Annotated in this window: 57 protein-coding genes, 1 pseudogene and 1 riboswitch (1 of these 59 cut by a window edge); of the genes and pseudogenes, 33 read left to right on the top strand and 25 right to left on the bottom strand. The window is 68.1% G+C overall.

Annotated features, from left to right (window positions below; translation table 11 throughout):
• On the top strand, positions 1-734 hold the 3' portion of the coding sequence (gene smc / locus I4Q42_RS12895; RefSeq protein ID WP_198576483.1) for a chromosome segregation protein SMC. The gene continues 2713 nt to the left of window position 1, outside the view; the window shows 734 of its 3447 coding nt (coding positions 2714-3447); its start codon lies beyond the left edge, outside the window; the stop codon is at positions 732-734.
• Positions 735-899: 165 nt separating this feature from the next.
• Here the strand turns inward: smc and I4Q42_RS12890 are convergent, their stop codons facing one another.
• Positions 900-1691: a TSUP family transporter gene (locus I4Q42_RS12890; RefSeq protein WP_198576482.1), complete on the bottom strand. Its 792-nt coding sequence runs from the start codon at positions 1689-1691 to the stop codon at positions 900-902.
• 118 nt (positions 1692-1809) lie between these two features.
• The gene (locus I4Q42_RS12885; RefSeq protein ID WP_198576481.1) at positions 1810-2193 is read right to left on the bottom strand and encodes a DUF6481 family protein; all 384 of its coding nucleotides are present in this window, start codon (positions 2191-2193) and stop codon (positions 1810-1812) included.
• A gap of 314 nt (positions 2194-2507) precedes the next feature.
• On the opposite strand from I4Q42_RS12885, the gene I4Q42_RS12880 reads away from it, so the two are divergent.
• From I4Q42_RS12880 to I4Q42_RS12860, 5 genes are all read left to right on the top strand, one after another.
• Positions 2508-2879: an AtpZ/AtpI family protein gene (locus tag I4Q42_RS12880; RefSeq protein ID WP_198576480.1), complete on the top strand. Its 372-nt coding sequence runs from the start codon at positions 2508-2510 to the stop codon at positions 2877-2879.
• A gap of 5 nt (positions 2880-2884) precedes the next feature.
• Positions 2885-3643 (top strand): F0F1 ATP synthase subunit A, encoded by a 759-nt coding sequence (locus I4Q42_RS12875; protein WP_198576479.1) that lies wholly within the window; start codon positions 2885-2887, stop codon positions 3641-3643.
• Between the two features lie 48 nt (positions 3644-3691).
• Positions 3692-3916, top strand: a complete 225-nt coding sequence (locus I4Q42_RS12870; RefSeq protein WP_058348596.1) for a F0F1 ATP synthase subunit C — start codon at positions 3692-3694, stop codon at positions 3914-3916.
• Positions 3917-4024: 108 nt separating this feature from the next.
• Complete coding sequence (locus tag I4Q42_RS12865; RefSeq protein ID WP_198576478.1) at positions 4025-4558, top strand: F0F1 ATP synthase subunit B family protein; 534 nt, start codon at positions 4025-4027, stop codon at positions 4556-4558.
• Positions 4559-4571: 13 nt separating this feature from the next.
• Positions 4572-5078 (top strand): F0F1 ATP synthase subunit B, encoded by a 507-nt coding sequence (locus I4Q42_RS12860; RefSeq protein WP_198576477.1) that lies wholly within the window; start codon positions 4572-4574, stop codon positions 5076-5078.
• 91 nt (positions 5079-5169) lie between these two features.
• Here I4Q42_RS12860 and I4Q42_RS12855 read toward each other — a convergent pair whose 3' ends face one another.
• The 8 genes from I4Q42_RS12855 to I4Q42_RS12820 all read right to left on the bottom strand — a co-directional run bounded on the left by I4Q42_RS12855 (position 5170) and on the right by I4Q42_RS12820 (position 12729).
• A complete protein-coding gene (locus tag I4Q42_RS12855) occupies positions 5170-5604 on the bottom strand; it encodes a hypothetical protein (protein ID WP_198576476.1) in 435 nt (144 codons plus the stop codon).
• Positions 5605-6015, bottom strand: coding sequence for a hypothetical protein (locus tag I4Q42_RS12850; RefSeq protein WP_198576475.1), 411 nt, complete (start codon positions 6013-6015; stop codon positions 5605-5607).
• A gap of 132 nt (positions 6016-6147) precedes the next feature.
• Positions 6148-7722, bottom strand: coding sequence for an aminomethyl-transferring glycine dehydrogenase subunit GcvPB (gene gcvPB, locus I4Q42_RS12845; protein ID WP_198576474.1), 1575 nt, complete (start codon positions 7720-7722; stop codon positions 6148-6150).
• On the bottom strand, positions 7719-9062 hold the full coding sequence (gene gcvPA, locus I4Q42_RS12840; RefSeq protein WP_198576473.1) for an aminomethyl-transferring glycine dehydrogenase subunit GcvPA: 1344 nt from the start codon (positions 9060-9062) through the stop codon (positions 7719-7721). The genes gcvPB and gcvPA overlap by 4 nt, the downstream gene beginning before the upstream one ends.
• A gap of 215 nt (positions 9063-9277) precedes the next feature.
• Positions 9278-9643: a glycine cleavage system protein GcvH gene (gene gcvH, locus I4Q42_RS12835; RefSeq protein WP_198576472.1), complete on the bottom strand. Its 366-nt coding sequence runs from the start codon at positions 9641-9643 to the stop codon at positions 9278-9280.
• A gap of 18 nt (positions 9644-9661) precedes the next feature.
• Positions 9662-10774 carry a glycine cleavage system aminomethyltransferase GcvT gene (gcvT, locus tag I4Q42_RS12830; protein ID WP_198576471.1) on the bottom strand — a complete coding sequence of 371 codons (1113 nt, stop codon included), beginning with the start codon at positions 10772-10774 and terminating at the stop codon, positions 9662-9664.
• Between the two features lie 171 nt (positions 10775-10945).
• Positions 10946-11036: riboswitch (glycine riboswitch) on the bottom strand.
• Positions 11037-11205: 169 nt separating this feature from the next.
• Positions 11206-11637: a hypothetical protein gene (locus I4Q42_RS12825; RefSeq protein WP_198576470.1), complete on the bottom strand. Its 432-nt coding sequence runs from the start codon at positions 11635-11637 to the stop codon at positions 11206-11208.
• Positions 11638-11646: 9 nt separating this feature from the next.
• Positions 11647-12729, bottom strand: coding sequence for a site-specific DNA-methyltransferase (locus I4Q42_RS12820; RefSeq protein WP_198576469.1), 1083 nt, complete (start codon positions 12727-12729; stop codon positions 11647-11649).
• A gap of 198 nt (positions 12730-12927) precedes the next feature.
• Here I4Q42_RS12820 and I4Q42_RS12815 point away from each other — a divergent pair, with 198 nt between their 5' ends.
• Positions 12928-13512 (top strand): dihydrofolate reductase family protein, encoded by a 585-nt coding sequence (locus I4Q42_RS12815; protein WP_198576468.1) that lies wholly within the window; start codon positions 12928-12930, stop codon positions 13510-13512.
• 119 nt (positions 13513-13631) lie between these two features.
• A complete protein-coding gene (locus tag I4Q42_RS12810; protein ID WP_198576467.1) occupies positions 13632-16097 on the top strand; it encodes a TonB-dependent receptor in 2466 nt (821 codons plus the stop codon).
• A 245-nt stretch (positions 16098-16342) separates the two neighbouring features.
• Here the strand turns inward: I4Q42_RS12810 and I4Q42_RS12805 are convergent, their stop codons facing one another.
• Complete coding sequence (locus tag I4Q42_RS12805) at positions 16343-17398, bottom strand: DUF2855 family protein (RefSeq protein WP_198576466.1); 1056 nt, start codon at positions 17396-17398, stop codon at positions 16343-16345.
• Positions 17399-17521: 123 nt separating this feature from the next.
• Here I4Q42_RS12805 and I4Q42_RS12800 point away from each other — a divergent pair, with 123 nt between their 5' ends.
• Complete coding sequence (locus I4Q42_RS12800; protein WP_198576465.1) at positions 17522-18379, top strand: SDR family oxidoreductase; 858 nt, start codon at positions 17522-17524, stop codon at positions 18377-18379.
• Positions 18380-18578: 199 nt separating this feature from the next.
• Here the strand turns inward: I4Q42_RS12800 and I4Q42_RS12795 are convergent, their stop codons facing one another.
• A complete protein-coding gene (locus I4Q42_RS12795; protein WP_198576464.1) occupies positions 18579-18905 on the bottom strand; it encodes a TfoX/Sxy family protein in 327 nt (108 codons plus the stop codon).
• Here I4Q42_RS12795 and I4Q42_RS12790 point away from each other — a divergent pair.
• Positions 18904-19383 (top strand): GNAT family N-acetyltransferase, encoded by a 480-nt coding sequence (locus I4Q42_RS12790; RefSeq protein ID WP_198576463.1) that lies wholly within the window; start codon positions 18904-18906, stop codon positions 19381-19383. The two genes, I4Q42_RS12795 and I4Q42_RS12790, sit on opposite strands and share 2 nt — an antisense overlap.
• 105 nt (positions 19384-19488) lie before the next feature.
• On the opposite strand, the gene I4Q42_RS12785 is transcribed toward I4Q42_RS12790, so the two are convergent.
• Positions 19489-20760: an MFS transporter gene (locus tag I4Q42_RS12785; protein WP_198576462.1), complete on the bottom strand. Its 1272-nt coding sequence runs from the start codon at positions 20758-20760 to the stop codon at positions 19489-19491.
• Positions 20761-21023: 263 nt separating this feature from the next.
• Here I4Q42_RS12785 and I4Q42_RS12780 point away from each other — a divergent pair, with 263 nt between their 5' ends.
• The 4 genes from I4Q42_RS12780 to I4Q42_RS12765 all read left to right on the top strand — a co-directional run bounded on the left by I4Q42_RS12780 (position 21024) and on the right by I4Q42_RS12765 (position 24191).
• Positions 21024-21551 carry a GNAT family N-acetyltransferase gene (locus tag I4Q42_RS12780; RefSeq protein WP_198576461.1) on the top strand — a complete coding sequence of 176 codons (528 nt, stop codon included), beginning with the start codon at positions 21024-21026 and terminating at the stop codon, positions 21549-21551.
• A gap of 44 nt (positions 21552-21595) precedes the next feature.
• The gene (locus I4Q42_RS12775; protein ID WP_198576645.1) at positions 21596-22171 is read left to right on the top strand and encodes a DUF1285 domain-containing protein; all 576 of its coding nucleotides are present in this window, start codon (positions 21596-21598) and stop codon (positions 22169-22171) included.
• Positions 22168-22860, top strand: coding sequence for a CoA pyrophosphatase (locus I4Q42_RS12770; protein ID WP_198576460.1), 693 nt, complete (start codon positions 22168-22170; stop codon positions 22858-22860). Before I4Q42_RS12775 ends, I4Q42_RS12770 begins: the two co-directional genes overlap by 4 nt.
• 110 nt (positions 22861-22970) lie before the next feature.
• Positions 22971-24191: a CCA tRNA nucleotidyltransferase gene (locus I4Q42_RS12765; protein ID WP_232793107.1), complete on the top strand. Its 1221-nt coding sequence runs from the start codon at positions 22971-22973 to the stop codon at positions 24189-24191.
• A gap of 128 nt (positions 24192-24319) precedes the next feature.
• On the opposite strand, the gene I4Q42_RS12760 is transcribed toward I4Q42_RS12765, so the two are convergent.
• Positions 24320-26596, bottom strand: coding sequence for a TonB-dependent receptor (locus I4Q42_RS12760; RefSeq protein ID WP_198576458.1), 2277 nt, complete (start codon positions 26594-26596; stop codon positions 24320-24322).
• Between the two features lie 176 nt (positions 26597-26772).
• Between I4Q42_RS12760 and I4Q42_RS12755 the strand changes: the two genes are divergently transcribed.
• Positions 26773-27075 carry a cold-shock protein gene (locus tag I4Q42_RS12755; RefSeq protein ID WP_408611068.1) on the top strand — a complete coding sequence of 101 codons (303 nt, stop codon included), beginning with the start codon at positions 26773-26775 and terminating at the stop codon, positions 27073-27075.
• Here I4Q42_RS12755 and I4Q42_RS12750 read toward each other — a convergent pair.
• Complete coding sequence (locus I4Q42_RS12750; RefSeq protein ID WP_198576457.1) at positions 27057-27326, bottom strand: hypothetical protein; 270 nt, start codon at positions 27324-27326, stop codon at positions 27057-27059. The two genes, I4Q42_RS12755 and I4Q42_RS12750, sit on opposite strands and share 19 nt — an antisense overlap.
• Before the next feature lie 299 nt (positions 27327-27625).
• Between I4Q42_RS12750 and I4Q42_RS12745 the strand changes: the two genes are divergently transcribed.
• The 3 genes from I4Q42_RS12745 (at position 27626) to I4Q42_RS12735 (ending at position 28442) form a co-directional block, all read left to right on the top strand.
• Positions 27626-27835, top strand: a complete 210-nt coding sequence (locus tag I4Q42_RS12745; RefSeq protein ID WP_198576456.1) for a cold-shock protein — start codon at positions 27626-27628, stop codon at positions 27833-27835.
• Positions 27836-27901: 66 nt separating this feature from the next.
• Complete coding sequence (locus I4Q42_RS12740; protein ID WP_198576455.1) at positions 27902-28255, top strand: DUF6481 family protein; 354 nt, start codon at positions 27902-27904, stop codon at positions 28253-28255.
• 34 nt (positions 28256-28289) lie between these two features.
• Positions 28290-28442, top strand: a complete 153-nt coding sequence (locus tag I4Q42_RS12735; RefSeq protein WP_198576454.1) for a hypothetical protein — start codon at positions 28290-28292, stop codon at positions 28440-28442.
• 54 nt (positions 28443-28496) lie between these two features.
• On the opposite strand, the gene I4Q42_RS12730 is transcribed toward I4Q42_RS12735, so the two are convergent.
• Positions 28497-28763 carry a hypothetical protein gene (locus I4Q42_RS12730; RefSeq protein WP_198576453.1) on the bottom strand — a complete coding sequence of 89 codons (267 nt, stop codon included), beginning with the start codon at positions 28761-28763 and terminating at the stop codon, positions 28497-28499.
• A gap of 232 nt (positions 28764-28995) precedes the next feature.
• Between I4Q42_RS12730 and I4Q42_RS12725 the strand changes: the two genes are divergently transcribed.
• The 4 genes from I4Q42_RS12725 to hemF all read left to right on the top strand — a co-directional run bounded on the left by I4Q42_RS12725 (position 28996) and on the right by hemF (position 32034).
• Positions 28996-29742 carry an electron transfer flavoprotein subunit beta/FixA family protein gene (locus I4Q42_RS12725; RefSeq protein WP_198576452.1) on the top strand — a complete coding sequence of 249 codons (747 nt, stop codon included), beginning with the start codon at positions 28996-28998 and terminating at the stop codon, positions 29740-29742.
• On the top strand, positions 29742-30683 hold the full coding sequence (locus tag I4Q42_RS12720) for an electron transfer flavoprotein subunit alpha/FixB family protein (protein ID WP_198576451.1): 942 nt from the start codon (positions 29742-29744) through the stop codon (positions 30681-30683). Before I4Q42_RS12725 ends, I4Q42_RS12720 begins: the two co-directional genes overlap by 1 nt.
• 186 nt (positions 30684-30869) lie before the next feature.
• Positions 30870-31079: a DUF4926 domain-containing protein gene (locus I4Q42_RS12715; protein WP_110120017.1), complete on the top strand. Its 210-nt coding sequence runs from the start codon at positions 30870-30872 to the stop codon at positions 31077-31079.
• Between the two features lie 70 nt (positions 31080-31149).
• On the top strand, positions 31150-32034 hold the full coding sequence (gene hemF / locus I4Q42_RS12710; RefSeq protein WP_198576450.1) for an oxygen-dependent coproporphyrinogen oxidase: 885 nt from the start codon (positions 31150-31152) through the stop codon (positions 32032-32034).
• Between the two features lie 123 nt (positions 32035-32157).
• Here the strand turns inward: hemF and I4Q42_RS12705 are convergent, their stop codons facing one another.
• The 4 genes from I4Q42_RS12705 to rlmN form a co-directional block, all read right to left on the bottom strand.
• Positions 32158-32904 carry an EF-hand domain-containing protein gene (locus tag I4Q42_RS12705; RefSeq protein ID WP_198576449.1) on the bottom strand — a complete coding sequence of 249 codons (747 nt, stop codon included), beginning with the start codon at positions 32902-32904 and terminating at the stop codon, positions 32158-32160.
• A gap of 118 nt (positions 32905-33022) precedes the next feature.
• Positions 33023-33868, bottom strand: coding sequence for a S1 family peptidase (locus I4Q42_RS12700; RefSeq protein WP_198576448.1), 846 nt, complete (start codon positions 33866-33868; stop codon positions 33023-33025).
• 29 nt (positions 33869-33897) lie between these two features.
• On the bottom strand, positions 33898-34323 hold the full coding sequence (locus tag I4Q42_RS12695) for a DUF350 domain-containing protein (protein WP_198576447.1): 426 nt from the start codon (positions 34321-34323) through the stop codon (positions 33898-33900).
• A gap of 286 nt (positions 34324-34609) precedes the next feature.
• On the bottom strand, positions 34610-35809 hold the full coding sequence (gene rlmN / locus I4Q42_RS12690; protein ID WP_198576446.1) for a 23S rRNA (adenine(2503)-C(2))-methyltransferase RlmN: 1200 nt from the start codon (positions 35807-35809) through the stop codon (positions 34610-34612).
• Positions 35810-35964: 155 nt separating this feature from the next.
• Between rlmN and I4Q42_RS12685 the strand changes: the two genes are divergently transcribed.
• From I4Q42_RS12685 to I4Q42_RS12670, 4 genes are all read left to right on the top strand, one after another.
• Entirely contained in the window at positions 35965-36555 is a 591-nt protein-coding gene (locus tag I4Q42_RS12685) for a DUF922 domain-containing protein (RefSeq protein ID WP_198576445.1), read from the top strand.
• Between the two features lie 49 nt (positions 36556-36604).
• A complete protein-coding gene (gene trmD / locus I4Q42_RS12680) occupies positions 36605-37342 on the top strand; it encodes a tRNA (guanosine(37)-N1)-methyltransferase TrmD (protein ID WP_198576444.1) in 738 nt (245 codons plus the stop codon).
• Positions 37343-37345: 3 nt separating this feature from the next.
• On the top strand, positions 37346-37729 hold the full coding sequence (gene rplS / locus I4Q42_RS12675; protein ID WP_232793094.1) for a 50S ribosomal protein L19: 384 nt from the start codon (positions 37346-37348) through the stop codon (positions 37727-37729).
• A 623-nt stretch (positions 37730-38352) separates the two neighbouring features.
• Positions 38353-38880: a tetratricopeptide repeat protein gene (locus tag I4Q42_RS12670; RefSeq protein WP_198576443.1), complete on the top strand. Its 528-nt coding sequence runs from the start codon at positions 38353-38355 to the stop codon at positions 38878-38880.
• Positions 38881-39016: 136 nt separating this feature from the next.
• Here I4Q42_RS12670 and I4Q42_RS12665 read toward each other — a convergent pair whose 3' ends face one another.
• Positions 39017-40576 (bottom strand): MFS transporter, encoded by a 1560-nt coding sequence (locus tag I4Q42_RS12665; protein ID WP_198576442.1) that lies wholly within the window; start codon positions 40574-40576, stop codon positions 39017-39019.
• A gap of 124 nt (positions 40577-40700) precedes the next feature.
• Between I4Q42_RS12665 and leuC the strand changes: the two genes are divergently transcribed.
• From leuC to I4Q42_RS12640, 5 genes and pseudogenes are all read left to right on the top strand, one after another.
• Positions 40701-42143, top strand: a complete 1443-nt coding sequence (leuC, locus tag I4Q42_RS12660) for a 3-isopropylmalate dehydratase large subunit (RefSeq protein WP_198576441.1) — start codon at positions 40701-40703, stop codon at positions 42141-42143.
• Positions 42143-42748 (top strand): 3-isopropylmalate dehydratase small subunit, encoded by a 606-nt coding sequence (gene leuD, locus I4Q42_RS12655; RefSeq protein WP_198576440.1) that lies wholly within the window; start codon positions 42143-42145, stop codon positions 42746-42748. The genes leuC and leuD overlap by 1 nt, the downstream gene beginning before the upstream one ends.
• Positions 42749-42888: 140 nt before the next feature.
• Positions 42889-43186 (top strand): annotated as a pseudogene (locus I4Q42_RS12650) (putative quinol monooxygenase).
• 1 nt (position 43187) lies between these two features.
• Positions 43188-44240 (top strand): 3-isopropylmalate dehydrogenase, encoded by a 1053-nt coding sequence (gene leuB / locus I4Q42_RS12645; RefSeq protein ID WP_198576439.1) that lies wholly within the window; start codon positions 43188-43190, stop codon positions 44238-44240.
• 102 nt (positions 44241-44342) lie between these two features.
• Positions 44343-46256 (top strand): methyl-accepting chemotaxis protein, encoded by a 1914-nt coding sequence (locus I4Q42_RS12640; RefSeq protein ID WP_198576438.1) that lies wholly within the window; start codon positions 44343-44345, stop codon positions 46254-46256.
• A 171-nt stretch (positions 46257-46427) separates the two neighbouring features.
• On the opposite strand, the gene I4Q42_RS12635 is transcribed toward I4Q42_RS12640, so the two are convergent.
• From I4Q42_RS12635 to I4Q42_RS12625, 4 genes are all read right to left on the bottom strand, one after another.
• The gene (locus I4Q42_RS12635; protein ID WP_198576437.1) at positions 46428-48527 is read right to left on the bottom strand and encodes a catalase; all 2100 of its coding nucleotides are present in this window, start codon (positions 48525-48527) and stop codon (positions 46428-46430) included.
• Between the two features lie 112 nt (positions 48528-48639).
• The gene (locus I4Q42_RS12630) at positions 48640-49044 is read right to left on the bottom strand and encodes an SRPBCC family protein (RefSeq protein ID WP_198576436.1); all 405 of its coding nucleotides are present in this window, start codon (positions 49042-49044) and stop codon (positions 48640-48642) included.
• A 44-nt stretch (positions 49045-49088) separates the two neighbouring features.
• On the bottom strand, positions 49089-49223 hold the full coding sequence (locus I4Q42_RS26395) for a hypothetical protein (RefSeq protein WP_269816496.1): 135 nt from the start codon (positions 49221-49223) through the stop codon (positions 49089-49091).
• A gap of 161 nt (positions 49224-49384) precedes the next feature.
• A complete protein-coding gene (locus I4Q42_RS12625; protein ID WP_198576435.1) occupies positions 49385-49963 on the bottom strand; it encodes a DUF427 domain-containing protein in 579 nt (192 codons plus the stop codon).
• 189 nt (positions 49964-50152) lie between these two features.
• On the opposite strand from I4Q42_RS12625, the gene I4Q42_RS12620 reads away from it, so the two are divergent.
• Both I4Q42_RS12620 and I4Q42_RS12615 read left to right on the top strand, forming a co-directional pair.
• Complete coding sequence (locus tag I4Q42_RS12620; protein WP_198576434.1) at positions 50153-52054, top strand: peptide MFS transporter; 1902 nt, start codon at positions 50153-50155, stop codon at positions 52052-52054.
• 171 nt (positions 52055-52225) lie between these two features.
• The gene (locus I4Q42_RS12615; protein WP_198576433.1) at positions 52226-53968 is read left to right on the top strand and encodes a flavin monoamine oxidase family protein; all 1743 of its coding nucleotides are present in this window, start codon (positions 52226-52228) and stop codon (positions 53966-53968) included.
• The last annotated feature ends 69 nt before the right edge of the window (positions 53969-54037 follow it).

Below are 54037 nucleotides of genomic sequence, written 5' to 3'. Positions count from 1 at the left end.
AGCCCGAGGCCCTGGGCCGCCACCTGGCCGGCGAGGCCGTGGCTGTCCCGAAGGACGCCGCCGGCGTCGAGGCCCACCTGTTCGCCCTGGAGCGCGAGCGCGATTCGATCGGGGCGGTGAACCTGCGCGCCGAGGAGGAGGCCCAGGAATATGCCGGGCGCCTGGAGACCATGCGCATCGAGCGGGCCGACCTGTCGGGCGCGGTGGCCAAGCTGCGCGACGGCATCGAGGAACTGAACGCCGAGGGGCGGGAACGTCTCTTGGCCGCCTTCGACGTCATCAACGGCCACTTCCAGACCCTCTTCCAGGCCCTGTTCGGCGGCGGTCAGGCCGAACTGCGGCTGATCGAGAGCGACGATCCTCTGGAAGCCGGGCTGGAGATCTTCGCCTGCCCGCCCGGCAAGCGCCTGGCCAGCATGAGCCTGATGAGCGGCGGCGAGCAGGCCCTGACGGCCAGCGCCCTGATCTTCGGCGTCTTCCTGGCCAACCCGGCCCCGATCTGCGTGCTGGACGAAGTCGACGCGCCCTTGGACGACGCGAACGTCGACCGCTACTGCAACATGCTCGACGAGATGCGCCGGCGGACGCTCACGCGCTTCATCGCCATCACCCACAACCCCGTGACCATGAGTCGGATGGACCGCCTGTTCGGCGTCACCATGTCCGAGCGCGGCGTCAGCCAGCTGGTCAGCGTGGACCTGTCGACCGCCGAGGAGCTGGTCGCGGCGCAGTGATCCTTCTCCCCTTGCGGGAGAAGGTGGCGGCCGAAGGCCGTCGGATGAGGGGTCTCTCAGATCTTTCAGCCGCGCCCGGTCGGGCGGCTGGGTGAAGCGGCGCCGATTTTCGACCCCTCACCCGACCCGCTTCGCGGGCCACCCTCTCCCGCAAGGGGAGAGGGGTCAGAAGAGGTTGGCCACCGCCTGCCGCAGCGGATTGTTCGGGTCCGCCAGCAGTTTGATCGCCATGGCGCAGGAGATCGTCACCAGCAGCGGCTTGATCAGCCGCGCCCCGAACCGCACCGCCAGCCGCGAGCCCAGCTGCGCGCCGAGGAACGCGCCGGCGGCCATGGCCAGGCCGACGGGCCAGATCACCGCGCCCTTGAGGATGAATAGCGCCAGCGCCCCGACGTTGCTGGCGGCGTTGGCCAGCTTGGTGTGGGCCGTGGCCTTGAGCACGCCGTAGCCGAGCAGGGTGACGATGGCGACCATGTAGAAGGCGCCGGCCCCCGGGCCGAAGATGCCGTCGTAGAAGCCGATCAGCGGCGCGACGAAGCCGGCGAACACCGGCAGGGCCAGGCGGGCGGGGCCGTCTTCGGCCTTCAGGGCCTTGGACAGGCCGAAATAGACGGCGATGACGATCAGCAGCACCGGCACGAGAGCCGCCAGCACCTTGGGCGACAGCAGGCTGGCGCACAGGGCGCCGACCAGGCCGGCGAGACCCGCCGCGAGGGCGATCGGCCAGGCGGTCTTCCAGTCGATCAGGCCGCGCTTGGCGAAGGCCCGGGTGGCGGTGACCGAACCGAAGGTGCTCTGCAGCTTGCTGGTGCCCAGGGCCGCGGCCGGGGGCAGTCCGGCCAGCAGCAGGGCGGGCAGGGTGATCAGCCCGCCGCCGCCGGCGATGGCGTCGAAGGTCCCGGCCACGAAGGCCGCCAGGAACAGCAGGCCCAGCAGTTCGAGGCTGAAATGCTCCACGGGCGGACCTTTCGGGTTACGGGCGTCCAGAAACGCAAAAAGCCGCCCGGGGCGCGGGCGGCGAAAACATCAGCGGGGAGGGGAGAAGGCCAAAGCGACGCTTCTCCCCATCGTCCGATCAACCGATCAGGTTGCCCCACTGGTGGGCGCGCGAGGCCTTGCTGGAGCGACCGAGCGACTTCAGCTCTTCGCGGGCGGCGGCCTTTTCTTCCTTGCGGACGCGTTGCTCGGCGGCTTCGACGGCCTTGCGTTCCTTACGCTCGGCGCGCTTGGCGGCGGCGATCTCTTCCTGGCGGGCCAGGGCTTCGAGGCGGGCGATTTCCTTGGCTTCGGCGCGAGCGGCGCGGACGGCTTCCAGCTCGGCGGCGCGTTGCTCTTCGCGCTTGTCGAAATCGGGGTCCTGAACGGCGACCTTGGGCTTGAATTTCGCCAGCATGGCCTTCTTGGCGTCTTGCTGGGCGGAGATGCGATCGGCGAATCCGGTGTTCTTCAAATGCGACATGAGTCTTCTGGCTATTGGAGAGGCGCGCTTCTAAACCCCAAAACAACCGAAAAAGCAATCCGAGGCGGCCGCCTCTTCGACGGACGGATGGTCGCGCAAGGGGCTGGGGGCGGACTGGAAGCCATCCCGGAGACCCAGATTCCGTGGATTGGCTGACCTTGGGGAAATTTCCCCGTCAAATCAGCGTCTTGCGCAGTTTCTCCACAATCTTGACGCACCGCAGCGCGCCCTATAGGTTCCGCCGCGATCAAGCCGGCCGAAAAAACGCCTTCTTCAGGCGTGTCTGCGGGCGCTTTCGGACCTGACCGCTTCCCATGCCCAAGGCCGACGAACCGAACGACAAGGCTTTTGACAGCCTCGACGCTCGGCTCGACGCTTTCGAGGCGCGGAAGGCGGCTGAAAAGCCCGTCAAGGCGGCGGGCGAGAAGGCTTCCCAGGACGGCTATCGCCTCCTGGCGGATTTGATCGGGGGCGTTCTGGTGGGACTCGGCTTCGGCTGGCTGCTCGACCATTATGCCGGCACCGGGCCCTGGGGCATGGTCGGCGGACTGCTGATCGGAACCGGCCTGGCGATATTCTCCGTCGTCCGCAAGGCGACGAAACTGAGCGAGCAGGCATCCAAGGCCCCGGCCGAGGATGTAGACACGGGAGGCGGGTCCACCGCCCCCAAGCAGAAGAGAGACTAGGGCCGATGGCCGATCCGATGCACCAGTTCCAGATCAGCAAGATCGTGGAACTGCCGACCGTGAACGTCCTCGGTCTGCCGATCGATCTGTCGATCACCAATTCGGTGGCCGCGATGCTGCTGGCCGCCACCCTGGTCGTGGTGTTCTACGCCGCCGCCGCCCGCAAGGCCGTGGTCCCGGGCCGCCTGCAGACCGTGGGCGAGATGCTCTACGGACTGGTCGACGGCCTGGCCGAGTCGATCATCGGCCACGAGGGCAAGAAGTTCCTGCCCTTCGTCTTCACCCTGTTCGCCTTCGTGCTGTTCATGAACCTCCAGGGCATGTTCCTGGTGTTCACCGCCACCTCGCAGCTGGCCGTCAGCCTGACCCTGGGCCTGCTGGTCATCCTGACCGTGGTCGCCGTCGGCTTCGCCAAGAACGGCATCAAGTTCTTCAAGCTCTTCGCCCCGTCGGGCGTCCCCGGCTGGATCTTGCCGCTGGTGGTGCTGATCGAGATCGTCTCGTTCCTGGTCCGCCCGCTGACCCTGGCCCTGCGTCTGTTCGGCAACATGGTCGGCGGCCACGTGGTTCTGAAGATCTTCGCCGGCTTCGTCGTCGCCCTTGGCGGCCTCGGGATCCTGGGCTGGGCCGGCGCGGCCCTGGCGCTCAGCTCCGTCGTCGCCCTGACGGCCCTAGAGTTCATGGTGGCCTTCCTTCAGGCCTTCGTGTTCGCGGTGCTCACCTGCGTCTATCTCAACGACGTCGTGCACCTCGACAGCCACTGATCACCCTTTTCTCTTCAACCTATCTCTGAATTCTCAAGGAGCCTCACTATGGAAGCGGAAGCCGCTAAGTACATCGGCGCTGGCCTGGCCATGCTCGGCATGATCGGCGCGGGCATCGGCCTGGGCGTCATGTTCGGCAACTATTTCCAAGGCGCGCTGCGCAACCCGACCGCCGCCGCTCAAGAGCGTCCGATGCTGTTCCTGGGTATGGCGCTGACGGAAGCCCTGGGCATCTTCGCCCTGGTCGTCGCCTTCCTGATCCTCTTCTCGTAATCCCCAGGGCGCGGCGCGGGCTCGAGCCTTCGCCGCGCTTTGATCTTTAAGAATCGAGCCTGTCCGTCCCTCGGGGCGCCAGGCTCCAGCTGAGAGGCGCCTTCGCCCATGGCGACGGAAAATCACGGCACGGTCGCGACGACCGAAGCCCCCGGACACGAAGGCGGCGGTCTTCCGCAGCTGCAGTTCCAGCACTGGGGCGGTCAGGTCGTTTGGCTGCTGCTCATCTTCGCCGTTCTCTACACGGTGCTGTCGAAGGGCCTGCTGCCCCGCGTCAGCGGCGCGATCGACGAGCGCGGCGCCAAGATCGCCGGCGACATCGCCGACGCCCGTCGTCTGAAGGACGAAGCCGAGGTCCAGGCCCGCGCGGCCGCGGCCGAGGTGGCCGAGGCTCGCGCCAAGGCCCAGAAGACCGCCGCCGACGCCAAGGCCAAGGCCGCGGCCGAAGCTTCGGAGCGTCAGGCCAAGGAAGAAGCCGTCCTGGCCGAAAAGCTGGCTGCGGCCGAGGCCTCGATCCAGGCCGCGCGCGACGAGGCCATGAGCCACGTCCGCACGGTGGCCGAGGAAACGGCCGGCGCCATCGTCGAGAAGCTGACGGGCAAGGCGGCTTCGGCCGTCGAGCTCAAGACGGCCCTGGCCTAAGGAGTAGCCGACCATGGAACACGAATCCCTGTTCAGCTTCTCCAACCCGGAATTCTGGGTTCTGGTCGCCCTGGTGGTCTTCTTCGGCCTGCTGGTCGTCCTGAAGGTCCTGCCGGGCGCGCTGTTCGGCGCTCTCGACGGCTACGCCGCCAAGATCCAGGCCGAGCTCGACGAGGCCCAGAAGCTTCGCGAGGAGGCGCAAGCCCTGCTCGCCGAGGTCAAGGCCCAGCGCGAAGAGTCCGAGCGCCAGGCTTCGGCCATGCTCGAGGCGGCCAAGTCGGACGCGATCCGCCTGGCGGCCGAGGCCAAGGAAAAGCTGGAAGAGCAGATCAAGCGCCGCGCCGAACTGGCCGAACGCAAGATCGCCCAGGCCGAGGCCCAGGCCGCCGCGGACGTTAAGGCCGCTGCCGTCGACCTCGCCGCCCAGGCGGCCGAGGCGGTGCTGCTGGCCCGCGTCGGAACCGGTACGGACCCGCTGCTCGACTCGGCCATCGGCCAGATCAGCGGCAAGCTGCAGTAGTCCTTCACGGACGGCTGAAAGATCGAAAGGCGCGGCTCGCAAGGGCCGCGCCTTTTTCTTTGGTCCCTCTCTCTGAGAGAGAGGGTCCAGGCTAGGCCGTCCGCTTACGCAGCCACCGCCGCACGGTCTTCCGCCCGCGCTTCAGCACCCGCCAGGCCGGCCGTCGCAGGAACAGCTTCTCCGACCGCAGCAGCTGCTGCCAGGCCACCAGCAGGATCTCCGGCTCGCGGCGCATGAGCCTCCGGATCGGGAAGATCAGCTTGGGGTGACGCTTCTGCCAGCGGATGAACCGCCGCCGCGCCTGGAAGGAATTACGCAGTACGATCATCAGGCCGATGACCAGCAGCGGCAGGCCGACGTGGCCGGGCAACGGCGTCAGGACCGCGCCGGCCAGGATGATCAGGACGCCCAGGGCGATCAGCAGGGCCCGCGCCAGGCGCGCCAGCGTCTCGCGCAGGACGAAGGCCAGCCGGCGGCGTCGAAGGCTCGATAGACGGCGAGCGACCTTGCGGTCGCGCTGGGTCACCTATACCGCCGAGCGACGGTGCTTGAAGGACTTGCGCCAGCGCTTGGCCACGCGCCAGCGGCGCGGCACGACCAGCTTCTCGATCCGCAGGACCTGCTGCCAGGCCACCAGGATGACCTCCGGCTCTCGGCGCAGCAGGCGGCGCAGCGGGAAGACCAGCTTGGGGTGGGCGTGCTGGAAGCGGACGAACTGCTTGCGGGCCTTGAACGAGTTCCGCAGCACCAGCATCAGGCCGATGACCGTCAGCGGCAGGCCCATGGGGCCGGGCAGCGGCGCGATCAGAAAGCCCGCGGCGATGAACACCAGGCCCAGCAGCACCAGGGCCGCGCGAATGATCCGCCCGAGAAGCTCGCGGGCGAGTTCGTCGGCGGCGGAGAAGCGCACGGGCGTCATGGCGATGGCGAAGTTCATGGGGGGCTGAACGGGGCTCGTGGTCCGCCGGTTTCCGGAAAAAGACCGGCCCCCTCGTCTCACACGCTGCATATGAGAACGGGGCGCCCTTCCGTAAAGGCGCCCCGTTCCGCTTTCGTGCCTGTGTTGCGCCTATTCCGCTGCGAGTGGCGCGGGGGCAACAGGTTTCCACTTCAACTTCGGCTTCCGCGCCGCCAACGTCTCGTCCAGACGCTTCAGCGGGGCCAGGTGCGGGGCGTTCTTGAAGCGCTCGACCGCGCCGGCCTTGGCCGATTCCGCGAGCAGGCGCAGGGCGTCGACGAAGCGGTCGAGCTCGGCCTTCGATTCGGTCTCGGTCGGCTCGATCAGCATCGCGCCATGCACCACCAGCGGGAAGTACATGGTCATCGGGTGGAAGCCCTCGTCGATCATCGCCTTGGCGAAGTCGAGGGTGGTGACGCCGGTGCCTTCCAGCCAGGCGTCGTCGAACAGGGCCTCGTGCATGCACGGCCCCTCGGGGAAGGCCGGGCTCATCAGGTCGCTCAGGCGGGCCTTGATGTAGTTGGCGTTCAGCACCGCGTCCTCGGCCACCTGCTTGAGGCCGTCGGCGCCGTGGCTGAGCATGTAGGCGTAGGCGCGCACATACATGCCCATCTGGCCGTGGAAGGCGCTCATGCGGCCGAAGGCCTGGGCGGCGACGCCTTCGGCCTCCTCGACCAGCTTGTAGCCGTTCTCGTCGTGCACCACCCACGGGGTCGGGGCGAACGGCGCGAGGGCCTCGCTCAGCACCACCGGACCCGCACCCGGACCGCCGCCGCCGTGCGGCGTCGAGAAGGTCTTGTGCAGGTTGATGTGCATGGCGTCGACGCCCAGGTCGCCCGGGCGAACCCGGCCGACGATGGCGTTGAAGTTGGCGCCGTCGCAGTAGAAGTAGGCGCCCGCCGCATGGGTCAGGCGGGCGATTTCGACGACGTCGCGCTCGAACAGGCCGCAGGTGTTGGGGTTGGTGACCATGATCGCCGCCACGTGGTCGCCGAGCTTGGCTTCCAGGTCGGCGAGGTCGACGCGGCCGTCGTCGGTCTGGGCGATTTCCACGACCGTGTAGCCGCAGAAGGCCGCCGTGGCCGGGTTGGTGCCGTGGGCGCTGGTCGGGGCCAGCACGGTCTTGCGGTGACCGTTGCCAGCCGCCTCGTGGGCGGCGCGGATGGCCAGCAGGCCGCAGAGTTCACCGTGGGCGCCGGCCTTGGGGCTCAGCGCCACCGCCGGCATGCCGGTCAGGGTCTTCAGCCAGTGGGCCAGGCGGTCCATCAGCTCGATCGCGCCCTGCACCGTCGACTGCGGCTGCAGCGGGTGGATGTCCGACAGACCCGGCAGGCGCGCCATCTTCTCGTTGAGGCGCGGGTTGTGCTTCATCGTGCACGAGCCCAGCGGATAGAGCGCCAGGTCGATGGCGTGGTTCTTTTGGCTGAGGCGCACGTAGTGGCGCACGGCTTCCGGCTCCGACAGGCCCGGCAGGCCGATGGGCTCGTCGCGGGTCAGGCCGGCCAGGGCGCCGTCGGCGGCGACGGCGTCCGGCAGGTCGACGCCGGTCTTGGTCCAGCCGCCCAGTTCGAAGATCAGCGGCTCGTCCTGCAGCAGGCCGCGGCCGCCCGACAGGGAGGTAAAGCCGGCTTCGGAGTCATTCGGCGCTTCGGGACGGGTGGGGCGTCCGACAGTGTTCATGCTCATTGGACGGCTCCGGCCAGCAGCTTGGCGAAGAAGGTGATGTCGGTGTCGAGCGTGGTCTCGGTGGTGGCGACCAGCAGCACATCGTCCAGGCCCGAGCCCGGCTCCAGCCGCGAATAGGGCACGCCGGCGATGACGCCATGGGCGGCCAGGGTCTCGACGACCTCGGCGGCGTCCTTGGGCAGGCGCACGGCGAACTCGTTGAAGAACCGCGGCGTCAGGACCTCGACGCCCGGGATGGCCGCCAGGGCCTTGGCCGTGGCCAGCGCCTTCTGGTGGTTCAGCGAGGCCAGTTGGCGCAAGCCCTGCTCGCCCAGCAGGCTCATGTGGATCGAGAAGGCCAGGGCGCACAGGCCGCTGTTGGTGCAGATGTTCGACGTGGCCTTGTCGCGGCGGATATGCTGCTCGCGGGTCGACAGGGTCAGCACAAAGCCGCGCTTGCCGTCGGCGTCCACCGTCTCGCCGCAGAGGCGCCCCGGCGCCTGGCGGACGAACTTTTCCTTGCAGGCGAAGAGGCCGACATAGGGGCCGCCGAAGTTCAGGCCGTTGCCGATCGACTGGCCCTCGGCCACGGCGATGTCGGCGCCCATGGCGCCCGGCGACTTCAGCAGGCCATACGAGACGGCCTCGGTGGTGACCACGATCAGCAGGGCGCCGGCCGCGTGGGCGGCCTCGGCGATCTTCGTGACGTCGGTGGCCGTGCCGAAGACGTTGGGGGTCTGGACGACGACGCAGGCCGTGTCGGCGTCGATGGCGGCGATCACCGCGTCCTCGGCGTCGATGGCGGCCGGCAGGCGCAGGGTGGTCACGCCGGCGGCGTGGGCCAGGGTCTCGACCGCGCCGACATAGTGCGGGTGGACGCCGCCCGACAGCACGGCCTTGGTCTTGCGGGTGACGCGCTGGGCCATCATCACGGCCTCGGCCGTGGCGGTGGAGCCGTCATAGAGCGAGGCGTTGGCCACATCCATGCCGGTCAGGGCCGCGACCTGGCTCTGGAACTCGAACAGCACCTGCAGCGTGCCCTGGGCGATTTCCGGCTGGTAGGGCGTGTAGCTTGTCAGGAACTCCGACCGCTGGATGATGTGGTCGACCGTGGCCGGCACGTGGTGGCGATAGGCCCCGGCCCCGACGAAGAACGGCCCCTCGGCGGCCGAGCGGTTGCGGCGCGACAGGCGCAGCATTTCGCGCTCGACCTCCAGCTCGCCGGCGTGATGGGGCAGGTCCACAGGCTCGCTGCGGCGGGCGACGGCCGGCACGTCGACGAACAGCTCGTCGATCGAGCCCGCGCCGATCACGCCGAGCATGTCGGCGCGGTCTTCGGGGGTCAGGGGGAGGTAGCGCATGAAAAGCTTCCGCAGCGAACTCCCTTCCCCCTTGATGGGGGAAGGGTCGGGGATGGGGGTGGTTACGGCGGTGGAGAAAAACCTCGTCCTTCGACAGGCTCAGGATGAGGTTTTCTACTGCCGGGACTGTGTTTGATCCTCATCCTGAGCTTGTCCCCCGGGTCCGACCGTAGGTCGGCCCGAGGATGAACTCCGGACGAGGATCACGCACCGACCTAAAGCGTCGCCAGGAACGCCTCGTAGGCGTCGCGGTCCATCAGGGCGTCGACCTCGGCCGGGTTTGAAAGCTTCAGCTTGGCGAACCAGCCGCCGCTTTCCGGCAGGGCGTTGACGGTCTCGGGGGCGTCGCCCAGCTCGGCGTTGGCTTCCACGACCTCGCCCGACACCGGGGCGTAGACGTCGGAGGCGGCCTTGACGCTCTCGACGACGGCCAGGCCGTCGCCCTGGGCGACCGTCTTGCCGACTTCCGGAACTTCGACGAACACCACGTCGCCCAGTTGCTCGGCGGCGTAGGCGGTGATGCCGACGGTGGCGACGTCGCCTTCGACGGCGACCCATTCATGGTCCTTGGTGAAGCGCATGGTCTGGCCCTTGGTGGATTAGAGTTTGCGGACGTAACGGGTGGGAACGAACGGGGAGGCGACGACCTCGGCGGCCGCCGGCTTGCCCCGGACGATGACTTTCAACTGCGACCCGATCACGGCGTAGGCCGGGGGCACGAAGCCGATGGCGATGGCGCCGCCGAAGCTGGGGCCGAAGCCGCCGCTGGTGACCTTGCCGATGACGTTTCCGTCAGCGTCGGCGATCTCCGCGCCCTCGCGGGCCGGGGCGCCTTCCAGCACCTTCAGGTTCACGCGGATGCGCGACAGGTCGCCGGCCAGTTCCTTGGTGATCCGTTCGGCGCCCAGGAAGTCGCCGGCCTCGCGGCGGCTCTTGCCGACGGCGAAGTTCAGGCCGGCTTCGATCGGCGAGACGGTCTCGTCCAGGTCGTGGCCGTAGAGCGGCAGGCCCGCTTCCAGTCGCAGGCTGTCGCGGGCGCCCAGGCCGATCGGCTTGACGCGTTCGTCGGCCAGCAGGGTGTTCCAGACGCGCTCGGCGGCATCGGCCGGGACCGAGATCTCGTAGCCGTCCTCGCCGGTGTAGCCCGAGCGGGAGATGATGGCGTCGACGCCGAAGGCGGTCAGAGCGCGGGCGTCCATGAACACCATCGTGGCGGCTTCCGGCACGTGGGCGGCCAGGACGGCGGCGGCTTCGGGGCCTTGCAGGGCCAACAGCGCGCGGTCTTCCAGACGCTCGACCGTGGCCTCGTCGGCCAGGGTTTCTGCGATGATCTGGTAGTCGTTGTCCTTGCAGGCGCCGTTGACCACGACGAACAGGCCGTCGTCGTCGGGGCGGGCGGTCATCAGGTCGTCGATGATCCCGCCGTCCTCGTTCAGCAGCACGCCGTAGCGCTGCTTGCCGGGCTTGAGGCCCTGGTAGTCGGCCGAGACCACCTTCTCGAAGCTCTTGGCCGGGTTCTCGCCGCGCAGCCGGGCCTGGCCCATGTGCGAGACGTCGAACAGGCCCGCATGCTCGCGGGTCCAGAGGTGCTCCTTGAGCACGCCGTCCTTGTATTGCACGGGCATGGAATAGCCCGCGAACGGAACCATGCGGGCGCCGGCCGCCACATGGGCGTCGAACAGCGGGGTCTTCTTGAGGTCGTCGTTGGACACGCCAGGGCTCCGAAACGGGGTCGGCGACGCTACCGGCTTCCGCCGGTTGGTCGCGCCCCCGCTGTCCCTTTGGCCTGAGAGATTCCGGCGCTTCCGGCCCTGGCGAGGGCGGACGGCCTTGCTCCTTCGGCGTGCGATCCCTTTGCAGAGAGCGCCTCTTTCCAGCGTTCCTAAACCCGCGCGGTCCGTTTGCCTGAGCGTTTCCGGGGCGGTTGCGCCTTCGGCCTCGGGATCGAATCCCGACGTCTCCCGCGAGGGTCAAGCGGTCAATGGGCGAGGCGGGGGAGGGAGTCAAGCGGGGTCGGGGTTCGAGCCGGCTGGATCTGTTGCATGGCGTTTTCGACGCCATGCTCTTCTTCCGAGCATCCCCGCGAAGGCGGGGATCCAAGCCGAGGTGGCGGGCCTTGCAAGGCCGCGCCGCGTCTTCGAACTCAGCTTGGGTCCCCGCCTTCGCGGGGAAGGTCGGATTTCTGGGAAGGTGAGCCGTTCTTCACCGCGCCGCCCTGGCCGAGAAAGCCGACGATCAGGAACTGCAGCGTCGCGCCCATGGCCACGCCCAGCAGGGTGACGCCGAGCCAGGTGGTCGGCCCGGCCTTCGGGCCGGCGTTGGCTGTCCAGAGATAGACGGCCCAGAGGATCGCCGCGCCAGCCGCCGGTCCGATGAAGGCGAGGTTGGCCTTCGGGCCAAGCCGACGGCGGGCGATCAGCACCAGGATGGCGCAGCCGACGATCTCGATCAGCGGGCCGACGAGGCTGATCGGTCCGGCGTTGTCGGGGATGGCGGGTCCGCACAGCACCGTCAGTCCGATGGCCAGGCAGCCGATCGTCCAGTAGCGGCGAACGCCGATGGGTCCTTCTCTCACGCCCGTAGCTTAGGCGTGCGGCATCGACGCGCGGACCTGGGCGCGCAGGACGTCGATCGGGGCCAGGCCCGCGTCGGTCTTGAAGTGCCAGTAGGTCCAGCCGTTGCAGGCCGGGGCCGACTGCACCATGGCGCCGATCTTGTGGATCGAGCCCGACAGGTCGCCGACCGCGATGGAGCCGTCCGGACGCACCTTGGCCGCATGGTTGCCCTTGGCGCAGTACAGCGTGTCGCCCGGGTGCAGCAGACCGTTCTCGACGATGACGCCGAACGGCACGCGCGGCTCGGCCCGCTTGCTGCCCATGACGTCCAGGTCCTGCGGGGCGATCGGGATCACCTTGGCGATCCGCTCCTTGGCGTGGGCCACGTATTCGGCCTCGCGCTCGATGCCGACGAACTTGCGGCCCAGGCGCTTGGCGGCCGCGCCGGTGGTGCCGACGCCGAAGAACGGATCCAGGATCACGTCGCCCGGTTTGGTGGTCGACAGGATCACCCGGTAGAGCAGGGCTTCGGGCTTCTGGGTCGGGTGGGCCTTGTTTCCGTCGGCGCCCTTGATGCGCTCCTCGCCGGTGCACAGCGGGATGGTCCAGTCCGAGCGCATCTGCACCTCGTCATTGGCCATCTTCAGGGCGTCGTAGTTGAAGGTGTAGCGCTTGGCGTTCTGGCTCTTGGAGGCCCAGATCAGGGTCTCGTGGGCGTTGGCGAAGCGGGTGCCCTTGAAATTGGGCATCGGGTTGGTCTTGCGCCAGATGACGTCGTTGAGGATCCAGAAGCCCAGGTCCTGCACGGCCACGCCGACGCGGAAGATGTTGTGATAGCTGCCGATCACCCAGATCGCGCCGTCGTCCTTCAGGACGCGGCGGGCGGCCTTCAGCCACTCGCGGGTGAACTTGTCGTAGGCGGCGAAGCTTTCGAACTGGTCCCAGTGGTCGTCGACCGCGTCGACCTTGGAATTGTCCGGACGCAGCAGGTCGCCGCCGAGTTGCAGGTTGTAGGGCGGATCGGCGAAGATCAGGTCGACCGACTTCTCGGGCAAGGCGTTCATCGCCTCGATGCAGTCGCCCTGAATGATGGTTTCCAGCCCGAAGGACATGTCCGCTTCCCTGCAAAACACCCAAGGGAATCATGGAGTCCCGTGGTTACCCGGGAATGAACGGTCATGGTTAGCCACTGGTTAATCGCGATTCGAAAAGCCGTTAATCATGCTTGATGTTCTTGTAATGTTCCGTATCGTGGACTCGACCGAGGCGCGAAGGGCCGTCGGAGCCGGTGGTCAAGGCAGGGGAAGGGCATGGCGCTGATCCGCGGTTTCATCGCCTCCAGCCTCGATGGCCGCGTGGCCGACGCGGGCGGCGGGGTCGAGTGGCTGGCCCCGTTCCGCAAGGTCGATCCCGGCTACGGCGCCTTCATCGACGACGTCGGCACGGTGGTGATGGGCCGGCGCACCTACGACCTGATCCCGAGCCTGGGTACGGGCTGGCCCTATGCCGGCAAGCGCGGCTTCGTCGTCACCTCGCGGCGGGGCGATCCGGTGCAGCGCGGCGTGCGGTTCTGGCGCGAGGGCCTGCCCGACCTGATCGAGCGCCTGCGCGACCTTGACGACGGCGACGCCTGGGTGGTCGGCGGCGCCGGCCTGCTGGCCGCCTTCGCCGAGGCCGGGGCGCTGGACCGCCTGTCGCTGCTGATCGCGCCCGTGCTGCTGGGCGAGGGACTGCGGCTGTTTCCCGAACGGGCCGGCGCGCCGCGCGGCCTGGTGCTGCGCGGGACGGCGTCCCTGGCCATGGGCGTGGTGCGGCTGGACTACGAGCTGCCGCCGCTCAGGGCTGGGCGGGGCAGGGGGCGAACGGCCGGGTCCCAGGGCGTAGCGGAGGTTTAGAAGCGTCGTGAACCTCGCCTGTCGGGCGTCATCTAACCTTCGCGCGACCGACGTAACAGCGTCTTGCGACCGACATATCCGCCACCCCAGCGCGCCGCTTGGCGCACAAGGGGATGGATATGACTTTCAACACGAAGGGCCGCTCGGCCCTGATGTTCTGCGGCGCGGCCCTCGTGGCCCTGCTGGCGACGAGCGCCCAGGCGGCCGACACGGTTCCGGCGACCGCCGACACGACGAACCCTGACTCGACCGCCGTCGAGCAGGTCATCGTCACCAGCCAGAGCGAGACCCGCTCGGCCGTGGCCATGCAGGCCCAGCAGATCCAGCGCGTCCTCCCCGGCGCCAGCCCGCTGAAGGCCATCCAGTTCCTGCCCGGCGTCGTCTATCGGACCGCCGATCCGTGGGGCAACAACGAGCAGAACCTGTCGCTGTTCGTCCACGGCTTCTCGACCCAGCAACTGGGCTACACCCTCGACGGCGTGCCGCTGGGCGACCAGCAGTATGGCAACTACAACGGCCTGTCGGTGTCGCGAGCCATCACCAGCGAGAACGTCTCCCGCGTGACCCTGTCGTCCGGCGCTGGCTCGCTGGGCGTGGCCTCGACCAGCAACCTGGGCGGCGCCATCGAGACCTTCAGCCGCGACCCGTCGGCCGAGCGCGGTTTCACCGTGCGCCAGACCGTGGGCAGCAACGAGACCAGCCGCACCTTCCTGCGCCTCGACACCGGCGAGATCGCCGGCGGCTTCAAGGGCTATCTGTCGTACCTGCGCCACGACGCCAAGGCCTGGGACTTCGACGGCCACCAGCGCGGCCACCAGGTGAACCTGAAGGTCGATCGCGAGACCGAGAAGGGCGTGCTGACCTTCTACGCCGACTGGCAGATGAAGGTGGAGCCCAACGAGGACGCCACGGCCTTCGGCAACCAGCAGACCACGGCGGCGGCCAGCTACACGCCCTATACCCGCCCGTTCCTCTATCCGAACCTGGCGGCCTGCACGAGCAACCTGACGGGCGGCCCCGGCACCCCGCCGACGGCCCAGGGCAACAACTTCTCCAACTGCTTCAGCGCCGCCCAGCGCGAGGACATCCTGACCTACGTCAAGTACGCCTGGAAGCCGGTCGAGGACTTCACCTGGACCAACCAGGCCTACCATCACTACAATTTCGGCCGCGGGATCGTGGCCGGTCCGATCAACACCGCCGGCCTGCCGGCGCTGTTCGCCACCTACTATCCCAGCCTGGTGGTCGGCTCGAACACCAGCGCCGCCACCCTGACCAACATCGCCAACCTGTTCGGCGGCTCGGGCAACGCGGTGCGCACCACCGAGTACCGCATCAACCGCACGGGCCTGACCTCGACGGCCGAGTGGACCCTGGGCGACCACCAGATCAAGGGCGGCGTCTGGTTCGAGCACAATGAATCGGCCCAGCAGCGCGCCTGGTATCCGATGAGCGCCGCCAACAACAACCTGTCGCCCTACGACGTGCCGCGCGGCAAGAAGGTGCTGACCCAGTACGCCGCCGAGTTCTACGTCAACGACATCCAGCTGCACCTGCAGGACCAGTGGCGCGTGACGCCGAAGCTGCTGCTGCAGGCGGGCTTCAAGTCGAGCCTGCAGGACGCCACCGGCAAGTTCCCGATCAACCAGCAGAACCTGCCGACCGTGGCGGTGCCGGTCCACTATCCGACCGGCAGCATCGAGTCGAACAAGTGGTTCCTGCCGCAAGCCGGCCTGCTGTGGGACGCCACCGACAGCGAGCAGGTGTTCGTCAACGTCCAGCAGAACATGCGCCAGTTCATTCCCTACGGCGCGGGCAGCAACTTCTATGGCTTCTCGCCGTGGAGCCTGGGCACCCAGGCGGCCTTCGACCTGTTCAAGCAGACGGTGAAGCCCGAGACCTCCTGGACCTACGAGATCGGCCTGCGCAGCCGCCACGACGTGGCCTGGGGCCCGATCACCGGCGTCGAGGGCCAGATCAACGCCTATGACGTCAAGTTCAGCAACCGCCTGCTGAACATCGCGCCCTACAGCTTCATCAACCCCGGCCCGGCCATCCTGGCCAATGTCGGCGGCGTGACCTCCAAGGGCGTCGACGTGGCCGGCACGCTGAAGTTCGGCTCGAGCGTCCAGCTGTACAACGCCCTGTCCTACAACGAGGCCAAGTACGACTCCGACTACCAGAGCGGCACCACCACGGTGAACGGCGTGGCCACGCCCGTCACCGTGGCGACCGGCGGCAAGACCGTGCCGCTGACGCCCAAGTGGATGAACAAGACAGTGCTGCGCTTCAACCAGGGCAAGTTCGACGCCCAGCTCAGCGGCGACTATGTCGGCAAGCGTAACGTGACCTACCTCAACGACCTGTCGGTGAAGTCGATGATGCTGGTCGACCTGCAGGCCGGCTACACCTTCGACATGCCGGCCGACGGCCTGGTGAAGGGCCTGCGCGTCTCGGCCAACGTCACCAACCTCTTCGACAAGAAGGGCGTCTCGACGGCCAACGTCACCAGCAACTCGGGCGGCTACACCGCCTATGCCCAGGCCCCGCGCATGGGCTTCGTGACCCTGTCGGCGGACTTCTAGGCTTCAGGCGAACGACTGCGAACAGAGAGGCCCGGCGGGAAAACCGCCGGGCCTTTTTGTTTGGGGCTTGAGGACGGATCGAAAATCAGCTGTTCGCGCCTCTCAAATCCGCCTTCCCCGCGCAGGCGGGGATCCAAGCTGGATTTCAGGATGAGGCGCGGCCGTGACTTTCCCGCGGGCTCGGCTTGGATCCCCGCCTGCGCGGGGATGCTCGGTGAAAATCGTACAAGCCAGTGAATATCCGCTCAGGGCGCCAGCACCACCCCGACGTCCGGCGCGGTTCCGCCATCGACCTGGGCCAGGAACGCCGCCTGCATCGCGGCCTGTCCCTGCGAGGTCTGCACCGTCAGCCAGCGCGGGGCGTCGGCGACGAAGGGACCCCAGGCCGCGCCATAGCGGGTCTCGAACGCGCCGGGCGCCCAGTCCTGGCGGCGCTTGGCGATGCGATCGGGGGCGAAGAAGAAGACCGGCTTGGGGCCGGGCAGGGATCCGCCGCCTCGCTCCGTCTCCCAGTGCGTGCCGCCGACCAGCAGCGAGAAGGCCAGATCCTCGCCAAAGGTCTCGTGTACGGCCCGCAGCACCGCCGCGTCGCCGGCGAAGTCGACGAACACCGCGGGCCGCTCGATCGGCGCCGTCGGCAGGTCGGCATAGGCTACGACCTGGTCGTAGACGCCCAGGCCCTCGACGAAGCCGACATTGCGCGGCGAGGTCAGGCCAACGACCTTGGCGGCGCCGCGTCGCTTGAGCAGGTGAGCCAGGCCGATCGCCGTCTTGGCCGAGGCGCTGGACAGGATCACCGACTTGGCGCCGAACAGGGCGCTCTCGTCAAGAAAGTCCTCGATCAGGAACGAGGTGATGAACAGCGGCTGCAGCAGCGCCTTGTGCGCCTCCAGCCCGTCGTCTTCACCCACGGCCTGATACTGATTGTAGACCGCCGCCAGCTGGGCGCGGTGGGGCGAGACGTCGGTGAAGCCGGTGCGGCCGGGCTTGGCCTGCACGGTCAGGTGCGTCGACATCGGCCAGTAGCCGTAGAACCGCTGGCCGACGGCGATGTCCGGATGGGCCGAGGCCTCGACCCGGGCGTGGCCCCAGACCGGCACGCGGCCGAAGCCTTCCGGGGCCGGGAAGAAGTCCCAATAGCGCATGGTTTCGCCAAACACCGCGTAGGTGACGTTGTTGGCAGTCAGGGCGAAGCTCTCGATCGCCAGGCGCACCTGGCCGTCGTCGAGCGGCGGCGGCTCGACCTCGCGAAATTCCGTGCGGCGCAGGTCGGACTTGGCGACCAGAAAATCCCAGGCCATGGCAGGCTCCCGTTCGTCGCCGGGAGTAGGCGGCAGGACGTATCACAAGTCAAACGATCGTTTGAATTCTTGCCGCCCGCTGCGTCAGCGGCGCATGGTCGCCGGCAAAAGGGAGAAACGACCATGAGCCTCGCGGGCAAGACCCTGTTCATCACCGGCGCCAGCCGGGGCATCGGCCTGGCCATCGCGCTGCGCGCCGCTCGCGACGGGGCCAATATCGTCGTCGCCGCCAAGACCGCCGACCCGCACCCCAAGCTGCCCGGCACCATCTACACCGCCGCCGACGAGATCGCCGCGGCCGGCGGCGCGGCACTGCCGCTGGTGGTCGACGTGCGCGACGAGGCCAGCGTGCAGTCGGCGGTCGACCAGGCCGTCGAGCGGTTCGGGGGCATCGACATTCTCGTCAACAACGCCTCGGCCATCTCGCTGACCGGCACGCTGTCGACCGACATGAAGCGCTACGACCTGATGCACCAGGTCAATACGCGTGGCACCTTCCTGACATCGAAGGCCTGCATCCCGCACCTGAAGAAGTCGGCCAATCCGCACGTGCTGATGCTGTCGCCGCCGCTCGACATGTCGCCGCGCTGGTTCGGCGGCCACGTGGCCTACACCATGGCCAAGTTCGGCATGTCGATGTGCGTGCTGGGCATGGCTGAAGAGTTCCGCAGCGACGGGATCGCTTTCAACGCCCTGTGGCCGCGCACCGGCATCGCCACCGCCGCCATCCAGTTCGCCCTGACCGGCGAGGAGGGCCTGCGCCACTGCCGCACCCCCGAAATCATGGCCGACGCCGCCCACGCCATCTTCGAAAAGCCCTCGCGCGAGCTCACCGGCCAGTTCCTGATCGACGACACCTTCCTCTACAGCGAGGGCGTGCGCGACTTCGACAAGTACCGCGTCGATCCGACGGCCAGCCTGATGCCGGACTTCTTCGTGCCGGAGGACAGCGTCCCGCCGCCGGGCGTGGTGATCGGTTAGGAGGAGCGCTCCCCGTCGAACCTTCAACACCCGTAAAATCCCCGCGAAAGCGGGGACCCAGGTGTTTTATCGTCGAGCGTCGTGGGTTGCAGAAAAAGCCTGGGTCCCCGCTTTCGCGGGGATTTTACGGAAGAGGGGCAAGCACCGATTCCTCCCACGCCTGCGGCGCGGGCCCCTCCCTCTCCCTCTGGGAGAGGTGCTACTTGCGCTTCCGCCCCGCCACGGCCAGCGCCTTCCGCGCCCACTCGACCAGCAGGTCCGGGTCGTCCATGGCGTCGGCCGGGGCGCTCCAGTAGGCCATGGGCTTGCCTTCGCCGAAGGGGTCGAAGGCGTGGGCGCCGGCGGCTTCGAACTGGGGTTTGAGCGCGTCATCGCCCTTGAGGTAGAGGGTGTCGTCGTCGAGGATCGCGAAGAACAGGCCGTTGGCGTAGAGACCGACCCCGCCGAACATCCGCTTGGACTTCAGCTGTCCCAGCGGGGCCAGCTGCTCCAGCACGAACTCCAGGAAGTCATTCGAAACCGCCATGTCCGTCACCATCCGTCCCGCCGCGCCCGCCGACGCCGGCCTGATCCTGTCGTTCGTCCGCGACCTGGCGGAGTACGAGAAGCTGCTGCATGCGGTGGAGGCCACGCAAGCCCATGTCGAGGCGGCGCTGTTCTGCGAGCATCCCAAGGCCTTCTGCGACATCGCCGAGATCGACGGCGAGGCGGTGGGCTTTGCCTTGCGGTTCTACAACTTCTCGACCTTCGTCGGCCGGCACGGGATCTATCTGGAGGACCTGTTCGTGCGGCCGGCCGCGCGGGGTTCAGGCGCCGGCAAGGCGCTGCTGGCGAACCTCGCCCGCCGCTGCGTGGCCGAGAACCTCGGCCGCCTGGAATGGGCCGTGCTCGACTGGAACGCCCCGTCGATCGCCTTCTATGACAGCCTCGGAGCGGCGGCGATGGACGAGTGGATCGTGCGGCGGATGACGGGCGAGGCGCTGAAAAGGCTTGCCGACGCCTGAGGGCGAAATCCTCGCCCTTCGACAAGCTCAGGGTGAGGATTTCGATGCTGGCGTCGGCTCTGACCCTCATCCTGAGCTTGTCGAAGGACGAGGGTCACGCACCGCCTACTCCAGCCGGTCGGCCTTGCGCAGCGCCGGGAACAGCCAGGCCCAGGTTCCGGTGACGACCATCGCCCCGAGGCCCCCGAACACCGCCGCGCCGACCGGGCCGAGCAGCCAGGCGACCGCGCCGCTTTCGACCTCGCCCAGTTCGTTGGAGGCGCTGATGAACACGCCCGAGACGGCCGAGACCCGGCCGCGCATGGCGTCGGGGGTGACGATCTGCACCAGGGTCTGGCGGACATAGACCGAGACCATGTCAGCCCCGCCCAGCACGGCCAGGGCGCCGACCGTCAGCCAGACCCATTGCGACAGGCCAAAGACCACGGTGGCCGCGCCGAATACGAACACGCCGGCGAACATGATCCGGCCGGCATGGCGACGGATCGGGTTGCTGGCCAGGTAGATGCCGACCAGGGTCGCGCCGATGGCCGGCGAGGCGCGCAGCAGGCCAAAGCCGCCCGGGCCGATGTGCAGCACGTCGCGGGCGAACACCGGCAGCAGGGCCGTGGCGCCCCCGAGGATCACCGCGAACATGTCGAGCGAGATCGAGCCGAAGACGATCTTGTTGTTCCAGACATAGGCCAGGCCTTCCTTGATCAGCTCCAGGCGCGAACCGGACTGCGGCTCGGGCGTGGTCGACCGGCGGATGGCCGAGGTCAGCAGGATGCCGACGAGATAGAGGCCGGCGGCGCCGCCGAAGGCCATGCCCGCCGAATGCACCAGCAGCAGGCCGCCGAGCGCGGGGCCGACGATCGAGCCGGCCTGCCAGGCCAGCGAGTTCCAGGCGATGGCGCGCGGCAGCAGGGGGCGGGGCACCAGCATCGGCCCCATGGCGCTGACGGCCGGCGACATGAAGGCCCGGCTGGCGCCGAAGAACACCGCGACCATGAAGATCGGCCACAGGGCGTGGACGCCTCGCACCGCCAGGCCGAACAGGATCAGCACGCTGACGATGTCGATCCCCAGGGTGACCATGGCGATGTGCTTGCGGCTGCGGCGGTCGGCCGTCTCGCCGGCCAGCAGGGTCAGCAGGAACAGCGGCAGGAACTGCGCCAGGCCGATCATGCTAACCATGAAGGCGGACTCGCCGACCGACATGGTCTGGCGGGCGATGGCGTAGACCTGCCAGCCCAGGGCCACGGCCTGGATCTGCACGCCGAGCGTGCCGACGAAGCGCGAGCCCCAGAACAGCAGGTAGTCCCGCTCGCGCAGCAGGGCGCGGGTGGACGTGTCGGGGGCGATTTCGGCGGCGGCCGGCGGGGAGGGGTCTGACATTTCGGCGCGGACCCTGCCTCGTGAGGCGAAGCGTCGCAATCGCGTTTGTCTCATAAGCCCGTCGATTTCGTTGACGCGCGGGTCATACGGCCCTATGCCGCCCGCCTCTGCCATGGGAGAGCGCCGCCGATGCGACGCCTGCGACGAACCTGCGCCGCGCGGACCGAGGTCCACGCCTGAACGCCCCGGAAAGGCGGCCGTCGCGGCCGCGTCACGCGCCGGGGATAAAGCCCCCTGCACGTACCCGGATCATCGTCGCCCCCATGACTGTTTCTTCTGCTTTCGCCGCCGCCATTCCCCAGGACGCCCCCGCCATCGCGGTCGAGGCCCCGCATCACGCCGCCGCCGTCGAGGCCCTGGTCGATCGCGCCTTCGGGCCAGGCCGGTTCGCCAAGTCGTCCGAGCGCCTGCGCGAGGGTAACCACAAGCTGGACGCCTGCTCGTTCGTGGCCCTGCGCGGCGACCTGGTGATCGGCAGCGTGCGCCTGTGGCCGGTGACGATCGGCGGCAAGCCGGCGGCCTTTCTGGGGCCGCTGGCGGTCGATGCGACCCAGCGCAGCGCCGGCCTGGGCCAGGCCCTGGTCGAGGCCGCCTGCGCCGCAGCGGCTCAGGCCGGCTGGAGCGCCGTGCTGCTGGTCGGCGACGCGCCCTATTTCGCCCGCATCGGCTTTTCCGCCGCCCCGGCCGCCAAGGTCGTGATGCCCGGTCCTGCCGATCAGCGCCGGGTGCTGCTGAAAGCCCTTACCCCGGGCGGCGACGAAGGTTTCGAAGGCCGCGTGGCCGTCGCCTAGCGGCTTTGCTTGAGCCGGGCGCGCGCATGGCCTACCTGAAGGCCATGCCCTCCGACACAGCCCCCACCGGACTTCAAGGCGTCGCCGACGCCGCCAAGGCGGCTGGGAGCGGCGGCCTGCCGCCGGTGCACCTGTGGCATCCCGCCCACTGCGGCGACATCGACATCCGCATCCGCAAGGACGGGGTCTGGTTCCACGAGGGCTCGCCGATCGGGCGCGAGGCCCTGGTGCGATTGTTCTCGACCATCCTGCGGCGCGACCCCGACGGCTTCCACCTGGTCACGCCAGTCGAGAAGATGAAGATCGTCGTCGAGGACGCGCCGTTCATCGCCGTGCGTGTCGATCGCGACGGCGAGGCGCTGCGGTTCCTGACCAATGTCGGCGACGCGGTCGAGGCGGGGCCCGACAACGCCATCCGCGTCGAGATCGACGCCGAGACCGGCGAACCCCGGCCCTATCTGCACGTGCGGCGCGGGCTGGAAGCGCTGATCGCCCGGCCGGTGTTCTACGAGCTGGTCGAGCTGGCCGCCGAGCGCGACACGGCCGACGGCCCGCGCCTGGGCGTGGCCTCGAACGGCGCCTGGTTCCCGATCGGGCCGGCAGGAGCCCACCTGGCATGATCCCGCAGACCGACATCGCGGCGCGGCGGGCCTTCATCCGCGGCCGCCTGGACCAGATCGAAAACTACGATCCGTCCCTGCAGACCGACTGGCGTTCGGATTACGACCTCAATCCCGGCCTGCAGATGGACAATCCGCACGCCCTGCGGCCGGCGGCGGTGCTGATCGGCCTGGTCGAGCGCGGCGACGGCCTGAACGTCATCCTGACCCGCCGCTCGGACGCCCTGCGCAGCCACACCGGCCAGATCGCCTTTCCCGGCGGGCGCTGCGATCCGGGCGAGACGCCCTGGGGCACGGCCCTGCGCGAGGCGCACGAGGAGGTGGGCCTCGACCCCCGCTTCGTCGAGGTGGCCGGCATGCTGCACGGCTACGCCACGGTGACCGGCTTCCACGTGACGCCGGTGGTCGGCTTCGTCGATCCGGCCGCCGAGCTGGTCGCCAATCCCGACGAGGTGGCCGACGTCTTCGAGACGCCGTTCGACTTCCTGATGGACCCCGCCAACCACCAGCGCCAGCATCGCGATACGCCCACCGGCCCGCGCTTCTTCTACGCCATGCCGTGGAACGAGCGCTTCATCTGGGGGGCGACGGCCGGCATGCTGCGGGCCTTGTACGAGCGCCTGCATCCCGAACTTCCGACAGCTGGGGACGACGGTGTTTCTTCCTTGGCGCGCCCGTCCATTCCCTGAAATAGTCCCTTGATTGGTAAGGCGTCCTTCCCGTGACGACGGGTCGTGCCATTCCGTTGCGTAAGGGGATTGAGCGCGTGGAAGCCCAGACCATCGGCAAGGCGCCGTGGATGACCTGGCCGGAGACCAAGGCGGTGATCGCCGCCCTGGAGGCCAAGGGCCGTCCGGGCTGCGCCCGCTTCGTCGGCGGCTGCGTACGCAACACCCTGATGGGCAAGCCGGTCGACGATATCGACATCGCCACCACCCTGACGCCCGACGAGGTGATCGAGGCGCTGGGCGAGGCCAAGCTCAAGGCGATTCCGACGGGCGTCGACCACGGCACGGTCACGGCGGTGTCGGGCAAGATTCCGTTCGAGATCACCACCCTGCGCCGCGACGTCTCGACCGACGGCCGCCGGGCGGTGGTGGCCTTCACCCACGCCTGGGAAGAGGACGCCCAGCGTCGCGACTTCCGCTTCAACGCCCTCTATGTCGATGGCGACGGGCGGCTCTACGACCCCACCGGCCACGGGGTGCAGGACGCCAAGGACGGCAAGGTGGTGTTCGTCGGCGAGCCGATGACGCGCATCCGCGAGGACTATCTGCGGATCCTGCGCTTCTTCCGGTTCCAGGCCTGGTACGGCAAGGGCGAGCCCGACCAGAAGGCCCTGGCCGCCTGCAAGGCGCTGAAGGGCTTGGTCTCTGGCCGCGCGGCCGAGCGCACCCAGAAGGAGATCCTCAAGCTGCTGGCGGCCGACGATCCGCGTCCGGCCCTGCGGCTGATGGCGGCCACCGGCGTGCTGGCGGCGATCCTGCCGTTCGTCAAATCGCTGGCCCGCCTCGACGGCCTGGTCGCCATCGAGACCGAGCAGCTGTTCGAGAACGACGTCGAACTGCGCCTGGCGGCCCTGATCCCCGACGACGTCGCCCTGGCCCGCGAAGTCGCCGAGCGCCTGCGGCTGTCCAACGCCCTCAAGGAGCGGCTGGTCGAGGTGGTCGGGACCTCGCCGCGCATCGTCTCGTGGATGAGCCCGCGCGAGGCCCGCCGGGCCGTCTACGCCCTGGGCCTGCGCACCTTCACCGACCGGGTGAAGCTGGCCTGGGCCGCCTCGACCCGCCCAGCCACCACCCCGCAGTGGCGCGCCCTGCTGGCCCTGGCCGAGAACTGGGACCCGCCGACCTTCCCGCTGACCGGCGAGGAGGTGATGCGGGCCGGCGTGCCCAAGGGGCCGCTGGTCGGCGAGGTGATGCGCGAGGTCGAGATCTGGTGGATCGACCAGGACTTCATCGAGGACAAGCTGTCGGTGATCGAGCGCCTGAAGGCGGTGGTCCAAGGCATGGCGGTCTAGAAGATTATCCAGCGCGTGGTCCTCGCCCTTCGACAAGCTCAGGGTGAGGACCATCTGCAGGGCTCGGCGTCAGAAAAACCTCATCCTGGGCTTGTCGAAGGACGAGGTTTTCGCCGCGATCGCCTCCCTCAATACCGATACTTCACCCGGAGCGTCACCCGGCGCGGGTCGTTGTAGTAGCCGACACCGAACAGAGAGGCGGTGGCGTAGTAGGACTCGCCGCAGTTGGAGCATTCCAGCGCCGCTTCCCAGTGGCCCTCGTCGTCGCGATAGACGATGCCGACATTGGCCAACGTGCTGGCCGGGGTCTTGGCGAAGCTGGTGATCACGGGCGTCGTTCCGCCATAGGGCGTGGCGGTGATCGTCGCGCCGTCGTTGTAGCTGCTGGTCCAGAAGGCCTGGGAATAGCTCAGCGAGCCGTTGAGGCTGAAGGACCCGTTCAGGTCGGGGGCGGGGACGCGATAGCTGACGCCCAGAGTCGCCTGCACCGACGGGAAGCGCACCGGCGTGTCGCCGGTCGTGGTGCAGTTGGTCGGCTCGGGGCGAGTGGAACAGGGGATGGTCCCGGCCGAACCGCCGAAGCGGGCCGGCACGTTCGCATATTCCCGGTGCGCGGCCGAGCCGCCGGCGAAGAGATCGAGGGCGGGCGTGGGGCTGGCCGAGACCTCCAGTTCCAGGCCGTAGGCGCGCAGGTCGCCGGAATTGCGGGTGACGAACGAGGCGCCGCCCGTGCTGGCCAGCATCTGCAGATCCTGGACGTCCTCGTAATAGGCCGTGGCGTTGACCCGCAGGCGGCGGTCCAGCCAGTCGGTGCGGGCCCCGGTCTCATACGACCAGGCCTTTTCCGGGCCGAAGATGGTCACGCCCGCGGCGCTGGTGACCCGGGTGTTCCAGCCGCCAGACTTGAAGCCGTTGGTGGCCGAGACGAACAGCATCCGGTCGTCGTCCAGCTTGTAGGACAGCGCCACGCGCGGGGTGAACCGTTCGGTCGTCTGCTCCAGCGGAATGCCGCGCGCGACCAGGTTGGCGCTGGTGAGGCGCAGGGCGGCGGCCGGCAGGGCGACGGTGATTCCGGCCGGATAGCTGGCCTTGCCGGTGTCGTAATAGGCGAGGGTCTTTTCCTCGTGGGTGTAGCGCCCGCCGACGGTCAGGGTCAGGGGATCGGACAGGGCGATGTCGGCCTGGGCGTAGATCGCGCTGGAGGTCGCGCCGTTCTTCATCACCCAGTCGGAGATCAGGCGGCTGAAATAGTCGACCTGGGCGGTCTTGTTGTCCTCGTCGAGATAGAACAGGCCCGCCACCCAGCGCGCCCGGCCGGTCTGGCCGGTCAGCTTCAGCTCCTGGGTGAACTGCTGGTTGGTGATCTCGCTGGCCATCACATAGCCGCCGCGCGACGAGGCGCCGTTGAAGAAGTCGATGACGAAGCCCTGGTCGACGCTGCGATAGCCGGTGATCAGGTTGACGGTGGCCCAGCCCAGGTCGTGGCGCAGGTTCGAGGTCAGGCCCGCCGTGCGCACCCGGGCGCAGTTGCCCAGCGAATAGGTCAGGTAGGTGTTGATGACGTCCTGGTCGCACTCGCCCGCGCGCAGGCCCGAGCGCGAGGCGTAGGCCGGATCGACAGGATTGGAGCCCAGGGTGGTCTTGGCCTGGTCGACATAATCGACCGAGAGGTCCCAGGTGGTGGCCGCGCTGGGCAGCAGGCGCACCGCCGCCCGGGCGCCGGAGGCGTCCTCGCCGTTCAGCTTTTCGCCGGTGGTCAGGCTGCGGCCGTAGCCGGCGTCATCGACCCGGAAGGCCGAGACCTTGGTCAGCACCTTGTCGCTCAGCGGCACGTCGACCGCGCCGCGCAGCAGCTGGCGATCGAAGCTGCCGTACGAGGTTTCGACAAACCAGCCGAACTCCGGGGCCGGCTTGCGCAGGGTGATCGAGACGGCGCCGCCGGTAGTGTTGCGGCCGAACAACGTGCCCTGCGGCCCGCGCAGCACCTCGACCTGCTCTACGTCGAACAGCGAGACGGCGTTGGCGTTCTGGCGAGCGAAATAGATCTCGTCGACATAGGTGGCGACCGGCACGTCGAACGAGGCGATCTGCTCGGTCGAGCCCAGGCCGCGGATGTAGAAGGTCAGGGCCGAACCGGTGCCGGTGTTGAGGCCGCCGGTGACGCTGGGCACGAAGCGGGTCAGGTCGGTGGTGTCGCGGATCTGCTGGGCTTCCAGCTGGCGGGGGCTGAGCGCCGTCACCGCCAGGGGCACGTCCTGCAGGTTCTCCGAGCGGCGCTGGGCGGTGACCACCACCTCCTCGACGCCGGCGGGCTCCGGGTTGGACGCCGTCTGGGCGAGGGCCGAGCCGCCGGCCAGCAGGGTCGCCAGCAGGCTTGCGGCGATCGGGGTCTTAAGCTGAAGCATCGCGCCCTCCATCCTTGACGCCGGCGGTTCGGCGCGGCGGTAAGGAGGATCGGCAAGCGAAAAATCGTCGTTCCACCAATGTGACGGCTGTCCGACTGTCGGACGAACCTCGTGGGCTGAGCGGGCCCGGACCGGCGCGGCGCCCAATCCGGCGGCGATGGCCCTGGCTTGTATGGATGCTTGGCGCCCGCAATAGTCGTGTTTCGCGTGGCGCCAGCCTGGTGTGGCGCGAGAAGGGGGGCGTGGGCATGCCGACGGGCAGGGTGAAGTGGTTCAACACCGCCAAGGGCTTTGGCTACATCGAGGGCGATGATGGCGACGACGTCAGGGTCTATGCCGTCACGGTCGAGCGATCAGGCCTGCCGCCGCTCCAGGAGGGGCAGCGGGTCGCCTGCGAGGTAGGAGCCCGACCCGCGCACCAATCATATGAAGGCCAACCAGCTGAAGCTTGCCTAGGGTCCTATCTCAGCTCGAAATAGGCCGTGCCGTCGCCTTCGGTGTGGGCGACGATGGCGATCTCATGCTCGACGCCGTCGTCCAGGGTCAGACGGCCGCCGCCGGCGCGGAAGGCCTCGCGCATCGCCGCGGGATCGCCCGTCAGGCTGCCCTTGCCGGTGCGCCGTCCTGAGGACGTGCCGGACATCAGCAGTGAAAAGTCGATCTCCTGCCGTTGGCGGGAGATGGTCAGGGCGCCGGCGCCGGTACGCGGGATGGGAGGAGCTTTACGCATGAAGATAGAACGCCGAGCTTGGCCGTTCGATCCTTCTCCCGAAAAATATCTCCAGCGCTGATGTCTTGAAGAAATAAAAGACGCCTTCAGCTTGACCGGAATAATGAGAAAGATTCGAAATCGCTTGTTATCAAGGCGGTGGGCGCGCATGATATGGCGATCGAATATCGCAACGGTTCGGCCGCTCTCCACGCTTGTTCTTAGGATCGAGCGCCCGAGTCCATCCAAAACCTCTCCGAAAATTTGATCGCGTGGACCATTCTGGCCGCGCGGCTACACCTGTCTTAAGGATATCCCCCATGACGACCGGCACCGTGAAGTGGTTCAACTCCACCAAGGGCTTTGGCTTCATTCAACCCGACGACGGCGGCGCGGACGTGTTCGTGCACATCTCGGCAGTCGAGCGCTCGACCCTGGGCTCGCTCAACGAAGGCCAGAAGGTCTCCTTCGAGCTCGAGCGCGATCAGCGCAGCGGCAAGATGTCGGCCGGCCAACTGCAGGCCGCCTGATCCATCTGGCCTGACTTGGCTTCGTCGCCCGCGGGATCTTCCCGCGGGCGTTTTCGAAAGGATCCCATGAACGCACCGCAAAAGAGCGCGCCGCAGAACGTCGGCCATGCCGAGCGCCTCAAGGCCGCGTCTCTGGCCAAGGCGGCCCTTCTGGCCAAGTTCAAGCCCAAGGCGACTGTCACCGACCCGCAGTTCGACGATCGTGACGCCCTGCGCGCGGCCGAACTGGCCGCCGTCCGCAAGGATCGCTCCGCCGCCCGGGCCAAGGCCAAGGCCGAGACCGCCGAGCGCCAGGCCGCCGTGACGGAAGAAGCACTTGCCGCCAAGCGTGGAGCGCGTAAGGAACGCAAGGCGCTGACCAACGCTGAAGCCAAGGCGAAGCGCGACGCCCGTTACGCTGCGCGCAAGGCTCGTGCCTGACCGCGCAATCCCTTTCTGTCTCCCGGGAGCACGCATGGCCCGCAAGCCGAACTACAATTTCGAACGCCAGGAACGCGAGCGCCTGAAGGCGGCCAAGGCCGCGGAAAAAGCCGCCGAGAAGGCCGCTGAAAAAGCCGCCAAGCGGGCCGAGGCCGGCGACGCCGGCGAAGACGGTCCCTCGAACTAGGCTTGCCTGGGCCGTCGCGGCCCGGCAATCGCCCACTAGCGGCGGGCGAGGTCTCTACTTCTTTTCCGGTTTCCGCACCGACGGGCCGTCCATCTTGGACGTGTCGGTGTTGATGGCCGGAAGGTTCGCCGGGCGGCCGGTCAGGGTCTCGATCGGATAGATCGTCCCGCACTTGAGCCATTTGCCGGCCCAGGCGCCGCCGCGCGCCTCGCACTTCGCCTTCGGCCACACCCACAGGTAATGGTAGCCGAACACGCCGACGATGCTGGCGAGGAAGATGCCGATGAAGATGATCTTCAGGCGGTTGATCGTGCGGTTCATGGCGGCGTCTTAAGCACCGGCCGCGCTATGTGGCTAGCCCCATTTCGCGCGGCGGAGCGCCGGACGGCGCTGACGATGCGCGCAAGGTGTCGTACATTTGTTTGAATGATCCCTGAAAAAGAGCATTACGCTTACGTCAGGGGAAACTTGCAAACCTGTGCGGACGCGCTAAGTCGTTCGTCCAAGCAGGGGAAACCTCGAAAGAGAAGCAGCCAGGAGGCGGCGTAGACCGATGAAGGTTCTGGTCCCGGTCAAACGGGTTATCGATTATAACGTGAAGGCTCGGGTCAAAGCCGACCAGACGGGCGTCGACCTGGCGAACGTCAAGATGTCGATGAACCCGTTCTGCGAGATCGCGGTCGAAGAGGCCGTTCGCCTCAAGGAAAAGGGCGCGGCGACCGAGGTCGTCATCGTCTCGATCGGCCCGGCTCAAGCCCAGGAAACCATCCGCACGGCCCTGGCCATGGGCGGCGACCGCGGCATCCTGATCACCAGCGACGCCGACCTCGAGCCCCTGGCCGTGGCCAAGCTGCTGAAGGCCGTCGTGGCCGAAGAGCAGCCGGGTCTGGTGCTGATGGGCAAGCAGGCCATCGACGGCGACAACAACGCCGTGGGCCAGATGCTGTCGGCCCTGCTCGACTGGCCGCAGGCGACCTACGCCTCGGCGATCGAGATCACCGGTTCGGCCGCCAAGGTCACCCGTGAAGTCGACGGCGGCCTGCAGACGCTCGACGTCGACCTGCCGGCCGTGATCACCGCCGACCTGCGCCTCAACGAGCCGCGCTACGCTTCCTTGCCCAACATCATGAAGGCCAAGAAGAAGGAAATCGCGCAGAAGACCGTCGCCGACTACGGCGTTGACGTCGCTCCGCGCCTGACCGTCGTCAAGGTCACCGAGCCGCCGAAGCGTTCGGCCGGCATCAAGGTCGAGACCGCCGCCGATCTCGTTTCCAAGCTCACGACCGCGGGGGTGCTGTAATGGCCGTTCTCGTCATCGCCGATAACGACAACGCGCACCTGCGCGACGGCACCCACAAGACCGTCACCGCCGCCCTGAAGCTGTCGGGCGACGTGGACGTGCTGGTGCTGGGTTCGGGCGTCTCGGCCGTCGCGGCCGAGGCCGCCAAGATCTCCGGCGTCCGCAAGGTGCTGACCGCCGAGAGCGACGCCCTGGGTCACGGCGTCGCCGAGGCTCAAGCCGACGCCGCCCTGGCGCTCGCGGGCAATTACGACGCGATCCTCGTCCCGGCCACGGCCGGCGGCAAGAACTTCGCCCCGCGCATCGCCGCCAAGCTCGACGTCGCGCCGATCAGCGACATCATCGAGGTGGTGTCGGCCGACACCTTCGTTCGTCCGATCTACGCCGGCAACGCGCTGGAGACCGTCCAGTCGTCCGACGCCAAGAAGGTGATCACCGTCCGTCCGACCGCCTTCCCGGCGGCCGGCGAAGGCGGCTCGGCCTCGATCGAAGCCGTCTCGGGCGCCGATGCGGCCAAGACCCGCTTCGTCAGCGAAGAGATGGTCAAGTCGGACCGTCCGGAACTGGCCGCGGCCAAGATCGTCGTCTCGGGCGGCCGCGCCATGGGCTCGGCCGAAGAGTTCCAGGCGGTCATCGAGCCCCTGGCCGACAAGCTGGGCGCCGCCGTCGGCGCCAGCCGCGCCGCCGTCGACGCCGGCTACGCCCCGAACGACTACCAGGTCGGTCAGACCGGCAAGGTCGTCGCCCCGCAGCTCTACATCGCCGTGGGCATCTCGGGCGCCATCCAGCACCTGGCCGGCATGAAGGACTCCAAGGTGATCGTCGCGATCAACAAGGACGCCGACGCGCCGATCTTCCAGGTCGCCGATTACGGCCTGGTCGCCGACTACAAGTCGGCCGTGCCGGACCTGATGAGCGCGCTGACCGCCGCCGGCAAGTAAGCCTTCTCGCTTCGGTGAGATCGGAAGGCCCGGGAGCGATCCCGGGCCTTTTGTTTGTTCTGTCCTGCCTCGTCGCCCCCACCCCGAGCATCCCCGCCTTCGCGGGGATGCTCGGGGTGGGGGGCTTCTATTCCGGTTGTCCGCGCAATCTGCAATGATCCACGACAGGCGCCCACGGGAAGCCCGATGATCAACGAACTCGACACTGTCGCTCTGCTCATCGACCGGCCGGACCTGAATCTTCGGAAGGGCGAGATGGGCACGGTCGTGGACGTGCTTGGGAAGGGCGAGGCCTTCCAGGTCGAATTCGTCGACGATGAGGGCTACACCTACGGGTTCGAGACCTTTGCTCCCGGTGAACTGCTGAAACTGCATCACCGCGCCAAGGCGGCCTGAACCCTCCGCAATACCCCTTATGCGCGCCCCCGGATTTGCCTGGGATCGGGCTTGGGCTTAAGCCGTCCTCATGACGCAAGAAGCCGACACCCTTTCCGATCTCGACGCCCAGAAGGCCCGCGCCCGGGCGTGGTTCGAGAGCCTGCGCGACCAGATCTGCGCCGCCTTCGAGACCCTTGAGGACGAGGCCCCGGCCGAGCTCTACGGCGACAAGCCGGGCCGTTTCGAGCTGAAGCCCTGGGATCGCGCGGCCGGCGGCGGCGGGGTGATGGGCATGATGCATGGCCGCCTGTTCGAGAAGGTCGGGGTGCACGTCTCGACCGTGTTTGGGACCTTCCCGCCGGAAATGGCCAAGACCATGCCCGGCGCGGCCGAGGATCCGCGGTTCTTCGCCACCGGCATCAGCCTGATCGCGCACATGACCAATCCGCGCGTGCCGGCCGTGCACATGAACACCCGCTTCATCGCCACCACCAAGGGCTGGTTCGGCGGCGGCGGCGACCTGACCCCGCTGCTCGGTTACCAGCGCCAGCAGGACTTCCCTGACGCCGTGGACTTCCACGCCGCCTACCAGCGGGCCTGCGACAAGTACGATCCGGACTGGCACGCCAAGTACAAGGCCTGGTGCGACGAGTACTTCTTCCTGCCCCACCGCAACGAGCCGCGCGGCATTGGCGGCATCTTCTACGACCACCACGACAGCGGCGACTGGGATCGCGACTTCGCCTTCACCCAGGACGTCGGCCGGGCCTTCCTGGAGATCTATCCGACCCTGGTGCGTCGCCGCATGGGCGAAGCCTGGACGCCGGAAGAGCGCGAGCAGCAGCTGGTGCAGCGCGGGCGCTACGTGGAGTTCAACCTGCTCTACGATCGCGGCACCATGTTCGGCCTGAAGACCGGCGGCAATGTGGAGTCGATCCTCAGCTCCATGCCGCCCGAGGTGAAGTGGCCGTAAGGGGCGATTCTGAGGCGGTATCGGGCGGCTACAATTCATATGGCTTGAGCGCGTCGGACGGCGAAGCCGTCTAAACTCTGGTCCAACGCGCTCAAGGCGCCGCCGCCCTGAAGAAGAGCCGTCCTAGCCCGGCGTGATCTCGTCGAGGGTCAGCAGGCCGTCCTCGTCCGCGTCGAGGCGCTGGAAGCGTGCGATGGCGTCCTTGCGCATCTTCCTGACGGCCAGGTCGATCAACGGATCGGGCGCCTTGGCCTTCAGTTGAGCCACCGCGTCGGGCGGAAAGGTGGCGCCGGCGACGTATTCGTCCCGCGTCAGCCGCTGGTCGCGGTCAGTATCGCCCAACTTGAACACCGCCATGGCCGCGCCCACGCGCATCACCCGATATTCCTCGAAGCTCAGTCGCTTGTCGCGATCGATGTCCAGGCGGTCGAAGGTAGCGGCCAGGCCGGGCGAGCCGAGGGTGAATCCTGTCTTCCTCGGCCTGGCATCGTCCGGCGGGACGACCGAATAGGTTACTCCGTCGTCGGGGCGCTTGAATTCGGCGAGGCTCAGCAGGCCGTCGTCGTCTTCGTCGAGGGCGGCGAAGTCGGCGCGGAGGCTGGTGGCTTGGCTGGTGGCGGGGACCAGCACCACGACGCCGCCGACCAGGGCGGCGAGGGCGAGGGCGGGATAGACGAAGGTCCTGCGGATCATCACGGCTTTCTCCGATGTGAGGATTTCCACCGGACGGGCCAGATAGGCGTCGATGAAGTCGCGGAGCACGTCGCTCGCCGGGCGGTTCTCCTGTTCGCACCGCTGCATGAAGTCGCGCTTCATGCCGTGCGGCAGGCGGACCTGCAGCGTCTCGGATTTCTTGGGTTCGCGTCTCATCTGGGCCTAGCTTCCGGCTGTCCGGGCTCGCAAGCAAGCGCCGATCACCGTCGACCGGAACAGCCGAGCCGTCAGGACGCCAGGTCAATCTTGTACGTACAGAGGGCCTCGCGCCGGCTCAGACCGCCAAACACACCACCTGGGCCACCCGCAGGTCCCGCCGCAGGCCGTCGGCGATGCGGCCGTAGTTGTCGGTGGTGATGGCTTCGCCCGGGGCGAACTCGGGCACGTCCGGGTCGGCGCCGCCCCGGCGGGGGGAGCGGCCGATCAGGGTGCGCAGGCTTTCGGGGGCGGTGGTGTAGATGCGGCCACGGCGGGGCGACTCCGCCACGGTCACGCCGATCACCCGGCCGGCGCTGTCGAGGGCCGGGGCGCCGGAGAGGCCGGCCAGCGTGCCCTTCAGGTTGTCGGTGCGGCCGACCTCGGCCCAGACCAGCACCGGCTCGGTGCGGGCGCCGCGGCCGTGGACGACCAGGTTCTCGCGCCCGATCAGCCGCGAGGCCACCTCGCCGGCGTGGCCCTGCGGGAAGCCGGGGTGGTAGGCCCGCATGCCCTTTCGCGGGTCGGTCAGGTTCATCGGCATGGCCGGGGCCCCGCCCTCTGTGGTCAGGATAGCGGCGTCGAAGCGCGGATCGATGGTGACCTTGGCGGCCACGCCGCGGCCGTCGGCGACCAGGATCGCGGCCGACTTGCACCCGTCGACCACGTGGCGGGCGGTCAGCCACTGGCCGCTCTGGCCCACCGAGAAGGCCGTGCCCGAGGCGGGCTCCTGCTTGTCGGGCACCTGGACGACGATCGACGGATCGAACGGCGAGGACGGACCCAGGGGCACGCCTTCCTCGCCCGGCACCGGCGGCGGCGGCGTGGGCGCGTCGGCGCGCTCCTGGCGGCCGACGGCGACCACCAGCAGGGCGGCGACCACGGCGCCGTAGACCAGCCAGTCTGGAAGCTTGGGGAAATGCACGCGCCCCGCTCCGTCTGCCCCCTTTGCCCTTAGCCCGCCACGCCGGCGGCGATGACGATGGCGGTGGCCAGCTTGGCGCCGACCAGCAGGGCGGCGGCCGAGACCTCGCCCTCGTTGATCCGCTCGGGCAGGCCCTTGAGCATCATGTCGGTCAGGCGGAAGACCAGCAGCTGCAGCGCCAGGGTGGCCACGCCCCACAGCAGGATCTCGATCACCGAGGTCGAGGCGGCCAGCGAGGCGGCCAGCGGAATGGCCAGGCCCGTCAGCACCCCGCCCAGCGACAGGGCGGCGGCGGCGTTGCCCTCGCGGATCAGCTTGATCTCGCGATGGGGGGTCAGGAGGATGTAGATCGCCGCGCCGGCGATCAGCATGACCAGGGTGACGCCCACATGGGTCAGGGTCGTCAGCAGGCCGTTGGCGAAGGCCTGGATCTCGGGTGACTGGATCTGAGGCATGGTACGCGGTGACCCCCTGGAACTTGAGCCGCAAGCTCTAACACGGGTCTGGGAGTCTTGCGTAGGGGGCTCGCCTGGGGAGTGTTCGCGGCTTTCTTGATCCCTTTCTCTTAGAGAGGGAGGGGCCCGCCGCGAAGCGGCGGGAGGGTGAGAGGTTTCACCGCTGGCCGGGAGATCTCCGTGGACTTTCTTTGATGACGATGCGCTCTAGCTGGAGAGGGCGTACCCTCTCACCCTCCCACGCCTGAGGCGTGGGCCCCTCCCTCTCTCCATGAGAGAGGGAAAGTTAAGCCGCGTCGTCCGCGTCGTCTTCCAGCATCCCGGCCATAGCCGCCATCGACAGCTTGCGCAGGGCGCTGGCGCGGATCTTCTCGCTCTCGCTTTTCAGCTGCCCGCAGGCGGCGAGGATGTCGCGGCCGCGCGGGGTGCGGATCGGCGAGGAGTAACCGGCCTTGTTGAGGATCGCCGCGAAGGTCTCGATCGCGCCCCAGTCCGAGCACTCGTACTGGCTGCCCGGCCAGGGATTGAACGGGATCAGGTTGATCTTGGCGGGGATGCCCTTGATCAGCTTCACGAGCGCGCGGGCCTCGTCGGGGCTGTCGTTGACGCCCTTCAGCATCACGTATTCGAAGGTCACCCGGCGGGCGTTGGACAGGCCCGGATAGGCGCGGATGCCGGCCATCAGCTCGGCGATTGGGTACTTCTTGTTCAGCGGCACCAGTTCGTCGCGCAGCGGGTCGTTGGTGGCGTGCAGGCTGATGGCCAGCATCGCCTGGGTGGCCTCGCCCAGCTTGCCCAGCATCGGCACGACGCCCGAGGTCGACACCGTGATCCGGCGACGCGAGATGCCGATGCCCTCGTTGTCGCTGATGATCTCGATGGCGTCGGCCACCTGGCCCAGATTGTACAGCGGCTCGCCCATGCCCATGAACACGATGTTCGACAGCAGGCGGTCTTCCTTGTCGGACGGCCATTCGGCCAGGTCGTCCTTGGCGATCTGCACCTGGGCGACGATCTCGGCGGCCGTCAGGTTGCGCACCAGGGGCTGGGTGCCGGTGTGGCAGAAGCTGCAGTTCAGCGTGCAGCCGACCTGGCTGGAGACGCACAGGGCGCCGACCCGGCCCACCGACGGAATGTAGACGGTCTCGACCTCGATGCCCGGGGCCATGCGGATCAGCCACTTGCGGGTGCCGTCCTTGGAGACCTGGCGCTCGACCACCTCGGGGCGGGCGATGGTGAAGGTCTCGGCCAGGCGCGCGCGGGTTTCCTTGGCCACGTCGCTCATCTGGGCGAAGTCGGTGACGCCGCGGTGGTGGATCCAGCGGAACACCTGGGTGGCGCGCATCTTGGCCTTGCCGTGCTCGACCACGCCGCTCTCGGTGAGGGCGGCGATCAGCTGCGGGCGGGTCAGGCCCGACAGGTTGACGGGCGGCTTGGCCGCGTCGGCAACAGGTGCGACGCGGGACAGGTCGAGGGTGACGCTCAAGGGGCGGTCCGGGAAATTCGAGGAATGTGCGGGGTCGAGGGCCGCATATAGCAGATGTGGGGCGGTTTTCCAAAAGGCGGCGCGCACACGGTCGGCAGGCTTTACAGCTTGGCAGCGTCCAAGGAAGTTTGCGGCCGGTGGGCAGTGGGGGCGACATGCGGCGTTTGGTAGCGGTGGCGGCGGTGGTCGCGGCTTTGGGGGCCAGTTGGCCGACGGTCGCCCAGGTGACGGAACAGGCTGCCATCCAGACGGACGGCCTCGACGGCGATCCTGAAATCGAGATCAGCTACTATGACGTGCCGGGGCGTGATCAGCGCGCCATCCGCGCGGCCATCGACCGGCTGGGGCCGACCGACAGCACCGACGGCGAGCGCGTCCACGCTCTGACCAAGTGGAGCTATCAGTGGCGTTGGCGGCGCAAGAACAGTCCGCAGGGCTGCAGCATCGACGGCGTCGAGATAGGCTTGCGCATAACCGTTCTGCTGCCTCGGCCGGTCGAAGGCGATCGACTGAACGCCCGCGTGCGCAAGCCGTGGGACGCCTACATGATCGCTTTGCGGCGTCACGAGCTTGGCCATGTCGCGATCGCGCGGGCGGGACGTGAGGAGATCCGGCGTGCGCTGGAGGCTGCGTCCTGTGACGGCGCAGCCGACGCGGCCAAGGCCGCCAGCGCCCGGGTGGGGACCGAAAGCGCCCGCTACGACCGCGAGACCCGCCACGGGCGGACGGAGGGCGCGAGCTTCTGAAGCGCCTCGCCGCCTTCCCCTGGGCGCGTTCCGGCTTTAAACCCCCGCCATGCCGTTCACCGCCACCGTCATGACCATGTTCCCCGAGGCCTTTCCCGGCCCGCTCGGCGTCTCGATGATCGGGACGGCCTGGCGCGAGCAGGATCTGTGGCGTTTGGAAACACTGGACATTCGCGCCTTTTCCAAGGATAAGCGCGGCTTCCTCGACGACACCCCTGCGGGTGGCGGCGCGGGAGCCGTACTGAAAGCGGACGTCATCGCCTCTGCGCTCGACAGCGTGGACCTGGGCGGGCGGCCGCTTTTGTACATGAGCGCCCGGGGCAGGCCCCTGACCCAGGCGCGCGTAAGGGAGTGGTCCAAGGCGCCCGGCATCGTGGTGCTGTGCGGCCGCTTCGAGGGGGTGGACCAGCGGGTGCTCGACGCCCGGGGGTTCGAGGAGGTCTCCGTCGGAGACGCGGTGCTCGCCGGTGGCGAGGCGGCGGCGATGGTGGTGATCGAGGCGTGCGTTCGACTTGCCCCGGGTGTTCTGGGGAATATCGACAGCACGCTGGAAGAAAGCTTCGAGGACGGTCTCCTCGAGCATCCGCAGTACACCAGGCCGCGGACGTTCGAAGGGCTCGACATCCCCGAGGTGCTGCTGTCGGGCGACCACAAGAAGGTCGCTCAGTGGCGGTCCAGTATGCGTGAAGAAACGACCCGCGAGCGGCGGCCCGATCTGTGGGACGCGCATCTCGCCAATCAACAGGCAAAAGGCGGCCCGAAAACGGGTAAGCCCAAAGGAGACTGAGACATGGCTATCAACATCATCGCCCAGCTCGAGCAAGAAGAAGCCTCGCGTCTGCTGAGCGCCCGCGCGATCCCGGACTTCCGTCCCGGCGACACCCTGCGCGTCAACGTGAAGATCAAGGAAGGCGAGCGCGAACGCGTTCAGGCCTACGAGGGCGTCTGCATCGCCCGCGCCGGCACCGGCGTCCATGAGAGCTTCACCGTCCGCAAGATCTCGTTCGGCGAAGGCGTGGAACGTCTGTTCCCGCTGCTCTCGCCGAGCATCGAAAGCATCGAAGTCAAGCGCCGCGGCGTCGTCCGTCGCGCCAAGCTGTACTACCTGCGCGACCGTCGCGGTAAGTCGGCCCGTATCGCCGAGCGCGTCAACGTTCGTCGCGACGCCGAATAGTTCTCCTTTCCGTTTCGGCGGAAGGATCGAAGGCCCCGGTGGAAACACCGGGGCCTTTTGCTTGTGCGCTTGCGCACAGCCCTGGATCGGCTGCAATCTCAGGTTCAGTCGATGAAGCGGGGGCGACATGCGACGAATCTGGGCGGCTGGCGGTCTTCTGGTGGTGCTGGCGATCGCGCCGGCCAGCGCGGCTCCGCCGTCGGCCGAGGCCTGGTCGGGGGTGATCTGCCGGTCGCGGCCGGCGGCGAAAACGAGCACGACGTCGGCGGGTCCCAAGGTCAAGCTTGGTGCGTTCGCACGCTTATTGACATAACTCCGTTCCGGGTGCTGAATGATCTCACCCTCGCGGCTTAGGCGGCGGGCTTCCAGACCGTCTCCTTTCTAGTGGACGGCCCTCTTCAGGCGGAGCCATCGGCCCCTGGAGTGTTGAAAACGATGTCAGGGCGCGCCGACAGGTCTCCACGACCGGCGCGCCCTTAGTCGTTTCTGGAGGGCGTCAGAACTTCCCGTCATTCCCGGCTCCATCCGCTAGCCCCTGAGGCCGTGGAGCGGATCGTCACCATCCTTTTTCTTGCCGACCGGTCGAGCTTGTGACTTCCATCCATCCGTATTTGGGGGTGGGCATGCGTAGACTTGGTGGTGTGGCGTCGGCTGTCGTGATGGCGTTCTGCTTGGCGGCTCCGGCCGTGGCGGGCGTCGTCGAAGACGGCCTGAAGGCGGCGGAGCGGGGCGACTACGCCGCGGCCATAGCGCTCTGGGCGCCCGCCGCGGAGCGCGGCGATCCGACCGCGCAATCCTATCTGGGGCGGCTCTACCTGATGGGCTGGGGCGTCCCGAAGGACCTCTCCATGGCCGCTGCCTGGTATCGCAAGGCGGCCGACCAGGGAAACACGGCCGCCCAGAACAATCTCGGCACGCTCTACTGGAATGGCATGGGCGTACCGCGCGACCGGAAGGAGGCGTTCGTCCTGTTCAGCAAGGCGGCAGATGCGGGGGCCATGGAGGCCTACCTCAACGTAGCCCACGCCTATGAGACCGGGCTGGGCGTGACGAAGAACTGCGATCTGGCTTTGTCCTGGTACGGCAAGGCGGCAAAAGTTGACCATCCCGGCGCCCAGGCCGCGCTCGACAACAGCCCCTGCCGGAACTGACCCGGACTTAGGCTTCGACCGGTCAGCGCGTTCGGCCAGACGGGCGGCTAGGTCGACTGTCTAGCTCAACCTCCGCAAACCACCTCTGGCCGGCGTTGGCCGGGCCATTTTTCGGACTTGTCGAGGGCGGGGTCCTTCACCCCGCCTTCTTCACCCGCCGACCACCTCGCCGCGCCTTTTCGGCGTCCCGCGCCGCCTGGCTTTCGCGCGCGCGCAGCAGCCGTCTCTGCACCCGCTCGTCGCGGAGGATCGCGGCGGGGACGTCGGTCAGCAGCTTGAGGCCGGCGATCGGCGAGAGGTTGCGCACCTCCCGGCGGGCCTGGGCCAGCACCTCGCCGACCATGGCCTTGCTGTCGACCTCGCCGGCCTCGGTGACTAGCGACAGGCGATGCAGGGCGTAGAGGCCCAGGACGAAGGCCAGCAGGAAGTAGAAGTCCCAGCTGCTGATACGCAGCGGCATCAGGGTCAGGACGTCGCCGGGACTGGTCCAGCGCAGCAGGATCTCCAGCCGCCGGGCGGCGAAGAAGTCGGCGAACATTCCGCCCAGCAGCGGCGCGGCGCCCGCGGCGGCCGAGCTGATCAGGGCGTTGGCGGCGATATAGGCGGTGGCCGAGCCGCGCGGAGACAGCTTCATGGCGATATTGCCCGACGACAGGGTCACCCCCGCCGTCGCCAAGCCCATCAGGGCGTGCAGGGCCACCAGATAGGCCATGACCAGCGGCCGTTCGCTGATCTGCGAGGCTCCCACCATGGCGGCGATGCACAGGATGAAGATCGGCGCGGCCACGGCCAGCACCGACTTGTTGGCGAAGCGGTCCGACAGCAGGCCCCAGCTGCGCAGGGCCAGGACATTGGTCGCCTGGCTGACGACGCCCAGGATCACCACGAAGGTGATGTCGAGCCCCAGCTGCTTGACGAAGAACACCGTGAAGAAGGGCGTGGCCAGGTTCACCGCGAACTGCCAGCTGGCCAGGAAGATGATCAGCCGGCGAAAGTTCTGGTCGCGCAGCGGCGCGCGCAGCAGGGGCAGCAGCTTCACCCGCTCGGCGGGGGCGGGCATCTGCGGCTCGGGCGTCTTGGCCAGCTCGCGGCAGCTGAGCACGCCGGCGATGAAGGCGGCCACGTAGAGCCCGGCGAAGGCGATAGGGCGCAGCTCCGATCCCGCCGGCGCACGGTCCAGCGCGAAGGCTGCCGCCAGGCTGGCGACGAGGCCGACGACGGTGGCGTTGATCGTCCGCCTGGCGAAGATCTGGCCCAGCCGCTGCTCGGGCGCGAGGTCGCGCACCCAGGCGTTCCAGGCGCAGCCGCCGAAGGTGGCGATCCCGCAGAACAGGAACTGCAGCACCACCAGCGCCGACAGCGTCACCGCCCCGGCGTTGGGCAGCAGGGCCAGGACGGCCATGGCCAGCAGGGCGCAGCGGGCGAAGAAGGCGCCGAGGATGGCGATCCGCTTGCGGGTGCGGAAATGTTCGACCAGCAGCACGCCGGGCGCCTGCAGCAGCTGCACCCAGAAGGTCACCGCCGCCAGCAGGCCGATCGTGGTGTTGGAGGCGCCCAGGTGCAGGGCGAAGGCGGTCAGGATGACGCCGCTGGTCACCGCGGTGGAGGCGTTGGAGTAGCCGGCCTCGCGGACCAGATGTCGCAGGCCGCGCTCGCGATCCTCGTCGCTCAGCTGGGGTGTCGGGGCAAAAAACATGCGCTTCACCAGCCTTGGAGCGCCCGCACGGGGCAGGATCGATCACCGCCCGGCGATCACACAGTGAATTTCTGGCGCTTCCTCGCTTTACGCGTCCTCTCTTCGGGCCTAGATGCGGAGCGCTATGACCCGCGCAACAAAGACCCTCTACGACAAGATCTGGGACGCACACGTCGTCAACGAACAGGACGGCGAAGCGATCCTCTACATTGACCTGCATCTCATCCACGAGGTGACGACGCCGCAGGCCTTCGCCGGCCTACGCGCCGCGCATCGCCCCGTGCGCCGGCCCGACCGCACGCTCGCCGTGGCGGATCACAACGTGCCGACCGAGAACCAGGCCGCCGGCGTCGACGCCGTGGCGGACGAGGAGGCGCGCCTTCAGCTTCAGACGCTGGGCCGCAACGTCGCCGACAACGGGATCGAGTATTTCCCGATGGGCGACATCCGCAACGGCATCGTCCACGTGGTCGGTCCCGAGCAGGGCCGCACCCAGCCGGGCATGACCATCGTCTGCGGCGACAGCCACACCTCGACCCACGGCGCCTTCGGGGCCCTGGCCCACGGCATCGGCACGTCGGAAGTCGAGCATGTGCTCGCCACCCAGACCCTGCGCCAGAAGAAGGCCAAGAACCTGCTGGTGCGCGTCGACGGCCAGTTGGGCCCCGGCGTCACGGCCAAGGACATCGCTCTCGCCGTGATCGGCGAGATCGGCACGGCCGGCGGCACCGGCTATGTCATCGAATACGCCGGCGAGGCCGTGCGCGGCCTGACGATGGAGGGCCGCATGACCCTCTGCAACCTGACCATCGAGGGCGGCGCCAAGGCCGGCCTGGTCGCGCCCGACGAAACCACCTTCGAATACGTCAAGGGCAAGCCCGCCGCCCCCAAGGGCGCGGCCTGGGACATGGCCGTCAGCCACTGGAAGACCTTCTTCTCCGACGAAGGCGCCGTCTTCGATCGCACCGTCGTCATCGACGGCGCGGCTCTCGTGCCGATGGTCACCTGGGGCACCTCGCCCGAGGACGTCATCCCGGTGACCGGCAACGTGCCCGAGCCCGAAAGCTTCGGCACGGCCGACAAGCGCGCCGCCGCGCATCGGGCCCTGGACTATATGGGCCTGACCGCTGGCCAGCCGATCTCGGAAGCCCGCATCGACCGCGTCTTCATCGGCTCGTGCACCAACAGCCGCATCGAGGACATGCGCGCCGCCGCCGCCGTGGTGCAGGAAGCCTTCCTGCACGGCCGCCTCGTCGCGCCGCACGTCAAGGCGATGGTCGTGCCGGGCTCGGGCCTGGTCAAGGAACAGGCCGAGGCCGAGGGTCTGGACGCCATCTTCAAGGCCTCGGGCTTCGACTGGCGCGAGCCGGGCTGCTCGATGTGCCTGGGGATGAACCCCGACCGCCTGGAGCCGGGCGAGCGCTGCGCCTCGACCAGCAACCGCAACTTCGAGGGCCGTCAGGGCCGCGGCGGCCGCACCCATCTGGTCTCGCCGGCCATGGCGGCGGCGGCGGCGATCGCCGGCCGCCTGGTCGACGTGCGCACGCTGCTGGCGGAGAGCAACTGATGCAAGCCTTCACCCGTCTCGACGGCCGCGCGGCGCCCCTGTCGCTGGCCAATATCGACACCGACCAGATCATCCCCAAGCAGTTCCTCAAGACCGTGGAGCGCGAGGGCCTGGGCAAGGGTCTGTTCTTCGACTTCCGCTTCGACCCGGCGGGGAACGAGATCGCCGACTTCGTGCTGAACCGCACGGAGTACAAGGGCTCCAGCGTGCTGATCGCCGGCGACAACTTCGGTTGCGGCAGCTCGCGCGAGCACGCCCCGTGGGCGCTGATGGACTTCGGCATCCTGTGCGTGATCTCGACCAGCTTCGCCGACATCTTCAACAACAACTGCTTCAACAACGGCCTGCTGCCGGTGGTGCTGAAGCCCGAGGAAGTCGCCGTCCTTATGGACGAGGCCAAGGGCGGCAACCACATGGTCAGCATCGACCTGGAAGCCCAGACGGTGATCTCGCCCTCGGGCAAGACCTTCAGCTTCCAGATCGACCCGGTGCGCAAGGAAAAGATGCTCAAGGGCCTGGACGCCATCGGCGAGACCCTGATGCACGCCACAGACATCGACCTGTTCGAAAGCAAGCGCGCCATCGGCCAGCCCTGGCTGGAGTAGCGGGGTGCGCTCCCTCCCCCTCGATGGGGGAGGGCTGGGGTGGGGGTGACAGCGGCGGCTCGGTTCGCGCTTAATCCCAACAGGTTTCCACCCCCAACCCCGACCCTTCCCCATCAAAGGGGGAAGGGAGAGAGTTTCGAATGACCCTGATCCTCGCCGGCACCATCCGCATCGCGCCCGGGCGCCTGGCGGATCTTCGTCCGCACCTGGCCGCCCAGGTGGCCGGATCGCGCGGCGAGCCGGGCTGCCTGGACTACGCCCTGTCGGAAGATCGATCCGGGCCTGATCCGGGTCTACGAGCACTTCACGGACGAGGAGGCCCTGGCCTTCCACCGTGCTTCGCCGCATATGGCCGCGTGGCGCGCGGCCTGCGCCGAGCTCGGCGTTCACGAGCGCCGCATGTCCTCCTTCGACGTTTCCGCCTATCGCGAGATCTGAAATGGCTACGCTTCTCCTGCTCCCCGGCGACGGCATCGGTCCGGAAGTCTGCGCGGAGGTGCGCCGCGTGGCGGCCGCCCTCGTGCCCAGCCTCGTGGTCGAGGAGGCCATCTACGGCGGCGCCAGCTACGACGCCCACGGCACGCCGCTGACCGACGAGGTTCGCGATCGCGCCCTGGCCAGCGACGCGGTGCTGATGGGCGCCGTCGGCGGTCCCAAGTGGGCCGACGCCCCGCGCCACCTGCGCCCGGAAGCAGGCCTGCTGAACCTGCGCAAGGCGATGAACGTCTACGCCAATCTGCGCCCGGCCTACTGCTTCGAAGCCCTGGCGGGCGCGTCGAGCCTGAAGACCGAACTGGTCTCGGGTCTGGACATCATGTTCGTGCGCGAACTGGTCGGCGGCGTCTATTTCGGCGAACCGCGCGGCATCGAGACCCTGCCGGACGGCCAGAAGAAGGGCTTCGACACCGCCCTCTACACCACCAGCGAGATCGAGCGCGCCGGGCGCGTGGCCTTCGAGCTGGCCCGCGGCCGCAAGAACAAGGTCCACTCGGCCGAGAAGTCGAACGTCATGGAGTCGGGCCTGCTGTGGAAGCAGGTGATCACCGACCTGCACGCGCGCGAGTATCCGGACGTCGAGCTGGAGCACATCCTGGCCGACAACTGCGCCATGCAGCTGGTGCGCGCCCCCAAGCAGTTCGACGTCATCGTCACCGACAACCTGTTCGGCGACATCCTGTCGGACGCGGCGGCCATGCTGACCGGCTCGCTGGGCATGCTGCCCTCGGCCGCCATCGGCGACCCCAACAAGCCAGGCCTGTACGAGCCGATCCACGGCTCGGCCCCCGACATCGCCGGCAAGGGCCTGGCCAATCCGCTGGCCGCCATCCTGTCGTTCGAGATGGCCCTGCGCTGGTCGCTGAAGGAGATCGAAGCCGCCGATCGCCTGCTGGCCGCGGTCAAGGGAGCCCTGGATTCCGGGTCGCGCACCCGTGATCTCGGAGGTGAACTTACGACTGTTCAGATGGGGGATGCGGTATTGTGCCGCATCTAGTTGCGTGAAATAGCACCGTTATTGGTGCGTTCCGCAATGTGTGCTTAAGTTTTATCGCCCAGTTCCTTGTCTTATCAAAAGATAGGTCACGGGCTGGGCGATATGCGTTTCAACGACTTGAAGATTTCGGCGAAATTGGGCGTGGCGTTCAGCGCCCTGATCATCGCCTTCGTGATTTCCTCGGGCGTCGTCTTCACCAGCCTCAAGCGCATCGACGAAGCCTCGATCTCGAGCCAGCGCAGCCTGTCCCTGGCTACCGAGGCCGAGGAGATGATGACCCTGGTGCTCGAGCAGCAGAACGCCGCCCGCGGCTACGTCATCCTGGGCGACGCCTCGTTCGCCGAGACCTACGCCAAGGCCAAGGGCAAGTTCGACAAGGCGCTGGACGCCTTCGAGGCCAAGACCACCATCCCCGAGCAGAAGGCCCGCATCGAGCGCCTGCGCGCCGCCGTGGCGACCTGGCGCGGGACGATCATCGAGCCAGCCTTCGCCGCCATGGCCGCGGACCCTGTCGCCGGCCGCGTCCAGGCGGGCGATCTGGTCGGCCGCAAGAGCCTGACGGAGATCCGCGCCGTACAGCAGGAACTGACCGACGCCGCCGCTGAACGGGTGGCGATCCGCACCCAGGAGCAGGCGTCGGCCATGACCACGGCCAAGCTGTCGCTGGCCATCGGCGGCGTCGTCGCCCTGGCCATCGCCGGCCTGATGGGCTGGATGCTGTCGGCGACCATCGGCGCCTCGGTGGCGGCCATGACCGCCGCCATGCGCCGCCTGGCCGGCGGCGACAACGACGTCGAGGTGCCGGCCGTCGGCCGCAAGGACGAGATCGGCCAGATGGCCCAGGCCGTGCTGAGCTTCAAGGACGCCGCCATCCACAAGCTGCGCCTGGAAGGCGAGGCCGTCGAGCAGCGTCGCCTGACCGAGAGCGAGCGCGCCCGCACCGAAGCCGAAAAGGCCGCCAAGGCCCAGGAAGACGCGCTCGCCGTGTCCGCCCTGGCCGAAGCCCTGGGCCACCTGTCGAACGGCGACCTGACGTTCCGCATCACCGCCCGCTTCGCCCCGGACGTGGAGCAGCTGAAGACCGACTTCAACGGCGCGGCCGTGCGCCTGGAAGAGGCCATGCGCGGCATTAACGGCGCGGCCGGCGGCATCCGCGCCGGCTCCGAAGAGATCGCCCAGGCCTCCGACGACCTGTCGCGACGCACCGAGCAGCAGGCCGCCAGCCTGGAAGAGACCGCCGCGGCCCTCGACCAGATCACCGCCACGGTCCGCAAGACCGCCACCGGCGCCAAGGAAGTCTCGGGCCTCGTCGCCGACGCCCGCACCGGGGCCGAGCGCTCCGGCCAGATCGTCAGCCAGGCCGTCAACGCCATGGCCGGCATCGAGCAGAGCTCGGGCCAGATCGGCAACATCATCGGGGTGATCGACGAGATCGCCTTCCAGACCAACCTGCTGGCCCTGAACGCCGGCGTCGAAGCCGCTCGCGCCGGTGACGCGGGCAAGGGCTTCGCGGTCGTCGCCCAGGAAGTTCGCGCGCTCGCCCAGCGCTCGGCCGAGGCCGCCAAGGAGATCAAGGGCCTGATCTCGACCTCGACCCAGCAGGTCGGCGCCGGCGTGTCCCTGGTTGGCCAGACCGGCGAGGCCCTGCGCGCCATCGTCGCCCAGGTGGCCAGCATCGACAGCCTGGTCAGCGAGATCGCCGCCAGCGCCCAGGAGCAGTCCACCGGCCTGCACCAGGTCAATGTGGCGGTGAACCAGATGGACCAGGTCGTCCAGCAGAACGCCGCCATGGTCGAGGAAGCCACCGCCGCCACCCATTCGCTGAAGGGCGAGGCGGGCGAACTGGCCCAGCAGGTCGGACGCTTCAAGGTCTCGGGCGGCGCTTCGGCCCCGGCCGCGACGACCTCGGCCTCGCGCCCGGCCGCGAGCCCGGCGCGCGCCGCCCAGGCCCGAGCGGCGGCCTTCGCCAGCCACGGCTCGGCCGCCGTGGCCGTCGACAGCTGGGAAGAGTTCTAGTCCCCTTCTCCCCCTGCGGGAGAAGGTGTCAGCGAAGCTGACGGATGAGGGGTTTCTCAGACGTAAAACGCCGCGACAGCTGATCAGCCGTCGCGGCGTTTCTATATGTGCGACCCCTCACCCGACCCCCGCCTTCGCGGGGGCCACCCTCTCCCGCAGGGGGAGAGGGATTCAGGCCAGCGTCCGAACCTTCGGTTCGCGGTCCCAGAAGCGCTTGACCGCCGCGGCCAGGAAGTCGGCGCCCAGGTCGGTGACGCCGTCATCCGGCTCGACGCCCGCCTTGTCCAGCAGCGGCTTGGCGGCGTCGCTGGCGCCGATGGCCTTGAGGTGGCCGAAGGCGTCCATGACGAACTGCACCGCCGCGGCCTCCTTCAGCAGGGCCGCGCAGCCGTCTTCCGACAGCACCAGGGCGATGGCGCCCACCGTCACCGACGGGGTTCCGGCCAGCTGGCCGTCGGCCGGGATCAGGGTTCCGTCCGCGCCCTTGGCGCCGCCGATCTTCGGGGCGATCACCTTGGCCACCGCGCCGGCCTTGGCGATCGCCGCCTTCAGCCTGTCGACCGCCTTGGCGTCCGAGCCGTCGGCGACCAGGATGCCGATCGCGTGGCCCTTGAGGTCGCTCGGCGCGCGCGGACCGTTGATAATGCGCAGGGCCGGCGAGGGCGGCAGGTCCTGGACCGGAACCGCCGACTGCGAAGCGTTGGGCACGGGCATGTTCAGGCCCTCGCCGACCCGCTTGGCCAGGTCCGGATCGACATTGACCAGGTTGGACAGCATCCGCGTCCGCACCGCCTCGATCGCCACCTTCGACAACTCGAACACCAGGGCCGAGGCCAAGTGGGCCTGCTCGGCCGGATCCAGCGAGCGGAAGAAGAGGCGGGCCTGGCTGTAGTGATCAGCGAAGCTTTCGGGGCGGAGACGCAGCTTGTCGCCCTGCTCGTCGTCGCGGTCGGCGGCCTCGTGGGTGTGGAAGCCGGTCACCGGGCATTCGCGCGGCCCGCCGATCTCGCCGGCCGTTTCGGCCAGGCTGTTGGGCTCGTAGTTGGCGCGGCCCTTGGGCTGGAGCATCTGCATCATGCCGTCGCGCTGGAAGTTCATCACCGGGCACTTGGGCGCGTTGACCGGGATCTGGTGGAAGTTCGAGGTGCCCAGGCGGCTCTTCTGGGTGTCGAGATAGGAGAACAGCCGGCCCTGCAGCAGCGGGTCGTTGGTGAAGTCGACGCCCGGCACGATGTTGCCCGGGCAATAGGCGGCCTGTTCGGTCTCTGCGAAGAAGTTGTCGGGCCAGCGGTCCAGCACCATGCGGCCGATCGGGCGCACGGGGATCACCTCTTCGGGGATGATCTTGGTCGGGTCGAGCACGTCGAACTCGAAGCTGTCGGCGAAGGCCTGGTCGAAGGCCTGGATGCCCAGTTCCCACTCGGGGAAGTCGCCGCGCTGGATGGCCTCGAACAGGTCGCGGCGCTGGAAGTCGGGATCGGCGCCGGCGATCTTCACCGCCTCGTCCCAGATCGTCGAGGCCACGCCCTGCTTGGGCTTCCAGTGGAACTTGACGAAGGTCGACTTGCCCTCGGCGTTGACCAGCCGGAAGGTGTGGACGCCAAAGCCCTCGATGGTGCGCAGGGAGCGCGGGATGGTGCGGTCGCTCATCGCCCACATGATCATGTGGGTGGATTCCGGCATCAGGCTGATGAAGTCCCAGAAGGTGTCGTGGGCGCTGGCCGACTGCGGATAGCCGCGATCGGCCTCCATCTTCACCGAGTGCACCAGGTCGGGGAACTTCATCGCGTCCTGGATGAAGAACACCGGGATGTTGTTGCCGACGAGATCCCAGTTGCCCTGCTGGGTGTAGAACTTCACCGCAAAGCCGCGCACGTCGCGCGGGGTGTCGACCGAGCCGGCGCCGCCGGCGACCGTCGAAAAGCGCGTGAACACCGGGGTCTTTTCGCCGGGCCGCTGGAACAGGTCGGCCTTGGTGAGGTCGGCCAGGCTTTCATAGACCTCGAAGAAGCCATGGGCGGCCGAGCCGCGGGCGTGGACGATGCGCTCGGGAATGCGCTCGTGGTCGAAATGGAAGATCTTCTCGCGCAGGACGAAGTCTTCCAGCAGCACAGGGCCGCGCGGGCCGGACTTCAGCTGGTTCTGGTTATCGGAGACGCGGACGCCCTGGTTGGTGGTCAGGTGGGCTTCGGCGTCGTGCGGACCCTTCTCCGGAACGTGCTGGTGGGTCTCGTCGCCCGTTCCCCGGGTGGTGATGTAACCGTCGTCCATGGCCGCGTCCCTCCACCCGATGCGTCCGGGTCGACGGGCCTAACCGGCGACGCGCCTGGGGGTTCCCGTGGCGGCTGGCCGACGCCCGGCCTTGATCCTCAGCCTTTGGGTCTCAGCCTTCCAGCCTGGCCTTCAGGGTCTGGAGGTCGTGGGTCACCGCCGCGGCGTCGGCCTCGAAGGCGGCGTCGTCCATCTCGGGCAGGCGGAAGAGGGTAAGGGTGACCTCGGCGCCGTCGCCATTGGCCACCACGCGCAGGGGAATATAGACCTCGCCGCCATCAGGCTGGGTCACCCAGTGGTCGAGCACGCCGTAGGGATTGTGGGGAGAGAAGCGAACGCGGGCTTGGCCGGCGGGCGTCTCGACGGTCCAGACCTCGGGGTTATCGGTCGAACTCAGGCCGGATCCAAGACCGGCGGCCCATTGCGCCATACGCTGGGGATCGGCGGCATAGGCGTAGACGTCGTCGATGGAACGAGCGATCGCGACGGTGATCGGGCGGCTGGGCTGCAGGGGCATCGAGTGTCTCGCGGCGGGCGGGGCGCGAGGGATCCGCGCCTTGGTTAGAACAGCGCTACCGCCAAGGAGATGAGGCCGGCCCAAAAGGCGAAGCTGATCGCCAGAACGGCGACGCGGCCCCAACGTACTCGGTGTCGCGGCGCGCTGTGCGAACGCGCCTCCAGGCTGATGTAGGCCATGGCTTCCTCCTCCGTCTCTAATCTCCCGTGACGCGAGAGTGGACGGTTTCATTTGAGACGATCTGCCGGGTTGTAACGCTTGGCAAGCGAGAATGGCGCCGCCGGGTCACAAAAACGTGCAATTTAGCACAGCCCCTAGTAGGGATTTGTTAACGCACCCGCTAGATCGAGCCTGTGCCGTGGTAGGGACGGCCAAGGTCGCGGTTCTCCTTTCCCTCGCTCGATCCCTCGTCCGGCATGGAAACATTGGCGTCCCAATGCTCGGCCTGGCTGTGTCCGGAGCCGCTGTCGGTGTGGCGGACGACCTCGTCGATATCGCGGGCGTTGAGCGGCGCGGCGCCGGGGGCGGCCGACGGAATGGCGGCGGCTTCGGCGGGGCTGAGGGCGTCGGCCTGGAAGACCACGTGCTCGGGATAGAAGGCCAGGCGTCCGGCGATGCGCTCCATGCCGGGCAACGGCGTCTCGTAGGACCAGACGGCGTCCTCGACGATCCGGCCGTCGCGATAGATCGTGTAGTAGGTCGCCTGGCCCTTGTAGGGGCAGCGGGTCGTGTGGTCGGTCTTGCGCAGGAAGGCCGTGGCGACGTCTTCGCGCGGGAAATAGCGCACCGGCGGATAGTCGGCCTCGCGCAGCACCAGCACGTCGTCGCTGTCGGCGATCTCGTGGCCTTCGAACAGCACCCGCACGCGGCCGCTCTCGCGGGCGCCGGTGATCGGATGGTCGGGGTTTGACGATTGCATGGGCGGTTATCCTGCCGTTGCGGAAGGTGTCGGCTAGGAAACGCGCGGGGCCGGGCAAGCGCTCCCCTCTGGCAAGCCTTTGCTTGTGAAACGGAAAGCCGCGTGATCTTCTCCCCGCGAACTGGGGAGGGGAGGGCGAAACGACCGTTGGTGTCGCCCTATCTGACTTGAATACAGTCAAGGTCGAGAATGAATAGTATCGTCATCGTTATCGGCGTGCTCGTCACATTGTTGACGGGCCTGCCGGTATTTTTGCAGCTTATAAAAGAGCACCCCAAGGGGCTGATCATATTGTTCTTCGCCGAGATGTGGGAGCGCTTCTCCTACTACGGCATGCGGGCGATCCTGATCTTCTATCTGACGCAGCATTTCCTGTTCGAGCCGAAGGTCGCCAACGCCCACTACGGCTCCTACACCTCCCTCGTCTACCTGCTGCCGCTGATCGGCGGCTTCCTGGCCGACAAGTGGCTGGGCACGCGCAAGGCCGTCGCCTTCGGCGCCCTGCTGCTGGTGGCCGGCCACCTGACCATGGCGGTCGAAGGCAAGCCGGCGACCCAGACCCTGGCCTATGCCGGCCAGACCTATGAATTCCAGGCCGAGGGCCGCGGCGACGACCGCGTGGCGCGGCTGGTCGTGGCGGGCAAGCCCTACGACATCTCGGCCACCAAGGTCGGCGATTTCGAGATCAAGGACCTGCCGGCCAACGCGGGCCTGCCGTCCGTTCTGCCCAAGGGCCAGTACAAGCTGGGCGTCGAGGGTCGTGACCCGACCTATCTGAACATCTTCTGGCTGGCCCTGTCGCTGATCATCGTCGGCGTCGGCTTCCTGAAGCCCAACATCTCGACCATCGTCGGCCAGCTGTACCCGCAGGGCGACCCGCGCCGGGATCCGGGCTTCACCCTCTACTACTACGGCATCAACCTCGGCTCGTTCTGGGCCTCGCTGCTGTGCGGCTATCTGGGCGTCAAGGTCGGCTGGTGGGCGGGCTTCGGCCTGGCCGGCGTGGGCATGCTGGCCGGCTTCGTCGTCTTCGTGCTGGGCAAGCCCCTGCTGATGGGCAAGGGCGAGGCGCCCGACGCCAAGGCGCTGAAGCAGAGCGTGGCCGGGCCGCTGAGCCGCGAACACCTGATCTATCTGGTGTCGCTGCTGGCCGTGGGCGTGGTGTTCTTCATGGTCCAGCGCAGCGCCATCGTCGGCGTCACCCTGACGCTGGGGATGATCGCCTCGATCGGCTACATCGTCTGGTTCATGTTCGCCAAGGTCGGCAAGATCGAGCGCGAGCGCCTGGCCCTGGCCATGTTCCTGATCTTCGGCGCGGTGGTGTTCTGGACCCTGTTCGAGCAGGCCGGCTCGTCGCTGAACCTGTTCGCGGCCACCAACGTCAACCTGAACCTGACCTCGGCCCCGATCCGCCTGTTCGGCGACGCGGTGACCATCGCCACCCCGGGCCAGCTGAAGGCGGCGGGCCTCGACCCGGCCTCGACCTTCTGGATCGACGCCAGCTTCAACGCGGCCCAGACCCAGGCCCTGAACGCCGGCTGGATCCTGATCTTTGCCCCGGTGTTTGCGGCCCTGTGGACGTTCCTGGGCCGTCGCGGCAAGGATCCCAACCCGGTCGTCAAGTTCGGCCTGGCGCTGCTGCAGGTCGGCCTCGGCTTCCTGGTGCTGCAGTGGGGTTCGACCTTCGCCGACGGCGTCTTCCGCATGCCGCTGTTCTTCCTGGTGCTGATGTACATGCTGCACACCACCGGCGAGCTGTGCATGTCGCCCGTCGGCCTGTCGCAGATGACCAAGCTGTCGCCGGCCTCGATGGTGTCGTTCATCATGGCCGTCTGGTTCATGGCCGTGGCCATCGCCCAGTACGTCGGCGGCTTCATCGCCGGCCTGACGACGGTGGAAACCGTCGGCGGCCAGGTGCTGGACCCCGAGGCGGCGCTGCGCACCTCGCTGCAGGTGTTCAACGTCATCGGCCTGATCGCCGCCGGCATCGGCGTGATCTTCCTGGTGCTGTCGCCCTTCCTCAAGAAGTGGTCGCACGGCTCGGACGAGCATCACGCCGCCCCGGTGGACACGGCGACGACCGCCGACTGAGGCGGACGCGAGCCCTGAAAGACGAAGGCCCCGGAGCGATCCGGGGCCTTTTTCTTTGGCCGCTGCTTTCGCGGCGAATGTCTGGTTTCGCACAGTCGCGATGGACCGCTTCGCGCGTAATCGCGAAAATGCAAGTCAGGGTCGCTTCAAGGCGGCCAGCGGGAGGCGGCCATGGGAACGACCTACACGATCTTCGGTGCGGGGCCGGCGGGGCTCTATACGGCCTGGCGGCTGGCTGCCGGCGGCAAGGCGCTCGCGGGCGATGTGATCCAGCTCTACGAGTGGGGCGACTACGCCTTTGACGGGCCGGGCTCGGGCACGCGCCTGCCGGCCGGGCGCATCGTCACCCACTTCTGCTTCGACGATCCCCAGCAGTCCTACATCGAGGCGGGCGGCATGCGCTTCATCGAGTGGGACGGCACGCAAGGCCACCAGCTGGTCACCCTGACCATCCAGGCGCTGGGCCTGGCGGGCAAGGTCATCGACTTCAACACCACCGACAACCCGCTGCTGTTCCTGCGCGAGGAGCACATCTACCAGAATGACCTGGCGACCCATCCGGCGCCCTACAACACCCCGGGCAACAACGAGCAGCCGGCCGCCACCCTGTTCTCGAACATCTCGGCCCTGATCACGGGCGGCGCGCCGGTCTCGACCCGGAGCCAGCAATGCGCCTTCTACGGTTCGGGCCGGCTGCCGGAGACCTTCAACTCGTTCGTCTATCCGCCCGGCTCGATCGCCGGCAACATCGGCTACTGGAACGTCTTCTACGATCAGGCCGGCAACGAGGGCTACGAGTACGCGGCCGACGCCGGCGGCTACACCTCCAACGTCATCAACTGGAACGCCGCCAACGCCGCCGTCTACAATGGCGAGTTCGCGCCGGGCGGGGCGTTCAAGACCGTCAGCGGCGGCTATTCCCAGGTCTTCGTCCAGCTGTACCAGCAGGCCCTGGCGGCCGCGCAGAAGGCGGGCGTCGACCTCGTCCTGACCCAGAAGACCCGCCTGCACTCGGTGTGGCTGGAGGACAAGGTGGTCAACTACCGCCTGGCCAGCGCTGAGAACCCCTTCAAGGGCGGCGAGGTGCAGACCACGCAGAACGCCTTCCTGGCCATGCCGCCGGCTTCGCTCGACCTGGTGGCCGAGGCCACGCGCTACGCCGACATGCCGGCCGGCACGCTGGATATCCTCAACGCCGAGGGCGTGCAGCTCTACATGGACGGGGTGATCCGCCAGCCGTCGATGCGGGTGATGCTGTTCTTCGACCGCCCCTGGTGGACCGACGCCGAGGTGCCCTATCCGCCGGACCTGTCGGGCGCGCCCAACACCTTCGGCCCGACCATCACCGACCTGCCGCTGCGCCAGGTCTACTACTTCGGCGACAACAGCGACGGGGCGGCCAAGCCGACCTATGGCGTCCTCGCCTCGTATGACGACATGCAGTACGTGCAGTTCTGGCAGGAGCTGGAGATCGGCGTCGGCGAGCGCCGCAAGGTCCCGATCGACCAGGACTACCAGGTGCTGTTCGGCCCCCGGAAGGCGACCGACACCATGATCCGCATGGTGCTGCTGGAACTGGCCAAGGTGCATTGGGGCGATCCCAACGCCGCCCACCAGATCCCCTGGCCGGTGGAGTCGATCTTCGACGACTTCTCGCTCAATCCGTTCGGGGCCGGCTATCACGCCTGGGCCGCCCACTACGACATCTGCGACGTGATGCAGAGGATCCGCCAGCCGACCGGCCTCGTGCCGGGGGCGAGCGCGGCCAACCTGTTCATCATCGGCGAGGCCTATTCCAACGACCAGGCCTGGGTCGAGGGGGCCTTCTGCACGGCGGAGTCGGTGCTGGTGCAGTATTACGGCATGACCACCATCGCCGACACGACCAACTACCCGCTGATCTGCGCCTGCTAGGGGGCTCTTGGAAGTCATCGCCGGCACGAAGCGGGCGATGACTTCCGAAAGAGGTCTGAAAGGCGGGGT

This window comes from Caulobacter hibisci (genome assembly GCF_016135805.1).
Lineage (GTDB): Bacteria > Pseudomonadota > Alphaproteobacteria > Caulobacterales > Caulobacteraceae > Caulobacter > Caulobacter hibisci.
Note: the sequence above shows the minus strand (reverse complement) of the source record. Positions and strands in the feature narration are given on the sequence as shown.

What these genes read in the sequence shown, in the direction of transcription:
- I4Q42_RS12885 (WP_198576481.1), bottom strand. Translation starts at nt 2,193, where the DNA reads ATGTCGCATTTGAAGAACACCGGATTCGCCGATCGCATCTCCGCCCAG.
- I4Q42_RS12880 (WP_198576480.1), top strand. Translation starts at nt 2,508, where the DNA reads ATGCCCAAGGCCGACGAACCGAACGACAAGGCTTTTGACAGCCTCGAC.
- I4Q42_RS12875 (WP_198576479.1), top strand. Translation starts at nt 2,885, where the DNA reads ATGGCCGATCCGATGCACCAGTTCCAGATCAGCAAGATCGTGGAACTG.
- I4Q42_RS12870 (WP_058348596.1), top strand. Translation starts at nt 3,692, where the DNA reads ATGGAAGCGGAAGCCGCTAAGTACATCGGCGCTGGCCTGGCCATGCTC.
- I4Q42_RS12865 (WP_198576478.1), top strand. Translation starts at nt 4,025, where the DNA reads ATGGCGACGGAAAATCACGGCACGGTCGCGACGACCGAAGCCCCCGGA.
- I4Q42_RS12860 (WP_198576477.1), top strand. Translation starts at nt 4,572, where the DNA reads ATGGAACACGAATCCCTGTTCAGCTTCTCCAACCCGGAATTCTGGGTT.
- I4Q42_RS12850 (WP_198576475.1), bottom strand. Translation starts at nt 6,015, where the DNA reads ATGAACTTCGCCATCGCCATGACGCCCGTGCGCTTCTCCGCCGCCGAC.
- gcvPB (WP_198576474.1), bottom strand. Translation starts at nt 7,722, where the DNA reads ATGAGCATGAACACTGTCGGACGCCCCACCCGTCCCGAAGCGCCGAAT.
- gcvPA (WP_198576473.1), bottom strand. Translation starts at nt 9,062, where the DNA reads ATGCGCTACCTCCCCCTGACCCCCGAAGACCGCGCCGACATGCTCGGC.
- gcvH (WP_198576472.1), bottom strand. Translation starts at nt 9,643, where the DNA reads ATGCGCTTCACCAAGGACCATGAATGGGTCGCCGTCGAAGGCGACGTC.
- I4Q42_RS12820 (WP_198576469.1), bottom strand. Translation starts at nt 12,729, where the DNA reads ATGTCCTTCGGGCTGGAAACCATCATTCAGGGCGACTGCATCGAGGCG.
- I4Q42_RS12815 (WP_198576468.1), top strand. Translation starts at nt 12,928, where the DNA reads ATGGCGCTGATCCGCGGTTTCATCGCCTCCAGCCTCGATGGCCGCGTG.
- I4Q42_RS12810 (WP_198576467.1), top strand. Translation starts at nt 13,632, where the DNA reads ATGACTTTCAACACGAAGGGCCGCTCGGCCCTGATGTTCTGCGGCGCG.
- I4Q42_RS12805 (WP_198576466.1), bottom strand. Translation starts at nt 17,398, where the DNA reads ATGGCCTGGGATTTTCTGGTCGCCAAGTCCGACCTGCGCCGCACGGAA.
- I4Q42_RS12800 (WP_198576465.1), top strand. Translation starts at nt 17,522, where the DNA reads ATGAGCCTCGCGGGCAAGACCCTGTTCATCACCGGCGCCAGCCGGGGC.
- I4Q42_RS12790 (WP_198576463.1), top strand. Translation starts at nt 18,904, where the DNA reads ATGTCCGTCACCATCCGTCCCGCCGCGCCCGCCGACGCCGGCCTGATC.
- I4Q42_RS12795 (WP_198576464.1), bottom strand. Translation starts at nt 18,905, where the DNA reads ATGGCGGTTTCGAATGACTTCCTGGAGTTCGTGCTGGAGCAGCTGGCC.
- I4Q42_RS12785 (WP_198576462.1), bottom strand. Translation starts at nt 20,760, where the DNA reads ATGTCAGACCCCTCCCCGCCGGCCGCCGCCGAAATCGCCCCCGACACG.
- I4Q42_RS12780 (WP_198576461.1), top strand. Translation starts at nt 21,024, where the DNA reads ATGACTGTTTCTTCTGCTTTCGCCGCCGCCATTCCCCAGGACGCCCCC.
- I4Q42_RS12775 (WP_198576645.1), top strand. Translation starts at nt 21,596, where the DNA reads ATGCCCTCCGACACAGCCCCCACCGGACTTCAAGGCGTCGCCGACGCC.
- I4Q42_RS12770 (WP_198576460.1), top strand. Translation starts at nt 22,168, where the DNA reads ATGATCCCGCAGACCGACATCGCGGCGCGGCGGGCCTTCATCCGCGGC.
- I4Q42_RS12765 (WP_232793107.1), top strand. Translation starts at nt 22,971, where the DNA reads ATGACCTGGCCGGAGACCAAGGCGGTGATCGCCGCCCTGGAGGCCAAG.
- I4Q42_RS12760 (WP_198576458.1), bottom strand. Translation starts at nt 26,596, where the DNA reads ATGCTTCAGCTTAAGACCCCGATCGCCGCAAGCCTGCTGGCGACCCTG.
- I4Q42_RS12755 (WP_408611068.1), top strand. Translation starts at nt 26,773, where the DNA reads ATGCTTGGCGCCCGCAATAGTCGTGTTTCGCGTGGCGCCAGCCTGGTG.
- I4Q42_RS12750 (WP_198576457.1), bottom strand. Translation starts at nt 27,326, where the DNA reads ATGCGTAAAGCTCCTCCCATCCCGCGTACCGGCGCCGGCGCCCTGACC.
- I4Q42_RS12745 (WP_198576456.1), top strand. Translation starts at nt 27,626, where the DNA reads ATGACGACCGGCACCGTGAAGTGGTTCAACTCCACCAAGGGCTTTGGC.
- I4Q42_RS12740 (WP_198576455.1), top strand. Translation starts at nt 27,902, where the DNA reads ATGAACGCACCGCAAAAGAGCGCGCCGCAGAACGTCGGCCATGCCGAG.
- I4Q42_RS12735 (WP_198576454.1), top strand. Translation starts at nt 28,290, where the DNA reads ATGGCCCGCAAGCCGAACTACAATTTCGAACGCCAGGAACGCGAGCGC.
- I4Q42_RS12730 (WP_198576453.1), bottom strand. Translation starts at nt 28,763, where the DNA reads ATGAACCGCACGATCAACCGCCTGAAGATCATCTTCATCGGCATCTTC.
- I4Q42_RS12725 (WP_198576452.1), top strand. Translation starts at nt 28,996, where the DNA reads ATGAAGGTTCTGGTCCCGGTCAAACGGGTTATCGATTATAACGTGAAG.
- I4Q42_RS12720 (WP_198576451.1), top strand. Translation starts at nt 29,742, where the DNA reads ATGGCCGTTCTCGTCATCGCCGATAACGACAACGCGCACCTGCGCGAC.
- I4Q42_RS12715 (WP_110120017.1), top strand. Translation starts at nt 30,870, where the DNA reads ATGATCAACGAACTCGACACTGTCGCTCTGCTCATCGACCGGCCGGAC.
- hemF (WP_198576450.1), top strand. Translation starts at nt 31,150, where the DNA reads ATGACGCAAGAAGCCGACACCCTTTCCGATCTCGACGCCCAGAAGGCC.
- I4Q42_RS12705 (WP_198576449.1), bottom strand. Translation starts at nt 32,904, where the DNA reads ATGAGACGCGAACCCAAGAAATCCGAGACGCTGCAGGTCCGCCTGCCG.
- I4Q42_RS12695 (WP_198576447.1), bottom strand. Translation starts at nt 34,323, where the DNA reads ATGCCTCAGATCCAGTCACCCGAGATCCAGGCCTTCGCCAACGGCCTG.
- I4Q42_RS12685 (WP_198576445.1), top strand. Translation starts at nt 35,965, where the DNA reads ATGCGGCGTTTGGTAGCGGTGGCGGCGGTGGTCGCGGCTTTGGGGGCC.
- trmD (WP_198576444.1), top strand. Translation starts at nt 36,605, where the DNA reads ATGCCGTTCACCGCCACCGTCATGACCATGTTCCCCGAGGCCTTTCCC.
- rplS (WP_232793094.1), top strand. Translation starts at nt 37,346, where the DNA reads ATGGCTATCAACATCATCGCCCAGCTCGAGCAAGAAGAAGCCTCGCGT.
- I4Q42_RS12670 (WP_198576443.1), top strand. Translation starts at nt 38,353, where the DNA reads ATGCGTAGACTTGGTGGTGTGGCGTCGGCTGTCGTGATGGCGTTCTGC.
- I4Q42_RS12665 (WP_198576442.1), bottom strand. Translation starts at nt 40,576, where the DNA reads ATGTTTTTTGCCCCGACACCCCAGCTGAGCGACGAGGATCGCGAGCGC.
- leuC (WP_198576441.1), top strand. Translation starts at nt 40,701, where the DNA reads ATGACCCGCGCAACAAAGACCCTCTACGACAAGATCTGGGACGCACAC.
- leuD (WP_198576440.1), top strand. Translation starts at nt 42,143, where the DNA reads ATGCAAGCCTTCACCCGTCTCGACGGCCGCGCGGCGCCCCTGTCGCTG.
- leuB (WP_198576439.1), top strand. Translation starts at nt 43,188, where the DNA reads ATGGCTACGCTTCTCCTGCTCCCCGGCGACGGCATCGGTCCGGAAGTC.
- I4Q42_RS12640 (WP_198576438.1), top strand. Translation starts at nt 44,343, where the DNA reads ATGCGTTTCAACGACTTGAAGATTTCGGCGAAATTGGGCGTGGCGTTC.
- I4Q42_RS12635 (WP_198576437.1), bottom strand. Translation starts at nt 48,527, where the DNA reads ATGGACGACGGTTACATCACCACCCGGGGAACGGGCGACGAGACCCAC.
- I4Q42_RS12630 (WP_198576436.1), bottom strand. Translation starts at nt 49,044, where the DNA reads ATGCCCCTGCAGCCCAGCCGCCCGATCACCGTCGCGATCGCTCGTTCC.
- I4Q42_RS26395 (WP_269816496.1), bottom strand. Translation starts at nt 49,223, where the DNA reads ATGGCCTACATCAGCCTGGAGGCGCGTTCGCACAGCGCGCCGCGACAC.
- I4Q42_RS12625 (WP_198576435.1), bottom strand. Translation starts at nt 49,963, where the DNA reads ATGCAATCGTCAAACCCCGACCATCCGATCACCGGCGCCCGCGAGAGC.
- I4Q42_RS12620 (WP_198576434.1), top strand. Translation starts at nt 50,153, where the DNA reads ATGAATAGTATCGTCATCGTTATCGGCGTGCTCGTCACATTGTTGACG.
- I4Q42_RS12615 (WP_198576433.1), top strand. Translation starts at nt 52,226, where the DNA reads ATGGGAACGACCTACACGATCTTCGGTGCGGGGCCGGCGGGGCTCTAT.